This is a genomic window from Coleofasciculus sp. G3-WIS-01 (genome assembly GCF_040223135.1).
Classification (GTDB): Bacteria; Cyanobacteriota; Cyanobacteriia; order Cyanobacteriales; family Coleofasciculaceae; genus Coleofasciculus.
Genome location: NZ_JAVJZI010000072.1, coordinates 1 through 57,671, shown reverse-complemented (window position 1 = coordinate 57,671; position 57,671 = coordinate 1). Strand labels below are relative to the sequence as shown.

43 protein-coding genes and 1 pseudogene (1 of these 44 running past the window's edge) are annotated in these 57,671 nt (G+C 45.7%); 28 read left to right on the top strand and 16 right to left on the bottom strand.

Annotated elements, in window-relative coordinates; translation table 11 throughout:
* The 4 genes and pseudogenes from RIM23_RS07600 to RIM23_RS07585 form a co-directional block, all read right to left on the bottom strand.
* Positions 1-198 carry the 5' portion of a tautomerase family protein gene (locus RIM23_RS07600; RefSeq protein WP_446365877.1) on the bottom strand. It extends 15 nt beyond the left edge of the window, so only the first 198 of its 213 coding nucleotides appear in the window; it begins with the start codon at positions 196-198; the stop codon falls past the left edge of the window.
* Positions 199-476: 278 nt separating this feature from the next.
* Entirely contained in the window at positions 477-1,619 is a 1,143-nt protein-coding gene (hypD, locus tag RIM23_RS07595) for a hydrogenase formation protein HypD (RefSeq protein ID WP_446365875.1), read from the bottom strand.
* Positions 1,620-1,777: 158 nt separating this feature from the next.
* Complete coding sequence (locus tag RIM23_RS07590; protein ID WP_446365873.1) at positions 1,778-2,023, bottom strand: HypC/HybG/HupF family hydrogenase formation chaperone; 246 nt, start codon at positions 2,021-2,023, stop codon at positions 1,778-1,780.
* Between the two features lie 126 nt (positions 2,024-2,149).
* Positions 2,150-3,427: pseudogene (locus tag RIM23_RS07585) on the bottom strand (Kae1-like domain-containing protein); the annotation flags it as partial.
* A 277-nt stretch (positions 3,428-3,704) separates the two neighbouring features.
* Here RIM23_RS07585 and RIM23_RS07580 point away from each other — a divergent pair.
* The gene (locus RIM23_RS07580) at positions 3,705-4,493 is read left to right on the top strand and encodes a TrmH family RNA methyltransferase (protein WP_446365871.1); all 789 of its coding nucleotides are present in this window, start codon (positions 3,705-3,707) and stop codon (positions 4,491-4,493) included.
* A gap of 141 nt (positions 4,494-4,634) precedes the next feature.
* Here the strand turns inward: RIM23_RS07580 and RIM23_RS07575 are convergent, their stop codons facing one another.
* Entirely contained in the window at positions 4,635-4,892 is a 258-nt protein-coding gene (locus RIM23_RS07575; protein ID WP_446365869.1) for a hypothetical protein, read from the bottom strand.
* A 160-nt stretch (positions 4,893-5,052) separates the two neighbouring features.
* Between RIM23_RS07575 and lpdA the strand changes: the two genes are divergently transcribed.
* The 4 genes from lpdA to RIM23_RS07555 all read left to right on the top strand — a co-directional run bounded on the left by lpdA (position 5,053) and on the right by RIM23_RS07555 (position 9,157).
* On the top strand, positions 5,053-6,486 hold the full coding sequence (gene lpdA, locus RIM23_RS07570; RefSeq protein WP_446365867.1) for a dihydrolipoyl dehydrogenase: 1,434 nt from the start codon (positions 5,053-5,055) through the stop codon (positions 6,484-6,486).
* A gap of 152 nt (positions 6,487-6,638) precedes the next feature.
* Positions 6,639-7,541 carry an indole-3-glycerol phosphate synthase TrpC gene (trpC, locus tag RIM23_RS07565; RefSeq protein WP_446365865.1) on the top strand — a complete coding sequence of 301 codons (903 nt, stop codon included), beginning with the start codon at positions 6,639-6,641 and terminating at the stop codon, positions 7,539-7,541.
* A 120-nt stretch (positions 7,542-7,661) separates the two neighbouring features.
* Positions 7,662-7,949, top strand: coding sequence for a DUF5340 domain-containing protein (locus tag RIM23_RS07560; RefSeq protein WP_446337502.1), 288 nt, complete (start codon positions 7,662-7,664; stop codon positions 7,947-7,949).
* Between the two features lie 53 nt (positions 7,950-8,002).
* A complete protein-coding gene (locus RIM23_RS07555) occupies positions 8,003-9,157 on the top strand; it encodes a pyridoxal-phosphate-dependent aminotransferase family protein (protein WP_446365863.1) in 1,155 nt (384 codons plus the stop codon).
* A gap of 193 nt (positions 9,158-9,350) precedes the next feature.
* Here RIM23_RS07555 and RIM23_RS07550 read toward each other — a convergent pair whose 3' ends face one another.
* The 7 genes from RIM23_RS07550 to RIM23_RS07520 form a co-directional block, all read right to left on the bottom strand.
* Positions 9,351-9,542: a DUF2949 domain-containing protein gene (locus RIM23_RS07550; RefSeq protein ID WP_006100242.1), complete on the bottom strand. Its 192-nt coding sequence runs from the start codon at positions 9,540-9,542 to the stop codon at positions 9,351-9,353.
* Positions 9,543-9,999: 457 nt separating this feature from the next.
* Positions 10,000-10,566 carry a DUF192 domain-containing protein gene (locus tag RIM23_RS07545; RefSeq protein WP_446365861.1) on the bottom strand — a complete coding sequence of 189 codons (567 nt, stop codon included), beginning with the start codon at positions 10,564-10,566 and terminating at the stop codon, positions 10,000-10,002.
* A gap of 266 nt (positions 10,567-10,832) precedes the next feature.
* Positions 10,833-11,534, bottom strand: a complete 702-nt coding sequence (gene nblR, locus RIM23_RS07540; protein WP_446365859.1) for a response regulator transcription factor NblR — start codon at positions 11,532-11,534, stop codon at positions 10,833-10,835.
* Between the two features lie 473 nt (positions 11,535-12,007).
* Positions 12,008-12,259, bottom strand: a complete 252-nt coding sequence (locus RIM23_RS07535; RefSeq protein WP_446365857.1) for a UPF0175 family protein — start codon at positions 12,257-12,259, stop codon at positions 12,008-12,010.
* A 15-nt stretch (positions 12,260-12,274) separates the two neighbouring features.
* Positions 12,275-12,886: a hypothetical protein gene (locus RIM23_RS07530; protein WP_446365855.1), complete on the bottom strand. Its 612-nt coding sequence runs from the start codon at positions 12,884-12,886 to the stop codon at positions 12,275-12,277.
* 107 nt (positions 12,887-12,993) lie between these two features.
* Positions 12,994-13,188: a hypothetical protein gene (locus RIM23_RS07525; protein ID WP_446337493.1), complete on the bottom strand. Its 195-nt coding sequence runs from the start codon at positions 13,186-13,188 to the stop codon at positions 12,994-12,996.
* Between the two features lie 233 nt (positions 13,189-13,421).
* Positions 13,422-13,697 carry a helix-turn-helix transcriptional regulator gene (locus RIM23_RS07520; protein WP_446365853.1) on the bottom strand — a complete coding sequence of 92 codons (276 nt, stop codon included), beginning with the start codon at positions 13,695-13,697 and terminating at the stop codon, positions 13,422-13,424.
* A 247-nt stretch (positions 13,698-13,944) separates the two neighbouring features.
* Between RIM23_RS07520 and RIM23_RS07515 the strand changes: the two genes are divergently transcribed.
* The 22 genes from RIM23_RS07515 to RIM23_RS07410 all read left to right on the top strand — a co-directional run bounded on the left by RIM23_RS07515 (position 13,945) and on the right by RIM23_RS07410 (position 45,688).
* Positions 13,945-14,307: a hypothetical protein gene (locus RIM23_RS07515; protein WP_446365851.1), complete on the top strand. Its 363-nt coding sequence runs from the start codon at positions 13,945-13,947 to the stop codon at positions 14,305-14,307.
* A 4-nt stretch (positions 14,308-14,311) separates the two neighbouring features.
* Positions 14,312-18,211: a hydantoinase B/oxoprolinase family protein gene (locus tag RIM23_RS07510; RefSeq protein ID WP_446365849.1), complete on the top strand. Its 3,900-nt coding sequence runs from the start codon at positions 14,312-14,314 to the stop codon at positions 18,209-18,211.
* A gap of 810 nt (positions 18,212-19,021) precedes the next feature.
* Entirely contained in the window at positions 19,022-20,815 is a 1,794-nt protein-coding gene (locus RIM23_RS07505) for an ATP-binding protein (RefSeq protein WP_446365847.1), read from the top strand.
* A gap of 101 nt (positions 20,816-20,916) precedes the next feature.
* Entirely contained in the window at positions 20,917-22,092 is a 1,176-nt protein-coding gene (gene fmdA / locus RIM23_RS07500) for a formamidase (protein ID WP_446365845.1), read from the top strand.
* 126 nt (positions 22,093-22,218) lie between these two features.
* Positions 22,219-22,476: an FmdB family zinc ribbon protein gene (locus RIM23_RS07495; RefSeq protein WP_446365843.1), complete on the top strand. Its 258-nt coding sequence runs from the start codon at positions 22,219-22,221 to the stop codon at positions 22,474-22,476.
* A 138-nt stretch (positions 22,477-22,614) separates the two neighbouring features.
* Positions 22,615-24,186, top strand: coding sequence for a hybrid sensor histidine kinase/response regulator (locus tag RIM23_RS07490; protein WP_446365841.1), 1,572 nt, complete (start codon positions 22,615-22,617; stop codon positions 24,184-24,186).
* Positions 24,187-24,445: 259 nt separating this feature from the next.
* Positions 24,446-26,146: a circadian clock protein KaiC gene (gene kaiC, locus RIM23_RS07485; RefSeq protein WP_446365839.1), complete on the top strand. Its 1,701-nt coding sequence runs from the start codon at positions 24,446-24,448 to the stop codon at positions 26,144-26,146.
* 89 nt (positions 26,147-26,235) lie between these two features.
* Positions 26,236-26,550, top strand: a complete 315-nt coding sequence (locus RIM23_RS07480) for a circadian clock KaiB family protein (RefSeq protein WP_446365837.1) — start codon at positions 26,236-26,238, stop codon at positions 26,548-26,550.
* A gap of 68 nt (positions 26,551-26,618) precedes the next feature.
* On the top strand, positions 26,619-26,972 hold the full coding sequence (locus RIM23_RS07475) for a circadian clock KaiB family protein (protein ID WP_446365835.1): 354 nt from the start codon (positions 26,619-26,621) through the stop codon (positions 26,970-26,972).
* Between the two features lie 106 nt (positions 26,973-27,078).
* Complete coding sequence (locus RIM23_RS07470) at positions 27,079-30,627, top strand: PAS domain S-box protein (protein WP_446365833.1); 3,549 nt, start codon at positions 27,079-27,081, stop codon at positions 30,625-30,627.
* Positions 30,628-30,764: 137 nt separating this feature from the next.
* Positions 30,765-32,276: a diguanylate cyclase gene (locus tag RIM23_RS07465; protein WP_446365831.1), complete on the top strand. Its 1,512-nt coding sequence runs from the start codon at positions 30,765-30,767 to the stop codon at positions 32,274-32,276.
* A 29-nt stretch (positions 32,277-32,305) separates the two neighbouring features.
* On the top strand, positions 32,306-33,880 hold the full coding sequence (locus tag RIM23_RS07460; protein WP_446365829.1) for an ATP-binding response regulator: 1,575 nt from the start codon (positions 32,306-32,308) through the stop codon (positions 33,878-33,880).
* Between the two features lie 308 nt (positions 33,881-34,188).
* A complete protein-coding gene (locus RIM23_RS07455; RefSeq protein ID WP_446365827.1) occupies positions 34,189-35,025 on the top strand; it encodes an HAD-IIB family hydrolase in 837 nt (278 codons plus the stop codon).
* Positions 35,026-35,349: 324 nt separating this feature from the next.
* Positions 35,350-35,685: a DUF760 domain-containing protein gene (locus RIM23_RS07450; RefSeq protein ID WP_446365825.1), complete on the top strand. Its 336-nt coding sequence runs from the start codon at positions 35,350-35,352 to the stop codon at positions 35,683-35,685.
* Positions 35,686-35,784: 99 nt separating this feature from the next.
* Positions 35,785-37,203 (top strand): MFS transporter, encoded by a 1,419-nt coding sequence (locus tag RIM23_RS07445; protein WP_446365823.1) that lies wholly within the window; start codon positions 35,785-35,787, stop codon positions 37,201-37,203.
* 205 nt (positions 37,204-37,408) lie between these two features.
* Positions 37,409-38,008: a ferritin-like domain-containing protein gene (locus tag RIM23_RS07440; protein WP_446365821.1), complete on the top strand. Its 600-nt coding sequence runs from the start codon at positions 37,409-37,411 to the stop codon at positions 38,006-38,008.
* A 60-nt stretch (positions 38,009-38,068) separates the two neighbouring features.
* Positions 38,069-40,726, top strand: a complete 2,658-nt coding sequence (locus RIM23_RS07435) for a cyclic nucleotide-binding domain-containing protein (RefSeq protein ID WP_446365819.1) — start codon at positions 38,069-38,071, stop codon at positions 40,724-40,726.
* A gap of 80 nt (positions 40,727-40,806) precedes the next feature.
* On the top strand, positions 40,807-41,745 hold the full coding sequence (cysK, locus tag RIM23_RS07430; RefSeq protein WP_446365817.1) for a cysteine synthase A: 939 nt from the start codon (positions 40,807-40,809) through the stop codon (positions 41,743-41,745).
* 170 nt (positions 41,746-41,915) lie between these two features.
* Positions 41,916-42,509 carry a phosphate-starvation-inducible PsiE family protein gene (locus RIM23_RS07425; RefSeq protein ID WP_446365815.1) on the top strand — a complete coding sequence of 198 codons (594 nt, stop codon included), beginning with the start codon at positions 41,916-41,918 and terminating at the stop codon, positions 42,507-42,509.
* A 201-nt stretch (positions 42,510-42,710) separates the two neighbouring features.
* On the top strand, positions 42,711-44,444 hold the full coding sequence (locus RIM23_RS07420) for a diflavin flavoprotein (protein WP_446365813.1): 1,734 nt from the start codon (positions 42,711-42,713) through the stop codon (positions 44,442-44,444).
* A gap of 1 nt (position 44,445) precedes the next feature.
* The gene (locus RIM23_RS07415) at positions 44,446-44,613 is read left to right on the top strand and encodes a hypothetical protein (protein WP_446365811.1); all 168 of its coding nucleotides are present in this window, start codon (positions 44,446-44,448) and stop codon (positions 44,611-44,613) included.
* Between the two features lie 238 nt (positions 44,614-44,851).
* Complete coding sequence (locus RIM23_RS07410) at positions 44,852-45,688, top strand: ABC transporter permease (protein WP_446365958.1); 837 nt, start codon at positions 44,852-44,854, stop codon at positions 45,686-45,688.
* 153 nt (positions 45,689-45,841) lie between these two features.
* Here RIM23_RS07410 and RIM23_RS07405 read toward each other — a convergent pair whose 3' ends face one another.
* Complete coding sequence (locus RIM23_RS07405) at positions 45,842-50,059, bottom strand: PA14 domain-containing protein (RefSeq protein WP_446365809.1); 4,218 nt, start codon at positions 50,057-50,059, stop codon at positions 45,842-45,844.
* 616 nt (positions 50,060-50,675) lie between these two features.
* Between RIM23_RS07405 and RIM23_RS07400 the strand changes: the two genes are divergently transcribed.
* Positions 50,676-52,463 carry a serine/threonine protein kinase gene (locus tag RIM23_RS07400; RefSeq protein WP_446365807.1) on the top strand — a complete coding sequence of 596 codons (1,788 nt, stop codon included), beginning with the start codon at positions 50,676-50,678 and terminating at the stop codon, positions 52,461-52,463.
* A 349-nt stretch (positions 52,464-52,812) separates the two neighbouring features.
* Here the strand turns inward: RIM23_RS07400 and RIM23_RS07395 are convergent, their stop codons facing one another.
* The 3 genes from RIM23_RS07395 to RIM23_RS07385 all read right to left on the bottom strand — a co-directional run bounded on the left by RIM23_RS07395 (position 52,813) and on the right by RIM23_RS07385 (position 57,257).
* Positions 52,813-52,938, bottom strand: a complete 126-nt coding sequence (locus tag RIM23_RS07395) for a hypothetical protein (protein ID WP_446365805.1) — start codon at positions 52,936-52,938, stop codon at positions 52,813-52,815.
* A gap of 494 nt (positions 52,939-53,432) precedes the next feature.
* The gene (locus RIM23_RS07390) at positions 53,433-55,268 is read right to left on the bottom strand and encodes a glycoside hydrolase family 15 protein (RefSeq protein WP_446365803.1); all 1,836 of its coding nucleotides are present in this window, start codon (positions 55,266-55,268) and stop codon (positions 53,433-53,435) included.
* Between the two features lie 60 nt (positions 55,269-55,328).
* Positions 55,329-57,257, bottom strand: a complete 1,929-nt coding sequence (locus tag RIM23_RS07385) for an ABC-F family ATP-binding cassette domain-containing protein (protein ID WP_446365801.1) — start codon at positions 57,255-57,257, stop codon at positions 55,329-55,331.
* Positions 57,258-57,671: the final 414 nt, after the last annotated feature.

Below are 57,671 nucleotides of genomic sequence, written 5' to 3'. Positions count from 1 at the left end.
ACCTCCTTTACCCGGTTTATCGGAATGTAATTCACCGCCAACTGCCCAATTTTCTCGATCAAATTCATCAATATGAATGGTTACCCATTCGGGTTTCGTGCCTAATGTGGAAACGAGGGTATCGGTGAGGGCTTTAGCGAGTTCACGTTTTTGATCGACGGAGTGACCTTTGGCGATCTGAACTGTGATAAATGGCATGATTATTGATTCTCCAATCTAAAACTGTGTTTTAATAGCATTGTATGGGGGAAAACGGACGGATTTTGTATTGGAGTTATCGGTTTGATGGATAAACTTTGGGGGCTAAACCTACCTTGACAAATGTTCTCCCTTGACTATTTGAACTCTCAAGAAAAACGTTCTGATATAGGGGGTTGAGGAGAGGGTGACCTGATGCAATTGAGTAAAGGGCGACCCGATTCAATTGAGTGGAATAGTGTTGTTAATTGATGCAAGCGGGTCGCCCCTACAGGGGGTTAATTGATGCCGACGGCGGCTTTGGCGACTTTGGATAGGCGTCCATATTTGTAATACGCAGCACAAGCCCCTTCTGAAGATACCATACAAGTCCCAAGCGGGTTTTCGGGTGTGCAAGCTGTACCAAAAACTTTACATTGCCAAGGTTTCATCACACCTTTGAGGATTTCTCCACATTGGCAAGCTTTGTGATCAGCGACTTGACGATTGGGAACGGTAAATTTTACTTCTGCATCAAATTGGGCGTATTTTGGGCGTATTTTAAACCCAGAATTGGGAATATCACCGAGTCCTCGCCATTCAAATTTTTGCCGTACTTCAAAGACGGTATTCATGGCGTCTAAGGCGACGCGATTTCCTTGGGGTTGGACGATCCGATCATATTGGTTTTCCACCTCGCAGCGTCCTTGAATGAGTTGCTGCAAGATCATCCACAAGGATTGCAAAATATCTAAGGGTTCAAAACCAGAAACGACTATTGGTTTTTGGTAGTGTTGGGCAATAAATTCATAGGGTTCTGTACCAATAACCATGCTGACATGACCCGGACCAATAAAGGCATCGAGTTGTAAATCGGGATTATCTAATAAAGCTTGTAAGGCGGGAATGACTAGAACATGATTGCAGAACATACTGAAGTTTTTGATCCCTTCAGCATCGGCTTGCAGGATAGTTAAAGCCGTACTAGGGGCGGTGGTTTCAAAGCCAATTCCGAAGAAAACGACTTCTTTATCCGGGTTTTCTTTCGCGATTTTTAGGCTATCTAGGGGAGAATATACCATGCGAATATCCGCCCCGGCTGCTTTGGCTTGGAGTAGACTTTTCTGGGAACCGGGAACCCGCATGGCGTCACCAAAGGTGGTGAGGATTACGTGAGGATAGTCTGCGATCGCGATCGCGTCATCTAGGCGTCCCCTCGGCATTACACATACGGGACAGCCGGGACCATGGATTAATTCAATGGTGTCGGGTAAGATTTCTTCGAGTCCATATTTAAAGATGGAATGGGTATGACCACCACAGACTTCCATTACTTTTAGCGGTTGGGTTGGAGTTTTGCCTAATTGAGTGGTTAAAGTCTGGATTTCTCGCAGTAGGGCTTTGGCTTTTTGGGGATCGCGAAATTCGTCAACGTATTTCATGATTAGTTATTTGTCATTTATCATTTGTCCTACTCGCCAAGCGAGAAGCAAGCTACGTCATTTGTCTACATTTGCCATGATTTATAACGTAGTCGGGGCGGGTTTAGTCAAGTTAGATCTTTTCTGTGAGAGGTTATCCGTAAAACCCGCCCCTACATTTATTCGGCTAAGGCGAGTTCTTGGAGTAATTGTAAGGTTTCGGCGGCTTCTTGTTCGTCAAGGCGATTCATGGCAAAGCCGACGTGGACTAATACCCAATCGTTAACACAGGAGTCAATGGGATGATTTTCATCAATAATGCAAGCAATATTAACCTGACGTTGGACGCCGCCAATATTGACCATGGCTAATTGGTGTTCTCTATTGGTTATTTCAGTAATTTGACCGGGAATGCCTAAACACATTGTCCTATTGTCCTTTATTCGTTGTTCGGTGTATTTTGTCCTGATTAAGCTGAGATTTGCATGGGGAGGGAGTTTGCCCCTACATCTGATATTTGAATGGCGGGGAGGGCGGGTTTTGTGCGGAAGTTATTCGGTGGGGGGACGAAAGTTTGTCCCTAAACCCGCCCCTACATTTTGTTTCAATCTCTCCCGATAACTGACTGATTGTGCTGCTGCAATTACGGCTTGTCCTAAAGATAATCCTCCATCATTGGGTGGAACTAGGCTTTGCGTCAATACTTTCATCCCCATCCTCTCTAAATTTTCACTGACTTGTGTCAATAAAATCCGGTTTTGAAATACACCTCCGGTGAGGATAACGTGATTGCTGATTAAATCAGGACTTAACTGCTGAACCATATTCGCGATCGCATCGGCTAATCCTTGGTGAAATTTTGCGGCAATGAGAGACTTTGGCACATTTTGCTTTAAATCTTCGAGTAATGCAAGCCATAAGGGACGAGGTTCTAGTTCAAAGGGAGTTCCCTTATCTAGGTTGGCAATCTCGAAGGGATACACCGCCAATTCTTTAACATAATTTAAGCTATCCTGGGTAACTAAGGCTTCCATTTCAATCGCGGCTTGCCCTTCATAGCTACATTCTGCCCGACAAATGCCCAACGCCGCCGCCACTGCATCAAATAATCGTCCGGTGGATGAGGCGAGGGGTGCGTTAATCCCTTTTTCCATTAACTGATTCAGAAGGGGACGGGGTTTTTGATCCAGAAATTGGATTAAGTCTAAATCCCCATACTCCTGTTGTAACGTTTCCCAGTTCAATGCTGCCATTAAGTGGGCGTAGGTATTGCGCCAGGGTTGATAAATTGCCTGTTCTCCGCCAATCATGGCGATGGGTTTAAATCTGCCTAATCGTTGGAATTTGCGATAATCGGCGTATAGGAATTCTCCACCCCAAATTGTGCCATCTTCACCATAGCCTAATCCATCTAAAGCAATTCCTAATACAGGGGAAGTATTGAGTGGGATACTATTTTCTGCCATACAAGCAGCAATATGGGCATGATGGTGTTGGATAGGATGTAAGGTGAGATGATTGGCGGTAGCGAGTTCTTGTCCGAGTTTGGTAGAGAGGTATTCGGGATGTTTGTCTGTCGCGATCGCGCTGGGTTTATGTTCAAATAGGTTTAGGTAGAGATTTAGGGTATTCTGGTAAGCGTTAAATGCTGCCGCATTTTCTAAGTCTCCTAAATGTTGAGATAAAATCGCTTTTCCATCTCGCAATAAACAGAATGTATTTTTCAGTTCACTCCCCATCGCTAGTATGGGGGGAGAATTTTCAAATCCTGGGGGTAAAGGAATGGGTATAGGGGCATATCCACGGGCGCGGCGTAGGGTTTGAATTTTGACGTTGGATGTGGGATTGGGCGAAGCATTCGCGTTGTCACGTTGGCATGACACCGATAGATCCGGGCGCGAATGCTTCTCCCCTACGAATTCCCCTACGAATTCCCCTACGAATTTCCCGGCGAATTTCCCAGTTTAACTCAGAAATTTCTGTGCTAATCTTAATCTGGGGTTGAAAGGAATCATTCTGTTTATTTTTTTTTTCGACTGCACTTTCCTTTTTTTACTCATTTACTGCGCCCAAGGCCGCGTCTCTACGCTGACCTTGAACTTGATAATGCTGACAAGTAGCAAGAATCCTCTAGTTAAGGCAATTCGGAAACTGCACACAGCCAAAGGGCGGCGGGAGGAGCAACTTCTGCTGTTAGAGGGAACCCACCTGTTGGCAGAAGCTTGTGCGGTGAATTATCCCCTAGTCACCCTTTGTTGTACACCAGATTGGCAGCAAACTCATCCGCAACTTTGGCAAGACGCCACACCTAAGTGTCAGCGTGTTGAAATTGTTGAACCCTCTGTTCTCAAGGCGATGGCGACAACTGTTCAGCCAGATGGTGTGGTGGTAACGGCAAAGTCTTCATCCCTCGTCCCTCCTGAGATTCCCTGTACCCTCGGTTTAGTTTTACAGACCCTGCAAGATCCGGGAAACTTGGGCACCATCATTCGTACCGCAACCGCCGCAGGTGTTGATGGTTTATGGCTGAGTCGAGACAGTGTAGACTTAGAGAATCCCAAAGTATTACGGGCTTCAGCCGGTCAATGGTTTCGTCTGCCCATGAGTAGCAATGCTAATCTAAGTCAGGTGGTTAGGCAAAGTCAGGCTCAAGGGGTACAAGTTGTGGCAACTCTACCCAAGGCGACATTGAGTTACTGGGAAATAGACTGGCGCTGTCCTAGCTTGATTCTACTGGGCAATGAGGCGGCGGGACTGCGCCCTGAGTTAGCTGCACTCGCTGATAAATCAGTGCAAATTCCCCTAAGTCAGGATGTAGAATCTTTAAATGTTGCGATCGCGGCGGCTTTAATCGTCTATGAAGCGCTGCGCCAACGGGTAGGGCATGGCGCGTGAATGTGTAGGGGCGGGTTTAGGGATTTTCTTATGGTTATTGATGGTAACGTTTCTACAAAACCCGCCCTGAGTGTTCCAAACGTAGCTCCCTCATCTCAACCATCTCCCCCTGCACTTTGGCATCTCGGTTCTGTTGTCTTCCTATTCATCCTCTGGTAACTCAGTGTCGCCAAAAAATGCATCGAGATCAGCCGCAGCTTCTTCGAGAAGATCCAGATCGAAAATGTCATCGTCTGACTGGGAGGATTTTGATTGAGGAGTAGGGGCTTTCGATGAAGAACGGCGAGATGGCGATTGGGGAGGAGGGGATGGGTGCCCCAAGAGATTCTCAAGTTGGTCAAGGGATTCCACAAAGGCTTTAGCTGCTTCATTTCGATGATTTTGCTGAGGTTCGCGCATAATAGTTGATTTCCTAAAGCTAGTGTTTATGGAGATGAACGCTACTCATTAGCCTATGTCGGAGAAACTAGCACCCTTACCGCTTGATCCTATGGTATAGTCTTTTAGGTTTAGGGATGGCTTGAAAGCTGGAATCGGCAAAATCTTGAGGGAAATGGATGTGAGTCAAGAATTTGATTACGATTTAGTGATTATCGGTGCTGGTGTCGGTGGGCATGGCGCGGCAATACATGCTGTCAGTTGCGGATTGAAAACCGCCATCATTGAAGCCTCCCAAATGGGCGGTACTTGTGTAAATCGCGGTTGTATCCCGTCAAAAGCCCTATTAGCCGCATCAGGGCGAGTACGGGAGTTACGCAATACCCATCATCTGAAATCCCTGGGAATTCAGGTGGGTGGCGTGGACTTTGACCGAGACGCGATCGCCAACCATGCCAATACCCTGGTGAGTAAGATTCGCGGCGATCTCACCAACAGCCTCAAACGCTTAAATGTTGATATCATTCCCGGTTGGGGTCGGGTAGCTGGACAACAAAAAGTAACGGTGACGACAGACAGTGGCGAAAAAACTCTTACCGCCAAAGACATTATCCTCTGTACAGGTTCCGTTCCCTTCGTCCCCCCCGGTATTGAACTCGACGGGAAAACCGTATTCACCAGCGACGACGCCCTAAAGCTCGAATGGTTACCCCAATGGGTGGCAATTATTGGCAGTGGTTATATTGGTTTAGAGTTTGCTGACATCTATACAGCCCTAGGGTCGGAAATCACCATGATTGAAGCCCTCGACCAGTTAATGCCCACATTTGACCCAGATATTGCCAAACTAGCCACCCGGGTGCTGATTTCTCCCCGCGATATTGAAACCTATTCCGGCATTCTGGCACAAAAAGTGACTCCCGGTTCACCCGTTGTGATTGAACTGGCGGATGCCAAAACCAAGGAAGTTGTGGATGTCCTAGAAGTTGATGCTTGCTTAGTCGCCACGGGACGGATTCCCGTGAGCAAGGATTTAGGCTTAGAATCAGTAGGTGTGGAAACAGATCGCCGAGGATTCATCCCCGTCAATGATCAAATGGCAGTTTTATCCGGTGACGAAGCCATTCCCAATTTGTGGGCAATAGGTGACGCCACAGGTAAACTTATGCTGGCACATGCGGCATCAGCTCAAGGGGTTGTCGCGGTGGAAAATATCTGTGGGCGTCATCGTACCATTGACTATCGCAGCATCCCCGCCGCCGCCTTTACCCATCCAGAAATTAGTTACGTGGGACTGACTGAACCCGCCGCCAAGGAACTCGGAGAAAAAGAGGGGTTTGAAGTTGCCTCGGTGAGGACGTATTTTAAAGGAAATTCCAAAGCGATCGCACAAGGAGAGTCCGATGGCATTGCCAAAGTTATCTATCGTAAAGATAGCGGTGAAATCCTGGGCGTTCACATCTTGGGCATCCACGCCTCTGATTTAATTCACGAAGCCTCAAACGCCATCGCCCAACGACAGTCGGTAAATACTCTGGCATACTTAGTCCATGCCCATCCCACCTTGTCAGAAGTCCTCGACGAAGCCTACAAGCGAGCCGTTGCTAGTCATTAAACCTATTGTGATCAAGAACAAATAACGTAGTACAAGAAGGTAGAAAACTCCACGGTTCCAGGGCTGTAAACTTTAAAGTATGTGCTTTTTTGCCTGTTGTTAACTCTTGACAAATGACCAATGACCAACGACGAATGACAAATGAATGACCAATGACAAATGACCAACTACCAATTCGCCGCCGTCCACCCAATCCGGCGGTTGACCTGAATATCCTGCGCTATCAAGTCGTTCTCCCAGACGCCCAGCCGCGCCATATTCTGGAAGAAATTGTCTGGCATAAAGAAACAGAAGTTGACCGGATGCGGGAACGGCTACCCTTAGCTGAACTCCGGAAACAGATAGAATCGGCACCACCGCCGCGTGACTTTAAAGCGGCGTTATTAGGGGCAAAGACTCGTCCCGCATTAATTGCTGAAGTAAAAAAGGCATCTCCAAGTAAAGGCGTGATTCGGGAAGCGTTTGACCCCGTGGCGATTGCCCGTTCTTATGAACAAGGTGGTGCTTCTGCCATATCCGTGCTGACTGATCAAAAGTTCTTTCAAGGGAGTTGGGAGAATCTCAGCCAAGTGAGGGCTCAGGTCAACTTGCCAATTCTGTGTAAAGAGTTCATCATTTATCCCTATCAACTCTATCTGGCTCGGAGTCACGGTGCTGATGCGGTTTTGCTGATTGCGGCGATCTTGTCGGATCAAGACCTACGGTACTTTGTCAAAATTGCCAATGGGTTATCCATGACCCCTCTGATCGAAGTGCATACCCTGGATGAATTAGACCGCGTGTTATTGGTAGATGGCGTTACCCTAGTAGGTATAAACAACCGCAACTTGGCAGATTTCTCAGTTGATCTCCAAACAACCTGCCAACTTCTGGCAGCGCGAGGTCAGCAGCTCAAAGAACGCGGTATTCTGATTGTCAGTGAGTCAGGATTGCACAAAAAAGCCGATTTAGAGCAGGTCGCATCGGCGGGTGCTACCGCTGTACTAATTGGTGAATCATTGGTTAAACAACCTGATCCAGCCCAAGCCATCACCAATTTATTGCCAAGTGCGTGAGTTCTGTGTAATCAATCGTCCTTGCCTGTTGATTTGTCACAGAGCAGGTCAGATCATCCGATACGCTTGTCGAACGTGAAGATTAATCGCAATTCGTCCATTTAAGGTAAGCCAGGTTTCATGGAGCCAATACCCCTTCCGTCATATATTCACTACGAACTGCTACTACAGATGCTAGAGCGTCATACTGCCTTTGCCACGAATCAAAACCCGATGATTCGAGAACAGGTGCATCAGTTGATTGCCACTCTCCGCAAAGCGTTAGCCCAGCAGAAACAACTAGAACAAACCTGTGGGCGCCTCAACTTACCAGTTGAGTACCGTTGGTCACTCAATAATGTCAACGTTGAGTCAAAATCATCGGATAATGGTTTTCCTCTAGATTCGGAAACCAAAACTCAGTCATGAGATAGTGGTGTCATTCTGAATTATGTGATGCTCAATGATTGAGGATAACGCTCATGGATAATAAGTTGATGCTGATGATTCCCGGACCAACACCGGTGCCCGAACAGGTATTGCTGGCGTTAGCCAAGCATCCCATTGGGCATCGCAGTGGGGAATTTAGCGCCATTATGGCAGAGGTGACCCAAAACCTACAATGGTTGCACCAAACTCAGAACGATGTTTTGGTGTTAACGGTGAGTGGTACGGGTGCCATGGAAGCCGGGATTATTAATTTTTTGAGTCCTGGCGATCGCGTTTTGGTCGGAACGAATGGTAAATTTGGCGATCGCTGGGCAAAGATGAGTGCAGCGTTCGGTCTAGAGGTGGAGACGATTACGGCACCGTGGGGTCAACCCCTCGATCCGGAACAGTTTCGCCAAAAGCTGGTGGCGGATACGGATAAGACAATCAAAGCCGTTATTGTCACCCACTCAGAAACCTCCACAGGTGTACTCAACGACCTGGAAACGATTAATCGTTACGTCAAAGAACACGGTCAAGCTCTAATTATTGTAGACGCGGTAACCAGTTTAGGCGCTGTCAGTTTACCGATTGATCAGTGGGGGATTGATGTGGTGGCTTCAGGTGCCCAAAAAGGCTATATGGTTCCCCCTGGATTAGGGTTTGTCTGTGTCTCGGATAAAGCTTGGCAAGCTTATGAGACAGCCAAACTGCCTCGCTTTTATTTAGATTTGGGTGTGTATCGTAAAGCGGCAAAAAAGAATAGCAATCCGTTTACCCCCCCAGTCAATTTAGTGGTGGGATTGCAAACAGCGTTGCGAATGATGCAAGCTGAAGGGTTAGATAATATTTTTGCCCGTCATCAACGGCTGATGCAAGCAACTCGGGCGGCGATGGAGGCGCTTTCCCTTCCCCTATTTGCTCCGGATATCGCGGCGAGTCCTGCGGTAACGGCTGTGGCGCCTGTGTCGATTGAAGCCGAACAAATTCGGGGCGTGATGAAAAAGCGCTTTGATATTTCCCTAGCTGGGGGACAAGATCACTTGAAAGGTAAAATATTTCGCATTGGTCACTTAGGCTTTGTTTGCGATCGCGATATTCTGGCGGCGATTGGGGCGCTAGAAGCGACGCTGCGAGAGTTGGGTTATGAGTCCATGACACCAGGAGCAGGAGTGTCAGCTGCGGCTCGCGTCTTGACTGAATCTTAGGCTAAGCCATAAACGAAATACACTAAAGACGCCAAAAAAGAGCGGGTCAACTAGCGACCCGCTCTTTCTTGTAGAGGAATCAATGGTCAATGGATAACATTGTATGAAATTGAACGGTTTAGACTTGAATGGATTATTCCCAAAGCGTAAGCACTTAGACATTACTATATGCTCCTGACCGATTATTTGAATTTCAGACTGTTTCCAGCCAGTCATAGATTTGGTCTAATTGCTGCAATGTGACTAAACCGTACTGCCACAGAATCATCGGTAATGGTCCTGGGTCTTGTTCCCGACGCCGTTGAGCGATCGCAATGGAATCGGTAGAAATTGCCAATTCCTCTTGCAGAAATCGTAAAAATTCAGAATAGGTTGCAGGTGCCATAACTGCTATTCACCTCCTTATCGGATCTATTGTGGAATCAGCGTCCTGCCTCCTTTAGCAATGGGTAGACACATTTAATACTGTCTACTAGCTGAGGGTTCTTTGCTTATTGTGATAGGTTAATCCGGCACTGCTTGTGTCCTAGATCACTGACCATCTAAGATGTTGATTGATCGAGTTGACAACTCACAGGATGTACTGACCAGGTATCGTTTGAACCCTCACCCCCCATCGACTCTTTGTGTACTGTTTCGCCTCGCCTCACCTCACACCACTAAAAGGCTATTCCAGACTACACCCGTACTTGGTCGCTTTGATGGGTATCCACCACTAAGGCAGGTTACTACCTCGTCGTCAATGGTCTTAGATTAAAAATCTATCTTACGAAATGTTAACGTAATTTCGTAGAAAAATCTTTACATCGTTTATTTATTTTCTCAATGATGTTAATCAAAATTTAAGATTTTGGCGATGGATTAATCTCATCCTCTAGGATGGTGATTGTGATGCGATCGCCCACCTTGAGACCCAGTTGAGCGGCTCGTCCCCCAGCAAGTTCAATCACTTGGTCAACCAGAACCCCCGGACCGTAGGTAGGACAGGGATTAGCAGTGCAGGGGGGAACATTTGCCGCGATCGCTTTAACTTCGCCATCTCGCAAAAAGATCATATCCAGAGGGATTTTCACATTCTTCATCCAAAACGAAGCAGGTCGCGGCGGATTCAAGGGAAACAACATTCCTCTGTCTGGTGCTAAAGCCGTGCGATACATCAATCCAATCTGCTGTTGTCCAGGTGTTCTAGCGACTTCGAGTAAAATCTGCTGATCACCGATCTGAGTTTGAGCGCTAATGGGTAACATCTGACCGGAATTGGGAGGTGACGAGGAGAGGGATGGCGGTTCTGGAAGCCGTTCGCCGGACTTCAAGGGTGTTCCATCGGCGACATTGTTTGAGCCGGAAGCCGAACATCCAAGCAGTATCAGACTAAGAGTTATTCCGAATAGGCGAATAGGATAGTTCATAGGTTTAGGTGAGGGATAAGGGAAAGCAGGGGGAGCAGGGGAGCAGAGGGAGCAGGGGGAGCAGGGGGAGCAGGGAAAGCAGGGGGAGCAGGGGGAGCAGGGGGAGCAGGGAAAGCAGGGGGAGCAGGGGGAGCAGGGGGAGCAGGGGGAGCAGGGGGACGAATGATGAATGAAAAATGACGTAGCTTGCTTCTTTTTGAAAGCGACTAGGACAAATGACCAATGACGATCACAACCGTTAACTTTAATTTTTCCCACCCACTTAACTAGGATTCTCGTAAGACGTAACCCACACCCCGGACAGTTTGAATCAAGCGCTTGTCGCCCTCATCTTCAATTTTGATACGTAGATAACGAATATACACCTCAATCACATTAGACTCGCCCAGAAAATCGTATCCCCAAACATTTTCCAGAATCTGTTCGCGAGTTAGAACTTCGCGGGGATGAGTCATCAAATACTTAAGCAGTTCAAACTCTTTCATCGTCAAATCAATCACTCGTCCTCCCCGCATCGCGCGGCGCGTCGTTAAATCTAACGCCAAATCCCCAAATCTGACTTGTTCACTCGTATTGGTATCGGGTTCTAGATACAGACGTACCATCTGTAAAAAGGCGTCAGCGCGATAGGGTTTAAGGAAAAAATCATCAGCACCCGCTTCTAAACAGGCGACTCGATCCTCGATCGCGTCGCGAGTGATGAGTAAGACTAGAGGGACACGAGAACCGGCTTTTCTCAAGCGAGTACATAAACTCAAACCTGATTCTCCAGAACCAGAAAGCAATTGATCTACAACCATCATAGCGGGTTGGAGTTGACAAGCTTGATGCCAGCCACTGGGCGCATCTGTAGCGATAACCGTATGATAGCCAGCTTCTGTTAGATCTAGACTCATGCGTTGAGCTAGAGTTTCATCGGTTTCTACGAGCAAAACACAGGGATTACCGTCAAGGGGAGCAGATTGCATAGATGGCGCTGGTGATGAGTCGTTGGGTGTAACACCGGAATTTCCTCTATTGTTCTAGCATGACTGGGCGTTGGCTGAATTATCCTGCTCCTTTTGGAGTGGGTTGTCACTCACATCTTGAACCCGTCTCAATAAATATTGATGTAGGGTGGGCATCGCCCACCAACTAAAATTTCAGTACCATTCATGTTAGGGTCAATAGCACGCTCCAGTCGGCTTTGAACTCAAGTACTGGACTGACACAGCTAAAATTGTGGAATAGATTTGATCATTGAACCGGGTTCACGGAGCATGCGCCCCTACGGTTTCCGGGCTTAAGCTTAATTCATGAAATTAGGTGTATTACGCCACTACTTTCTGTTTCTTATTAGTCGTCTTCAGACGACTTTCACTATGAGCCTCGGAATTGATTCTGAGGCGGAGTAACTTGGTGGAGATAGAGTAGGGGTGATATGTTGACAATGAGCAGGGGTTCAGGCATTGTTGATATCCTGTTCTAATTCTTCTGGGGTTAAAGAGAAGGGAGATACCTGATAACGCCCTAGTAATATCAGAAATTCTACTCGTGAGATTCCGGCTAATTGAGCGGCGCGTCCAGATGAGAGTTTTCCCAGTTCAAAGAGTTTAGCGGCGGCTAATAGCTGGAGTTCTCTAGCAATAGTTTCGGGTGTGTCTTTGAGACTGATTAATATTTCTTCAGGAATATCGAGTTGAATTGTACTCATGAACACACCTAACCTCTAGTAACCCGATGTACTCACCGTCGGAATCTCACCTAACTTCTGAGTTCCTTGCTCTATAATTTCTTTCATCGCATCTACCCAGCAACTCTGCCCATCTATGGGAACGACAAATTTATCGGCAATTTGCCCTCCTTCCTTGATAGTGAATTCAACATTTCCCGAATCATCGCGTCTGACTTTCCAGATATAATCCTCAATTAAAAACGTACTGGGAAAATCCTTTTCCAAAAACGCCGAAACAATATGATGCCCCATTCTGAATGCTTCTGATACAGGAATATCTATCGTCACAAGTAACTTAAAATCTTGCAATCGATAGCTATTCATAGCAGCGACACAAAATACAATTAATCCATCGCTGGCAAACTCAATTTGGAGGGGGGTGTCGTGGGAATTTACCTGTTTGGCTAGATTAAATGCTGCCGTTGAAAATAAGTTCCCGTCTTTCCATTCTCGCCAACATGACCGATGTACAAACCTTCTCGCTAACTGTGCCAGGGAGCTTGAGACCTTTGGATGAATATAAGGGAGTTGTGCTGCATCATAACGATTATCAATTACCTGATCGCAGATAGCACATTTTGTTACATTTTGAATAAAAAATGGCATGGTTTCATCGGGGTCTTTTCGTGGCTTGCGATCGCACTCGTGCTAAGTTAATCCTGAATTCTCCACAGCAATACCCGCCCCTCATCTCCCCCCTGTATCGCTAAAGCTCAAATTTCGCCGTTTATTTGCATCTGATGGACTTTATCAGCTAATTCCTGGCGGCGCTGTTCGCTGAGTTCATCAATCGCCAGCATTCCCATGTAAATAACCTCTTTCAGGGTCAATCGGGTTGATTGCGCCTGTTTCTGTACTTGTTCCTTAATAACGGGACTTACCCCTATGGCGGTGCTGGCTCTAGGCACTCAAGTTCGCTTTCTAATCAACACTTCGCCTAAATGGTAACACCTTACGATTCGTTACAGTTGGCTTTCTCGCTTAAACAAGTGTTGACACGCTTAAGCGTTTAGGATTATATTTAAGTTCAAAGCAAATAGTCACGTTCTCAAGGAGTAAGTAAATCTTTGAACCCGTTAAAACGGGTTTAAGCTTTTATTCTCGAAGAGTACTTTAGTTCAGGGCTTTCAGGGCTTCATTCTCAATCATCATCAGAATGCGATCGCGGATTGTCTTTAGCCGAAACTCGCACCGGTCCCAACTGATCGGGCAATTCCTCAATCGAGATACCCAACTCCCGACATAACGCTTTGACTTGAGGAATCGTCGGTCGAGGAGTCGCCTCACCTGTCTCCCAGCGCACATAGGTTCGCAACGGAATGCGACACCGTCTCGCTAATTCCTCTTGAGTTAAATTGAGTTGTTCTCTGAGTATCTTTAACGGAGACTCAGCTTCTGGGGACTGTTTTTTGATCATGGTGTTGCTTTTTATCACGTCAACATGTTATTTTGACAGAAGTCATATAAACGTGACTCAATAACATGTGACGACAACCGAAAAGACCAGACAATTGAAACAGTTCCGTCAAGATAGGGCGTGGCTGACTGGTCTTTCCTTCTCAGTGTCTCATCTTAATCAAAGATCCGCCGAAAAAATCCAAAGTGACCGAAATTGATCGCGTCGCCACGGATATTGCTGCCATCAATCAACAGGGTAAGCCATCATGACACCTTTATTTCGCCGCCTCCAACCCGCCCAGAAATTCCATATCAGCCCCAGCAGTATCGCCCGACTCCTGAAAATCCCCAGACATCTGATTGTGCGCGTGGAATCTTGGGCATATATCGTCTTTGTTCATCGCCGCGACAAAGGCGGACAATTCATCAGCTATCGCAAATTACGCCAATGGTTCAACGCCATCGCCTGCCAAATTCAACACTGCACCACCTGCCAACAACTACAGCAATTGTGGCTGGCGATTGAGCGCGATCGCAAACGGCACAATCAGCAATACAATGACCAGGATGCCGAATTATTATACAATTTTTGGAAAAGGTGCTGGCATACAGTAGGGCATTCGCAATAGATCCATGACATCTAATAACGGCTGGCAATTTTGGATTGATCGCGGCGGCACATTTACCGATATTGTGGCGCGTCGCCCTGATGGACAATTGGTAATTCACAAGCTACTCTCAGAAAATCCCGATCGCTACACCGATGCGCCAGTACAGGGAATCCGCGAGGTGATGGGAATTAAGGCTGATGCACCAATTCCCACCGAACAGATTGACGCCGTGAAAATGGGGACAACCGTAGCCACAAATGCCTTACTAGAGAGAAAAGGCGATCGCACCATTTTAATCATCACCAAAGGCTTCCGAGATGCCCTCCGCATCGGCTATCAAAACCGCCCCGATATTTTTGCCCGTGAGATTATCTTGCCAGAAATGCTCTACGAACGGGTGATTGAAGTCGAGGAACGCTACAGCGCCCACGGAGACGAATTAATTCCCGTTCAGATAGACGCCACTCGTCAGCAGTTACAAGCCGCTTATGATAGCGGAATTCGCAGTTGTGCCATCGTCTTAATCCATGGCTATCGCTATAAAAGCCACGAACAAGAACTTGCCAACTTAGCCCGTGCGATCGGGTTTACTCAAATCTCAGTTTCCCATGACGTCACACCCTTGATGAAAATAGTCAGCCGGGGTGACACCACCGTTGTCGATGCCTATTTATCCCCGATTCTGCGGCGGTATGTTAACCAAGTTTCCCATCAATTAACCGGAGAAATCAACACTCAAGACGCGCCATGGCACGTCTCTACATTTAACACTCAAAACTCCATTCGCTTAATGTTTATGCAGTCCAATGGTGGACTCACAGACGCCCGCACATTTCAGGGAAAAGACAGTATTTTATCCGGTCCTGCGGGTGGTATTGTCGGGGCAGTACAAACCAGTCAACTAGCCGGATTTGATCAGATTATCAGTTTTGATATGGGCGGTACTTCTACAGATGTCGCCCATTACAACGGCGAATACGAACGCACCTTTGAAACTGAAATTGCAGGTGTCCGATTACGCACCCCCATGATGTCCATTCATACCGTAGCAGCGGGTGGCGGTTCAATCGTGAAATTTGATGGGGCGCGGTATCGAGTGGGACCCGAATCAGCGGGGGCAAATCCCGGTCCTGCTGCTTATTCTCAGGGGGGTCCGTTAACCGTAACCGATTGCAATGTGATGGTGGGGAAATTGCAACCTGAGTTCTTTCCCCAAGTCTTTGGATCTGATGGCAATTTACCCTTAAATGATCAGGTGGTGCGAGAGAAATTTAGTCAACTAGCTACAGATATTGGAGATAACCGAACACCCGAAGCCGTCGCCGCCGGGTTTTTGGCAATTGCCGTCGAAAAAATGGCAAATGCGATTAAAAAAATCTCCTTACAACGAGGCTATGACGTATCAAACTATACCTTGTGTTGCTTTGGTGGTGCGGGGGGACAACACGCCTGTTTAATTGCTGATGCCTTGGGGATGAAACAGGTATTTCTTCATCCTTATGCGGGGGTATTATCTGCCTATGGGATGGGATTGGCAGATGTGCGGATATTGCGGGAACGTTCGGTAGAAGCCCAATTAACCGAGGATTTACTATCGGTAGGGACATCAGATATTACTCCGTTAGCGGAAATATTCGCCGAGTTAACAACAGCCGGAAAAGATGAAATTGCGACGACTCATATAGGAGAATCCACTCCAATTGATAGTCAAGTCATCCGCAAAGTGCATTTGAAATATCAGGGGACAGACTCACCCTTAATTGTCGATTTCGGTAGCGTGGATGAGATGCGGCAGCAATTTGAGGAGGCGCATCGCCAGCGTTATGGTTTTATTGTGGAAGAGAAAGCCTTAATTGTGGATTCGGTATCTGTGGAAGTAATCCAACAGATGGATGTGCCAGAAGAACCCGTGATTCAGCGTCACCGATTAGAACCGCCGCAATCTGTCGCCAAGGTGCAAATGTATACAGCCGATGCATGGCACGAGACACCTGTATTTCAGCGAGAGGAATTACAACCGGGAGACTCTATTCCCGCGCCGGCATTAATTATTGAAACAACGGGAACCAATGTCATTGAACCAGGTTGGCAAGCTGAAGTAACTGAACGGAATTATTTGATTTTGAAGAAGACGCAAAAATCAGTCAGGGCGGGTTTAGTTACATCTGGGGGCAAAGGAAATGATAGTAGTGAAACCCGCCCCTACACACTTAACACTCAAGCCTCAAAACTCTCCCAACCAGATCCAGTTACGCTAGAAATCTTTAATAATCTATTTCGTTCCATTGCCGAACAAATGGGAACCACGCTCCAAAATACCAGTTACTCGGTCAATATTAAAGAACGGTTAGATTTTTCCTGTGCTATTTTTGATGGACAAGGACAACTGGTTGCCAACGCCCCTCATATTCCCGTGCATTTGGGTTCAATGAGTGAAAGCGTTCGCAGTTTGATTGAGGCGTATGGTGATAGTCTCAAACCTGGAGATGTTTACGCGATTAATAATCCCTATAATGGTGGGACGCACTTACCTGATGTAACTGTAATTACCCCAGTTTTCCTGGAAGAAAGTGGGATTAGTGATACTTTTGATAAAACGAGCAAATCTTCGACAAAACCCACTCCTACATCCTCCCCTGACTCAAATACACCCCCCTTTCAAAGGGGGGCAAGGGGGGATAAAAACCCTCCCTTTCAAAGGGGGGCAAGGGGGGATAAAAATTCGACACCCTTATTCTACGTTGCCTCACGGGGACACCATGGGGATATTGGTGGAATTACCCCTGGTTCGATGCCCCCGGATAGTACAACCGTGGACGAAGAAGGGGTATTAATTGATAATTTTAAGGTAGTAGAATCCGGACGTTTCCGCGAAAAAGAATTATCTGAATTACTCCTACAAAGCACCTATCCAGTGCGAAATATCACCCAAAATATCGCGGACTTACAAGCTCAAATTGCTGCCAATGAAAAAGGCGTGCAAGAGTTGCGGCGAATGGTGGCACAGTCGGGTTTAGACACAGTACAAGCCTATATGGGTCATGTTCAGAATAATGCGGAAGAGTCGGTGCGGCGGGTGATTGATGTTCTCAAAGATGGCAATTTTACCTATAAGTTAGATACAGGTGGACAGATTCAAGTTGCTATTCGCATTGACCGAGAAAATCGCCGCGCCACAATTGATTTTACCGGGACATCCGCCCAGTTATCGAATAACTTTAATGCCCCGGCGGCGGTGTGTAAAGCGGCGGTTCTCTATGTTTTCCGTACTTTAGTCGATGATGATATTCCCCTGAATGCTGGATGTCTCAAACCCCTAGACATGATTATTCCCAAAGGTTGTCTATTAAATCCCCGTTATCCGGCGGCGGTTGTGGCGGGGAATGTGGAAACATCCCAGGTGATTACCGATGCGCTATATGGGGCGTTGGGGGTAATGGCTGCATCTCAGGGGACGATGAATAATTTTACCTTTGGTAATCAGAATTATCAATATTATGAAACCATTTGTGGCGGTTCTGGTGCTGGGGCGGAGTTTGATGGGGCGGATGCGGTACATACCCACATGACTAATTCTCGTTTAACGGACCCAGAAGTTTTAGAATGGCGGTTTCCGGTGGTATTAGAACAGTTTGGTATTCGGGGGAATAGTGGTGGAAATGGAAAGCATTGTGGGGGAAATGGTGTGATTCGGCGGATGCGGTTTTTGCAACCGATGACAGCCGCAATTTTATCGGGACATCGGATTGTTGCACCGTTTGGGTTACAGGGTGGTGAAGCGGGTGCTGTGGGGAAGAATTATGTGGAACGTCAGGATGGAACGATTGAGGAATTAGGAAATACAGCGGTTGTGGAAATGGAGGCGGGAGATGTTTTTGTGATTGAGACGCCTGGAGGTGGAGGATTTGGTGCTTCTGATTAAAGGGATAGCGGGTGATTTTTCTAAGCAAGATGGATGAGGCTTACGCCCGGAAATACTTGAGCAGCTTCGTAGATACGATGAAGCAAGGGGAGCATGTAGAGACGTGCCATGGCACGTCTGGGAGCTGGGGGAGATGGTAGCTGTTGGCGTTATTTCTGCTTGCCCTAGGTAAGTCGAGTCAATTACCCCGGATAAATGACAACGAACAACGAATAGTTTGTTGGAAAGTTTAAGTTATATTAAGCATAAATTAAATCTATATTAAAAATATGAATTAATGACCAAATTCCTAATTATCATGAAGTCACAACTTCGGTCAAGTTCAGATAAAAATGTTCAAGGGGATGAGTAGTCCAGTGTGAGAAAAGCCAATAAGCCTGTAATCAGCCCTAAGCTAGGAAAGGTGAATGCATTTACTGAAGGGATCACTGATACTAGGTTCTTGACCGACTTTGTGGGTGTCGTCTTACTGCCTCTAGAGTACCCGTTCAGTTATTAAAATTGTAGGCTGGCATTCCTGAAAAAGAGTAACAAAAGCTACAAAAAATACCCAAGTTTGGCGTAGTGTAACCTCCAACTTTGGTTATTGAACTGAGGTTATATCTAGAGCACACTCATTACAAAATTTATTTGGATTTGAATAAATTGGCAGAGCTTTTCAAGCATTGTGAATATAAATTATAACCAGGGTAGGCGTGCTAACTGTAGTTCAGTTAATAAACTATCACAGTTTAACTTGTTACAGCACTATCTTCCCTCTTAAATAACAGTCCAACTGAGTAGAAACAGATTCTTAGGCATATCTTATCCGTGCTAGACCCTACGCTCAACCCCAACCCTATATCGCTCAAGGTTCTCATCGTCGAAGAGGGTTACCAAACCCTAAAACTACTGGGAGAAGGATTATGTTCTGAAATTCAATATGCGTTTATTATTCAACAAGTTAGGCAGAGCCGTCAAGCCCTAGCTCGATTAAGTCAGGAAGAGTTTGATCTTCTGGTTGTTCATGTTTCCCCGGCTGATCCTCACGTTTTCGATACTGTTACTCAGATCAAACATTTAGGCTTAACTCTGCCAATTATCGGATTAAGCGCTAAGGAAAATCAAATCGTAAACCTACAAGTTATTCAAGCGGGGACATCCGATGATCAGGTGACAGAAAATCTCAAAAGTTACCGATTTATTCGGGCATTGCGTCATGCTATTGACGAACAGAAACGCCAAGAATCTCAACGTCTGAATCAGGTTTTAACTCAGTCAGCCTTACGCATTTCCGAAGAACGACTGCAAATGGCGTTATCGGGTAGCGATTTGGGTTTGTGGGATTGGCAATTAACCACTGGATATATTTATTTTAATCCTCAGTGGAAAACAATGCTGGGGTATGAACAAGACGAGATTGAAAATAATCTTAAATCCTTTCATGAGTTGGTGCATCCTGATGATTTTCTGAGATTGAAAGCGGTATTGAATGCTTATCTTGAGCGGTTAATTCCTACCTATGAAGTCGAATTTCGTATGCAATGTAAAACTGGGGAATGGAAGTGGATTTTGTCTCGTGGTAAAGTCTTTGAGTGGGATGAAGCGGGTAACCCAGTACGGATGACGGGGACTCATCGGGATATTAGCGATCGCAGAAAAGCGGAGGAGGCTTTGCGGGAGTCAGAAGCCGGGGAACGAAAAAAAGCTTATCAGTTAGAACTTGCCTTGTGTGAACTTAAAAATACCCAAGCGCAGTTGGTACAAACGAAAAAAATGGCATCCTTGGGACAGTTAGTGGCGGGTATTGCTCATGAGATTAATAATCCGATCAGCTTTATTGCCGGAAATGTTAGCTTTGCCCATCAATATGGGCGGGATTTGCTCACGTTGATCGATCTTTATCAACAGCATTATCCTCACCCAAATGCCCCAATTCAAGATGCAATGGAAGCCCTTGAGCTTGACTTTCTCAGGACAGACTTTCCCAAAGCCCTCAACTCTATTCGAGACGGCGTAGTTCGGATTCAGCAAATTGTGCGATCGCTACAGCATTTTTCTCACTTGAATGAAGCACAAATGAAGACAACAGATTTACATCAGGGGTTGGATAGTACTTTAATAATTTTACAGAATCGCTTCACTAAAAAGCCCAACATATCGCCTATTGAAGTCACTAAAGTATTCAGTAAATTACCTAAAATTGAATGTTATCCGGGTCAACTTAATCAAGTATTTATCAATATATTGAATAATGCCATTGATGCGTTAGAAGAAAAAAATAAACAGAATGATTCCTTTCAACCCCAGATTAAGATTAGCACAGAAATTTCTGAGTTAAACTCGACCGTTATTATTCGGATAGCCGATAATGGCTTAGGCATTCCCGCCCATTTGCAAGAGCATTTATTTGAACCGTTTTTCACCACCAAACCTGTAGGACAAGGGACAGGATTGGGATTAGCGATAAGTTATCAAATCATTGAAAAACACAAAGGAAAAATTACCTTTAATTCTCAATCTGGTATCGGGACAGAGTTTATCATTGAAATCCCCATAAAGCTAACCCATAAAACGGAACAATGGAGTCAAGTTCAATGGTTACGTCAAGCCATCGGCGCTTGAGTCAGATGAATGATTGATTTTTGTAGTTAATTATACAGTAATAATTCGTTATTTTCTCGTTGAATAGTTATAACAAAACAATCCATTGATCAAAAAATTCTATGCCCGACGTTCTATTTAAAGTAGACCTAACTAAACCCATGTCAGAACAGGATTTAGTCGGTCATAACCGCTGGCATCCTGATATTCCCGCCGTGGTTTCTGTCAATCCTGGGGATGTATTTCGCATTGAATGTAAAGATTGGACAGATGGGCAAATTAAAAATAATGATAACCCAGATGATGTGCGGGATGTGGATTTAACGGTGGTGCATGTGTTGAGTGGACCCATTTATGTGAATGGGGCGCAACCGGGCGATATTCTGGTTGTTGATTTATTAGATATTGGCGCATTACCGGGGGATGAATGGGGATTTACGGGTATTTTTGCCAGAGAAAATGGCGGCGGATTTCTCACGGATCATTTTCCCAATGCGGCTAAAGCCATTTGGGATTTACAGGGTATTTATACTCGTTCTCGGCATATTCCAGGGGTGCGATTTGCGGGAATTACTCATCCCGGTTTAATTGGTTGTGCGCCGTCGGCAGACTTATTAGCAAAATGGAATAAACGGGAAGCCGAATTGGTGGCAACAAATCCTAATCGTGTGCCACCCTTAGCCGCATTACCCAACCCGCAAAATGCAATTTTAGGTTCGTTGAAAGGGGCAGAATTTGACCGAGTTGCCGCTGAAGCCGCCCGCACAGTTCCGCCGCGTGAACATGGGGGAAATTGTGATATTAAGAATCTATCGAGAGGCTCACGAATTTATTTTCCGGTGTATGTAGATGGGGCGAAACTATCTATGGGAGATATTCATTTTTCCCAGGGCGATGGTGAGATTTCTTTCTGCGGTGCGATTGAAATGTCGGGTTATATTGACTTGCATGTCGATATTATTAAAGGGGGTGTAGAAAAATATGGGATGATTAATCCGATTTTTAAGCCGGGACCGGTTGAACCACGTTATTCAGAGTATTTAGTTTTTGAGGGAATTTCTGTTGATGAAGTGACTGGAGAGCAATATTATTTAGATGCCCATGTCGCCTATCGGCGGGCTTGTTTAAATGCAATTGAATACCTAAAAAAGTTTGGTTTTACGGGAGAACAAGCTTATTTACTTTTAAGTTGTGCGCCTATTGAAGGGCGGATCAGTGGAATTGTGGATATTCCTAATGCCTGTTGTACATTAGCCTTACCTACAGAAATTTTTGAGCAGCAGATTCTGCCAACTTAGTAGAAGAAGGCATAAGTCCATTGTTAAGGGGTTAGTTATTTTTACCCTACTTAAGTCGAATAGCACGTTCAGATGAGGCGGGTGGGCAATGCCCACCCTACGATATATAAAAGGAGAGAAAAAGATATGCCGTTGTATGAGTTTCGCTGTGATACTTGTGGGGATTTTGAGAAATGGCGCACATTGGCAGAAGCGGGAACACCACTGCTTTGTCCAACCTGTCAGGTAGTGGCGAAACGGGTATTTTCTGCGCCCATGGTGAATTTAAGTTCGGGGAGTTTACCCAAACAAAAGGAACCGCGACTGGTAAAGCGTTCTACGGAATCGACAACGCCCCAGTATAGTCAGCAGAAGAATGGACGCCCTTGGATGGTGAGTCATTAACATGAATTAGCACTCAAGCGGCAATAAATAAAGATGGCTTGATAACGAAAATAGGGTGATAGAGAAAATAGAATTGAGCAAAACGTTGCAAGGTCTGAGTTCAGACCCGCCAAATTATGTAAAAATGAAAATGGCAACGTGCCGCTTTTTGCCCAATTCAGTCATGCTAGTCCTTTCATGTCCTCCCGATTGCCCAAAATATTATTAGTTGATGATACTGTGGCTAATCTTCAATTAGTCTCAGATTGTTTAATTAAGGCAGGGTTTAACGTCCTCGCGGTTAAAAGTGGTGTGCAAGCGTTAAAAACTTTGGCAATAACCTTACCGGATCTGATCTTGTTAGATGTGGTGATGCCAAAAATGGACGGGTTTGAAGTCTGTCGTCGTTTAAAATCTCAGGAGAAAACTAAAGATATTCCCGTTATTTTTATGACAGCGGTTGCCGATCGCGCGAATCCCAGTTACAAGATTAAGGGGCTAAATTTGGGCGCTGTAGACTATATCAGCAAGCCGATTCAGCTTGAAGAGATTTTAGCTCGCGTCAAGACTCACCTGAAACTGCGGGCTTTAACCCAGCAACTCACCGAACAAAATACCTGCTTACAGCAAGAGATTCGTGTACATCATCAGACACAACAGATCCTGCAAGAAACTGAACGTCGATGGCGCTCGCTGTTGGAGAATGTGCAACTGATGGTTGTCGGCTTAGACTGGAAGGGGGATGTGGAGTATATGAACCCCTTTGGCTTAGGCTTAACTGGCTATACTCAAGAGGAAGTTTTAGGCAAAAACTGGTTCAATACGTTTATCCCATCCTCCGAGCAGCAGCAGCTTAAACAGATTTTTCATGAACTCTTATACCACAACAGCCACACCTACTATCAGCACTTCATTCTGACGAAATCCGGTGAAGAACGACTGATTGCTTGGAATAATAGTGTGTTACGAGATATTACTGGCGCGATCGCAGGAACCATGAGTATTGGTGAAGATATTACCCAGCGTCAAGCCATAGAAAGGATGAAAAATGAATTCATCTCCCTCGTTAGTCATGAACTTCGCACCCCACTCACCTCAATGCGCGGTGCTCTGGGCTTACTCAAGATGGGAGTCTATGACAATCAACCCGAAAAAGCCAAACGGATGCTAGAGATTGCAGCGGGAGACTGCGATCGCTTAGGGCGCCTGGTGAATGACATCCTCAGCTTAGAACGCTTGGATTCCGGTCAAGTGACGCTAGTCAAGGAACTTTGTGATGTGACAGATTTAATCCAACATTCCGTCGAAGCGATAGAAGCGATCGCGGATGCAGCCTTAATTTCTATCCGGGTGACTCCCCTATCGGCTAAAGTCTATGTTGCCCCTGATACCATTATTCAAACCCTGACAAATCTGTTGAGTAATGCCATCAAGTTCTCTGATAGCAATACGACGATCACCGTGAGTGTCCAACATCAGTCAGATTCTATTTTATTTCAAGTTACAGATCAAGGACGCGGAATTCCCCCTGAGCATCTTGAACGCATCTTTGGGCGATTTCAGCAAGTCGATGTTTCCGATTCTCGCCAAAAAGGAGGTACTGGTTTAGGATTAGCAATTTGCCGCAGTATTATACAGCAACATGGGGGGAAAATTTGGGCAGAAAGTACCCTCGGTTCTGGAAGTACCTTCTATTTTACATTGCCAGCTAATAAAGCGTCGGTTCCGTAATATCCAGTTATTCGTCATTTGTTGCTTAAGAAACTTCTCCAGCTGCCCCTCCCGTCCCCTACCCCCCTCTGCGCCCCTCTGCGCTTTCCCTCTGCGTTCCTCTGCGTTTTAACGATAATATCACGTCCTTCTCGCCCGTCATCATTTCCCCCTGCCTCCGTCATAAATTCCTCATTTTTTCCCGATAAAATGAGGTGATGGATAATGGTGGCTAATTTTCACCCATCCACCACTGACAAAATTCTAGGAGAGGCAATCCTTGTCACAAACCACATTAGCCAAAAATCAACTTCGCAAATGCCCCACGGGGATCAAAGGATTGGATGACATTACTGATGGGGGATTACCCTTAGGGCGAACCACCCTAGTTTGTGGAACAGCCGGGTGTGGTAAGACCTTAATGGGGATGGAGTTTCTCGTCCGGGGTATCCTAGACTACTCACAACCCGGTGTGTTCATGGCGTTTGAAGAAACGGCGGCAGAATTGACCCAAAATGTCGCCTCCTTGGGTTGGGATTTGGACGAACTGACGGCGGCGAAAAAACTCTCGATTGATTATGTTTATATTGACCCGCAGGAGATTGAAGAAACCGGGGACTATGATTTAGAAGCCTTATTTATTCGCCTCGGAAGTGCCATTGACACCATCGGTGCTAAGCGAGTTGTTTTAGATACCGTTGAAGTGCTCTTTTCCGGCTTATCGAATACAGCGATTGTCCGGGCAGAATTGCGGCGGTTGTTTCGCTGGTTGAAAACAAAAGGGGTTACAGCGATTGTTACGGGGGAAAAAGGGGAAAAATCCCTGACTCGTTATGGCATTGAGGAGTATGTTTCCGACTGCGTGATTCGCCTCGATCACCGCCTCTTTGAAGATATCTCAACCCGCAAGTTGCAAATTGTCAAGTACCGGGGTTCTAATCACGGCACAAATGACTATCCTTTTCTGATTAATTCAGAGGGGATTACTGTGTTACCGATTACATCAGTGGGATTAGATCATACCGTAACCGAGGAACGAATATCAAGTGGTATTGAACGCCTCGACACCATGCTGGGAGGGGAGGGATACTTTCGCGGTAGCAGTATTCTGATCACGGGTACGGCGGGAACGGGGAAAACTACCCTAGCCGCCCATTTTGCTGAAGCCACTTGTCGTCAGGGCGAACGCTGTCTCTATTTTGCCTTTGAAGAAGCCCCGCAGCAAATTATCCGCAATATGCGCTCAGTTGGCATTAACTTAGCCGAATTTGTCAGCCAAGACTTGTTACGGTTTCAGGCGAAACGCCCGACGGCTTTTGGCTTAGAAATGCACCTGGTACAAATCCACAGTTTTATCAAAGAATTTCAGCCAACGGTTGTGATTATTGACCCAATGAGTAATCTTGCCATGGGAGGTACTGTCTCTCAGGCAAAAGCCTTTCTTTTTCGTCTGATTGATCTGCTAAAATCTCAACAAATTACCGTTTTATTAACGAATTTAATTCAAGGGGGGATGCCGATGGAGCAGACTGAGATGGGTGTTTCTTCGTTAATGGATACGTGGTTAGAGGTGCGCTTTGTGGAGACTAATGGCGAACGCAACCGTGTATTTTTTATCCTTAAATCTCGTGGGATGGAACACTCCCATCAGGTGCGGGAATTAAAATTCACCAAGCAGGGAGTCGAGTTAGTCGATGTGTATTTGGGAGAAGGAATGGTGCTGACGGGTACGGCGCGAAGAATTCAAGAGGAAAAAGAAAACGCCGCCAATTTGACCCGAAAACAGGAGTTTGAACGCAAGCGCCGCGATTTTGCCCGCCAGAAAGCGGTTATCCAATCCCAAATTACCGCCTTACAAGCACAACTGGAACGGGAACAGGAAGATATAGAGACGATGATACAACAGGAGCAATCCCACTACGATAATCTACAACATAACCGAGTCGCGATCGCGCAGCTTCGTCAGGCGGATCTCCCTTGAAGGGGCGGGTAGTTTTTGGGGTGTGGGGAATTTCTTTTCCCTAGTATCAGTCGATTAAAACCAACAGATCCTATCAAGTATTTTTAATCATGGAAATTCAAACAGAAATCAGCAATCCCATACCAGAGATTTGGCAATTGCGCCTCTATGTGGCAGGACAAACTCCAAAATCCATTAAAGCCTTTGCTAACTTAAAAAAAATCTGTGAGGAACACCTGAATAGTCAATATCATATCGAAGTGATTGATTTATTAGAAAATCCTCAACTTGCTAAAGGAGACAAAATTGTGGCAATTCCGACATTAGTGCGAAAACTCCCGCCACCGATTAAACAAATTATTGGTGATTTATCCAATACCGAAAAAGTTTTGGTGGGACTCGATTTGCGGCGAGCCACCACATGATGCAGAGGCGAGGAGGTAGCAGGCTTAAGGGAACAGGACTATTATGGATAAAGAAATAGGATAAAATCATGGATGAAAAAAACCTAAAAAGTTCCACAGACGCCTTTGAGCAAGCTCTGATTCAAAACAACAGGGTTGAATACTGTCTCCGCTTGTATATTGCTGGGACGACGTTAAAGTCTATCCGCGCCATTGAAACAATCAAGAGTATCTGTGAAGACTATCTTCCCCAACGATACACCTTGGACATTATTGATATTTATCAACAGCCGGAACTGGCTCAGCAAGCGCAAATCTTTGCCACACCCACCCTGATTAAAACACTGCCCCTGCCATTACAACGAATTATTGGTGATATGTCCAAAACCGAAAAAATTATTGTGGGGCTAGATATTGTGCCGAAAAATTATCCTACTATATAAATTACCCAATATTATACCATTTATCTCTAATCGTGTAATGAATAAATTCTCCTATCCCAGAGGCTTAGGATAGGGTGCAACATCATGGAAAATTGGTATTAAGTCGATGAAAGAAAAAACACGGGAGGAATTAGAAAAAGAAATTAAAGACTTACGCGATCGCCTGATTGTTGCGGAAGAAACATTGCAGGCAATTCGCCAGGGTGAGGTGGATGCATTAGTCGTATCCGGACCTGAAGGCGACCAGATTTTTACCTTACAGAGTGCCGATGAACCCTATCGACTCTTTGTGGAACAAATGAAAGAAGGAGCCGCTACCCTGACATCTACAGGAATGCTGCTGTATTGTAATCATCGTTTAGCCAAACTTTTGAAAAGAAACTTAGAAACCGTTATTGGCTCTAACTTTCAACAATACCTACTCCCTCTAGAAATGCCCATATTTGAAGCCCTATTGCAGCAAGATGAAGCGGGATGTAGTCAAGGTAAATTCTGCCTCATCGCCAGTGACAAAACAGAGATACCCGTACATCTATCGGTCACCAAAATAACCCTAGAGGGAGTTGATGTAAATTGCTTAATCGTAACAGACTTAACTGAAAATAAACGACAAAAGAAAATAGTTGAAGCAGAAAAACTGGCTCGTTCCATTCTAGAACAAGTGGCTGATGCTATTGTAGTCTGTGATCAAAGCGGAACTATTATCCGCACCAGTCTTGCTACTCATAAACTTTGTGGAAAAAATCCTATATTTCAACCCTTCGATGTAGTGTTTCCACTTGTTTTCCCCCCATCTAATCAGAGGGAAGATGAGACAGATGATATTTTATCATCGTCTTCTACCTCAAGCCAACCCTTTTCGATGACAACTATTTTGAATGGAGAAACATTTCAGGGGGTTGAAGTCATTTTTGGGCGAGAAGATCGGCAACAATTCCATTTGCTCCTAAGTGGGCGGGCGTTGTTGAACTCCAACAAACAGGTTCAAGGCTGTGTGGTGACGCTGACGGATATTACCTCTCGTAAACAGTCAGAACAAGCGCTGCAAGAGAGTCAGGAACGCTTTCGTCGTGCTGTACTCTATTCACCCATACCGATTATGCTCCATGCTGAAGATGGCGAAGTTGTGCAGATTAACCAGGCTTGGACTAAACTTACAGGTTACACCCATCAAGACATACCCACGATCGCACATTGGACCCAAAAAGCCCACGGCACTCGCCAAGACTTAATTCGGGAAAACATTGATCGACTCTATAGCCTGGATCACTCCATTGCCGAAGGCGAATATATGATTATCACTCGTAATGGCTCAACTCGCATCTGGGATTTCTATTCCGCCCCCTTGGGTAAACTGAGTGATGGGCGGCGCATGGTGATTAGCACCGCCCTAGATGTGACGCTTCGCAAGCAAACCGAACTCGATCTGCAAAAGGCAAAAGCCACCCTAGAAGTTCGGGTAGCTGAACGCACCAAAGCACTGCAACAGCAACTGCAAATCCGCCAGCAAATTGAACAGAAACTCCGGGCTTCCCAAGCTCGATTTGCCGGCATTCTAGAAATCGCCAGTGATGGGATTATTTCCGTCGATGCCAATCAACGGATTATCTTATTTAATCAAGGGGCAGAAAAGATGTTTGGCTATAGGGTGAGTGAAGTGTTGAATCAACCCTTGGATGTACTCCTACCCAACCGCTACGCAATTGCCCATCATCAGCATATTAAAAGCTTCAGTCAGTCTCAGGGGAAAGCGCTGCGTATGGGAGAGCGCCAAGCTATTTTTGGCCGCCGCAAAGACGGCACAGAGTTTCCGGCGGAAGCCTCTGTCTCTAAGCTAATACTAGGTAATCAGGTGGTATTCACCGCCTTTGTGCGCGACATTACGGAGCGCAAACAGTTTGAGGCACAACTCCAGCAAAGTGAAACCCGACTCAAAACCATCATTACCGCTACCTCCGACGGGATCATGATCGTCGATAACCAGGGTCAGGTTTGTTTTGCTAACCCCGCCGCCGCCCAGCTTTTTGATATGACTCTAGACACGTTACTTAAGTATGAGTGGGGAATGCCCTTGGCAGAAACCACAGAAATCCAGTTGGTGCAATTGAGTGGGGAATTGCGGATGGCAGAAATGAAGGCAACTCCGATTCAATGGTTATCAAAACCTGCCTATGTGATTGCCTTACGAGACATTACTCAACGCAAACAGACAGAGTTAACTCTACAACAGGCAAAAGCCGCCGCCGAAGCCGCGAATCTGGCAAAAAGTATGTTTCTGGCGAATATGAGCCATGAATTGCGTACTCCCCTCAACATTATTTTGGGGTTTACCCAGGTGATGAGTCGTGATCCGGTGATTACCCCAGAGGAACAAGAAAATTTGGACATTATTAATAAGAGTGGTAATCATTTACTCAGTTTAATTAATGATGTCTTGGATTTATCGAAAATCGAAGCCGGATGTATTAGCATCGAGGAGAGCCGTTTTGACCTAATTGCCTTGGTGCGATCGCTCCAGGAGATGTTTCAGCAAAGAGCAGTGGCTAAAGGGTTGCAGCTTTACTTGGATATGGCGGCTGAGGTTCCCCAATATATCCAGGCAGATAGTAACAAATTGCGCCAAGTTCTGATAAATCTGCTCAGTAATGGAATTAAATTTACCCAAAAGGGTAGTATTAGGTTACGAGTAGCGCTCAACCCTAAGCCTCAGCAGGCACAAGCTTACCATCTTCGCTTTGAAATTTCCGACACCGGCGTGGGAATTGCGCCAACGGAATTAGGAATTATTTTTAATGCCTTTATCCAAACTCACGCCGGGAAAGTGGCAAATGAAGGGACAGGTTTAGGGTTAGCGATTAGTCGTAAGTTTGTCCAACTCATGGGTGGTGATATTCAGGTGAGTAGCCAACTGAATCAAGGTAGCACGTTTAGCTTTGAGATTCCGATTCACCTGGCTGATGCATCAGATATAGAACCCGTTCAAACTTACCGCCGAGTTATTGGATTAGCTCCCAATCAACCCGGCTACCGGATTCTCGTTGTTGACGACAAACCCGAAAACCGCAAAATTATCCTCAAGCTGTTAACCTTTCCAGGATTAGAGGTGCGTGAGGCGAAAAATGGACAAGAAGCCGTGACATTGTGGCAGGAGTGGCAACCCCATCTGATCTGGATGGATATGCGGATGCCGATTATGGATGGCTACCAGGCGACGCAACAGATTCGTTGCCAAGGAGACGGTAAAACCCCTATTATTATCGCCCTAACGGCTTATGCCTCCAAGCGCGATCGCACCTCGGCACTCCAAGCTGGCTGTAATGATTATGTGAGCAAACCTTTTCAAGTGGAAACCTTGTTTGCCAAGATGGAAAACTATTTGGGAGTGCGCTATATTTATGCAGATTCTGACTCAAAAGATCAACCCGTTAACGTTAATCAGCTAACTCCTGAACGGTTATCGGTGATGCCTCTAGCCTGGATTGAAAGCCTCTCTGAAGCGGCACAGCTTTGTGATGATGAAGAAATCTTGTCGCTGATTGATAAAATTCCGCCAGAGGAAACTATTGTGATCAATACTCTAAGGCATCTTGCCCACAATTTCCAGTTTCCTCTGATTATTCAGCTCGCTCAAGCTGTCATTAATTCAGATAATTAGTTCCGTTATTCTTGAGGAGGGCGGGTTTTGTTGTTCCGTTATCGGTGAATATCTGAATTTAGTCCCTAAACCCGCCCCTACAGTTCCTAAACCTGGCTATACAATAGACTTATTACTTATGACGGAGGAGGGCAGCGATGTTAGAGGTTAAAGCGAATATCTTAATTGTAGATGACCATCCCGATAATCTCCGCTCTCTGGCTGCCATCCTCAGCCGCGCTGGGTATAAAGTGAGAAAAGCGATTAGTGGCAAGATGGCATTAGAAACCATTCGTTCCCACCCGCCTGACTTAATTCTCCTTGACATCAAAATGCCGCAGATGGATGGCTATACCGTTTGCTCAACTCTAAAAGCCAACGCCGCAACTCAAAGGATTCCAATTATCTTTTTGAGTGCCTTAGATGATATAGCGGATAAACTAAAAGCTTTTACTGTTGGTGGGGCGGATTACATTGTCAAACCCTTCCAGGCGCAAGAAGTATTAATCCGCGTTAACAATAACTTAATAATCGCCCATCAACGCCAAGAACTCCTCGCTCAAAAAAAGAAACTTCAGGAACAAAATGCTCAATTACAGCTTTTACTCACCCTTACCCACAGGATTAGTCAAACCGATGATTTTCATTCTGCCCTAACCATCACGTTAACGAAAATTTGCCAGACGATTGGTTGGGATTTTGCCGAAGCTTGGATTCCCAATGCCAAAGGAACTCTCCTAGAATGTAGTCGGGGATGGTACAGTCGCGCTCCCACCTTTGACTTATTCAGATATCATCGAACAACCACCACGTTTGCCCCGAATATAGGATTACCGGGGCGGATTTGGTTGTCGAAAAAGCCGGAATGGAGTACAGAGATTTCTGCCGAATCGGCTGGCTATTATCTTTGTGTTGAGAAGGCGTTAAATCTGGATATGAACACGAGTGTAGGTGTTCCGATTTTATTTCGCGATCGCGTGTTAGCTATTTTAGTCTTTTTCAAACAAGCTAGGAGTGAACCCGAACCCGGATTAATCGAATTAATTCAGCTTATCGCGGCTCAGTTAGGCACATTAATGCAGCGGCTCAAAGTCGAAACTGCCTTATTTGAGGCAAATCAGAAACTCAAACAGTTAGTGACTATCGATGGCTTAACCGGAATCGCCAATCGCCGCAAATTTGACCAATACATTCATCGAGAATGGAAACGACTTTTTCGAGAGCAACTCCCCCTTTCCTTAATTTTAGGGGATATCGATTTTTTTAAACTCTATAACGATACCTATGGACATCAAGCCGGAGATGATTGTCTGCGAAAAGTAGCCACAAAAATCCGCCTAATAGTCAAACGTCCCGCCGATTTAGTCGCCCGATACGGCGGTGAAGAATTTGCGGTCATTTTACCCAATACAGATGCCCAAGGGGCGATTCATGTTGCCGAAACTATCCGCCAAAGCGTGGAAAATCTCAAGATTATTCATGCTAGTTCAGATATCAGTCACTATGTCACTTTAAGTTTAGGCGTGTCCAGTCTAATTCCTAACCCTTTAGTTAACCTAGAAACCTTGATTAATCAAACCGATAAAGCGCTGTATCGAGCTAAAGCAGGAGGAAGAAATCAAACAGTCGCTGAATACTCCATTCCTGCCAATTTATCATGCCAATTTTAAAATGAGTTCAACGCAATAAGAGAGAATTTATGTCAGACAAACTAACGAGTATTCTAATTGTAGATGATAATATAGATAACCTGCGCTCCTTGGCTGCCATTCTCAGGTTAGAGGGTTACAAAGTCAGAAAAGCAATTAATGGACAGGTTGCACTAGAAACCGTTCGTTCTCACCCGCCCGACTTAATTCTCCTCGACATCAAAATGCCGCAAATGGATGGCTATACCGTCTGCTCTACCTTAAAACAAGACGCAGCAACTTGTTCAATTCCTGTCATTTTTTTAAGTGCTTTAAATGAAACGGCTGATAAACTAAAAGCCTTTGCCGTTGGCGGTGTTGACTACATTACTAAACCCTTTCAAGCCCCAGAAGTCGTGGCGCGAGTTGAGAATCAATTGCGTCTTCAGAGACTTTCTCAACAACTCGTTGAGCAAAATACACAGCTACTGAAAGAAATTCAGATGCGCCAGCAAACCGAAGTCGCATTGCACCAAGCCGTTGAGAAAGCTGAAGCCGCCAATCGAGCCAAAACGGTGTTTCTTGCTAACATGAGTCATGAACTCCGTTCCCCCCTCACAGGGATTTTGGGTTACGCTCAACTACTGCAAAAAGCTACAGACTGCACTCCTTTGCAACAGAAGGGGCTTGGCGTTATTTATCAGTGCGGTAGTCACCTACTCACGCTGATTAATGATATTTTAGATCTATCTAAAATTGAAGCTAAAAAACTCGAATTATTTCCCGATTATATTGATTTTTGTTTATTTTTAACGAATCTCGCTGAACTATTCCAGTTTAAAGCCCAAGAAAAAAAACTTAAATTCACCTATCTTCCCTTCAACTCACTGCCTCCAGAAATATATATTGATGAAAAGCGACTGCGACAAGTTTTAATTAATCTGCTTTCTAATGCCATCAACTTTACTCATCAAGGTACTGTCACTTTAAAAGTGAGTGTCATGAGTTACAGTTGTGAACTGAATCAGCAGAAAAATGCCTTACCCCAGAAAACAGATAAAGCCAAAATAACTTGTGCAAAAATTCGGTTTGAAATCGAGGATACAGGCATAGGAATTATCCCAGAACAATGGGAAAAAATATTCTTACCCTTTGAGCAAGTGATGGAGAGTTCACATAGTACAGAAGGAACCGGATTGGGACTAACCATTAGCCAAAAAATAATCGCCTTAATGGGAAGCGAAATTTTTCTGGAAAGTACTCCTAATGTGGGCAGTAAATTTTGGTTTGACTTAGACGTACCCACGAACTTATCCTGGTCATATTTTACCGAAATTGATGCCAACCATAACCAAACTATATCTGAGGAAGTTGGTGATAATTCAAATCAAATTATAACAAGTTTTTTTACAGAATCCGACATAATATTACCACCTCTAGAAGAACTGCTTCCGCTGTATGAAGCTGCTCAAATTGGTGACGTTGAAGGTGTACAGCAGGTAATTGAGAGACTCCAACACTTAAATTCTGACTATTTTGCCTTTGTCACGCAGGTGCTGAAACTGGCGGATAATTTTGACTATGAAGAAATTATACAACTAATTGATAATTATTATGTGGATCATAAGAGTCTCTTGAGACTGTAGAAATGTATCATCCTACCTGTGTAGATTAGAAGTAAATTAGTAGTTGGATCTTGGGATAATTTAACCCCTATTCGGTAATCTAAGTTTTATATCGGGATTTTTGAGTACGAGAAAGTGAACAATACGTGGGTTATTGTATTCAAGACGGGGAGATCCCCCCAAACCCCCCTTAAAAAGGGGGGCTTATACCAAATCCGGGTTAGCCACCCCCTTTATAAGCTAGTCCGCGCAGGCGGACGAAAGGCAAGTGTAGCTGCGACTTCTAGTCGCCAGGGAAAAAAAGGGGTTCTATACTATAAAATTATAGGATGAAAAACTCAAAATTTTTAATCATTTTCACCGACTTAGATGGCACACTTCTAGATTCTGACACTTATAGTTATCAGAAAGCTATTTCAGTTCTCAATACCCTAAAGGAAAATCAAGTTCCGGTGATTCCGGTTACCAGTAAGACACGCCCAGAAGTCGAAACGCTGCGCCAATCACTACAACTCCATGATCCGTTTATTGTGGAAAATGGTAGTGGTATCTTTATTCCCTTCGATTATAACCACTTAACCTTACCCAAAAGGAACCAATGGGCGGGTTATCATCTGCATCATTTAGGTTGTATTTATAGTGAAGCCAGACTTGGATTAGAGAAAATAGCCACCATTCTCAATGAACCATTACGGGGATTTGGGGATATGAGTGAAGCCGAGATTTGTCACTTGACAGGATTGTCCTTGGCAGAAGCAAAAAAGGCAAAGGCGCGGGAGTTTACCGAACCATTTCTGACGCCTAAGAAGGTAACACCAGAACGCCTTAACCAAATTGTACAAAACTTAGGATACCGGATTGTGGTTGGCGATCGCTTCTGTCATTTGATCGGCGCTGGAGCCGGCAAGGGAAAAGCGGTACAGTGGTTAGTAGACTCCTGCCAATCTGCTCAACCCGATGCCAAAATTACCACTCTGGGTTTAGGAAATAGTCCCAATGACTTGGAGATGCTCAAAGCAGTGGATATTCCTGTAATTGTTCCTGGAAACAAAGGTATTCATCCCGGATTATCCGGTAAAGGATGGCAAGTCGCACCCGCACCCGGTGCTCAGGGTTGGGCGGAAGCCGTGAGCAGTTATCAGTTATCAGTTATCAGTTATCAGTGAGCCGTGAGCAGTTATCAGTTATCAGTTATCAGGAGCAGGGGAAGATGAGGGAGATGGGGGAGAGTGTGTAGGGGCGGGTTTCACCACTATCTTTTTGGTTATACCCAGATGTAACTAAACCCGCCCCGACTAAATGACAAATGACGATCTTCACCGTTAGCTTTTATTGTATCCACCTATTTAATGTGAGTTTATGGTTCAACACGTCGTAAAATCCGCCATCGGTGTTCGGTTGCACTCACTAGGCGATGGCGATGAGATTGATTAAAGTTAAGAGATAAGAGATAGAAACACAAACGACTCTACCCATTTTCGATTATTACCATGAACAATCTGTCAAATCGAGTTCCAGAATTCTTTGGTAGTGAAGGCGAAGGCGGTAACTTCCTCTGGCAATATGTCCAGTCTCTGCATCCAGAAACAATTGCACAACTCTCTAAACCCGATCCTGAAGTGCTTCAGGTGATGGAACGCAACCTAATCGGAATGTTAGGCGCCCTACCTCACGAGCACTTTAATGTCACCGTTACTACCAACCGTGAAAATCTGAGTCGGTTATTAGTTTCTGCAATGATGAACGGTTACTTTCTCCGCAATGCTCAACAGCGCATGGAATTTGAAAAGTCACTACATGAAGTAGCACAAGTGCATGATAATTAATTGATAACCTGTGGAGGAAGGAAAAAGGACAAAGGACAAACTTGTCATCTGCCATCAGAAGTGAGATGATCACTCATGCATGAGTTGTAAACATCCCTGATGGCTAATCCTGTCCCCCAGAAAAGTCTCCCTGATCAATTGAATTTGTCCACCAAACTCGCTTATGGAGCCGGAGAACTGGGAGGGGAGATTCCGGGTAACATCTTAGTCTTTTTCTTGCTGTTTTTCCTAACCAATGTCGCGGGATTAAATCCCACCTTAGCGGGGAGTGTTTTGCTGATTGGCAAGGTTTGGGATGCGATTAACGATCCGATGATTGGGTATTTAAGCGATCGCACTCGTTCCCCTTTGGGAAGGCGTTACCCGTGGATGCTGATCGGGGCGATTCCCTTGGGGATTGGTTTTAGCTTGCAGTGGTTTGTACCCCCAACCTCGAATCAGTGGCTACTATTTGCCTATTACGGCGGAGTGGGAATTCTATTTTATGCCGCGTTTACCTCGGTTGTCCTCACCCATAATGCCTTAGCGGCTGAATTGACTCAAGGCTATGATGAGCGCATTGGTTTAATTAGCTTCAAAGCCGCGTTTAGTATCGGTGCGAGTATTTTTTCCCTGGGTTTAGCCCAGATTATTTTTGCCCGAGTTGATGATCCGGCTCTTGAATATCGGATTCTGGGAACAATTTGTGCTGCTGTCGCCACCTTAGCGGTTTTCCTCTGTGTTTGGGGAACCTATAAGCGTTATAAGCAAATCGAAGCCCAACGGGAACCCCTGACTCAAGTATCTTTTTTACCCATCACCCAACAGTTTCGGATTGCTTTTAGTAACTTCCCTTTTATTTGTGTAATTGGGATTTACTTGTGTTCTTGGTTAAGTCTGCAAACAACGGCGGCGATTCTCCCCTATTTTGTGATTCATTGGATGGGATTACCCGATCATCACTTTACCCAAACCGCACTAACCGTTCAAGGGACAGCCTTGAGCATGACGTTTGTCTGGAGTGCGATCGCAAAGCGTGTGGGTAAACGTGCTATCTATGGGATGGGTATCCCTGTAACCGTATGCGCGTTGCTGGGACTGTGTTTCTTACAACCCAATCAAGTGGGATTAATGTACACTCTAGCCATATTGGTTGGATTGGGTTTGTCTACGGCTTATATTGTACCCTGGTCAATGCTTCCCGATGTCGTTGATTTGGACGAACTCAACACCGGACAACGACGGGAGGGTATTTTCTATGGGTTAGTTGTACAATTACACAAAATTGCCGTCGCGATCGCACTATTCCTCGTGGGTAAAGCCCTAGACATGTCGGGGTTCATTTCCACCACATCCGAACAATTACCCGTGACTCAACCAGAATCGGCGTTGTGGACGATTCGTCTGCTGATTGGTCCGATTCCCGCTATTGTCCTCATCGGAGGTTTAGTTTGGGCGTACTTCTATCCGATTAGTCGTTCCCTCCATGGCGAAATCCTGCTGAAACTCATCGAACGCCGGAATCCGGAAGCAATGTAGAGACTTAGCACGCTACGTCTGGAAGCAATGTAGAGACGTAGCACGCTACGTCTGGAAGATGGGGAAGCTGAAGAAGACTACGTCTGAAATGCTAAGATTGTTAAATAACTGTATAGTGATATAAAATAATTAGAATAAAATTTACACTGATGCCTCGTCGATTCCCGAATCAGGCAACGATAGAAATATAGATAGGGAAAAATCAATGAACAACCTTAACCCTAACCAACGGCAGCACAGGCATCATCGGCGTCGCCAGAGAACCTGGGATACAGAGAACCATCGGCGACGGCGACACAGAGAGTGTGGATTTCCCTTACTTTTGACGGGATCTCGAAAACCTCTCGCCAAACATCTCTCCTGCAAGGAGAGAGGCTTTTCACAACCCAGTAATGTTGTGTATCAACTCAACCACGAAACCCAAGCCGCGTTGATTGAAGCCATCGAAGATGAATATAAAGCCCGCGCCTTCTATGAAGCGGTGATGAATAAGTTTGGTGCTGTGCGACCTTTTAGTAATATTGTTAACGCCGAAGCCAGACATGCTCAACGGTTAGCAGCCCTTTTGATTAAATATAGAGTGCCAGTACCAGCAGATACGTTTACCGGAACGATTGATGCGCCCGATAGCCTGAAAGCCGCCTGCAAAATCAGCATAGACGGCGAAATCGAGAATCTAAAAATGTACGATCGCTTCTTATCCTTTGTCCAGGAACCCGATATCGCTGCGGCTTTCTCCCAATTGCGTGACGCTTCCGCTAATCACCATTTGCCTGCTTTTGAGCGCTGTTACAGTCGATTGTAAGTAGTTATTAGTCATTTATCGATAAGTTAAAACGAATATGAGGTTTTCAGGGGCAATTTTATGACAGCCAGCCCGATTGAACAACTCCCTCTCAAACCTACCCCTGATGTCGGCACAAATCTAGATGATCAGGAAATCCAGGAATGCTGTAACTGGTTGAGTTTTCACCGAGTTTGGGGAGAACTTAGCGACTCAACCATTCAAGCCATGGCGCAAGCATTCCAACCCCTGAAAGTGGAACATGGAAGCGAAATCTATCGCCAAGGGTTAAAGCCAGTGGGTTTGTATCTGCTGAAATGGGGAACCGTGGAGATTTATCGCCATTCTCTGGTGGGGAGAACCCATATTACCTATCGCAATGCGGGGGAAACCTTTGGCTATGTGCCATTAGTGGAAAACCAAGACACAGCCACCTATCGCGCCAGCGCCGTCACCCTGACGAAGAGTGAAATTTGGTTCCTCGGACAAACCGAGTTTCGTACCCTCTGTCGCACCTATCCAGACTTTCAAGGGGCAATTAATACCCTATTGGCGCAAGACTTAGCCAACTTTGCCATGCGAATGGCAAAAGAACAGGCGAGAATTCAGGGGCTACAGCCCTATATTCAGCCCGTACCCAGGGGAGAAGCGATTATCGGTACAAGTAAAGCCACCAAAAAACTGCGATCGCAGATTCAGCAAGCCCAGGATGACCTAAAACCCGTCATGTTTCAAGCCCCAGCCGGGAGTGGTAAAACCTTCCTCGCTGGGTTAATTCATGCAGGATCACCCCGACAAAACCGTCAGTTTGCCGAAATTGACTGCGCTGAGTTACCCAAAACTGAAGCGGGTGTCGTAAATACCGATGCCCTATTTGGCAAACAGGGAGAACAACTGGGGGTGATCGAACTCCTCGAACGAGGTAGCTTACTGATTGATAATGTCCATCTCTTAAGTTCCCCAGAGCGCGATCGCCTAACTCACTATATCAAAACAGGCAGCTTTACCCCCAATCCCAACCCCGAACATGGGGAATCCTCACCACCACCCCTTGTCCAATCTTGGGTGCGCCTGATCCTCGCCAGTCCCCAGAAAATCGCCCTACCCGGCGTAGATGTTCATGGCATCAAACTCTTTAGCCTCCCCCAACGTAAAGGAGACATTCCCGAATTTGCTCGCTATTTCCTCCAGAAATTCTGTCGCCAACGGGACGTTATTCTACAACTAGATCAAGCCAATTTGCGCCGTTTAATCAGTTATGACTATCCCGGAAATATTGCCGAACTCGAAGGAATTCTGCAACGTGCTGTCTTCATGACACCCGCCGGACAATCGGTGATTCCGGAACAAGTTCTCTGGTCTGTAGAATCCAAGAAAAATGCCTTCCGTGTCGATTTACTCAACCAACTACCTTGGTTACGCAAATTTCTCCTAAGTGACTGGTGGCCCCAACGGTTCTGGTTTATCATCATGGCGATTTTTGTCCCGGTGACAGTTATGGGATATATCGGTCCCCAAAGCCGAGATGCCAGCATCACCTTGAATTTTTTCTGGGCGTGGTGGTGGCCCCTCTACCTCTTTTTATTTGCCTTCGTGGGTCGCCTCTGGTGTGCAATATGTCCGTTTATGATTACGGGTGAATGGATTAGAAAAGTCTCGTTGTGGATTTTTCCGCGCCAACTCTTACCGTGGCCCACGAAATGGTTAAATAAGTGGGGGGCTTGGGTTTTATTTGCCGGATTTGTGGCGATTTATTTGTGGGAGAAACTCTGGGATTTACCCCATACGCCTTACCTATCCTCTTGGTTATTAGTCGCAATTGCTGCTGGGGCGGTGATTTGTAGTGTCATTTATGAACGCCGTCTCTGGTGTCGCTATCTCTGTCCCATTGGCGGGATGAATGGGATGTTTGCCAAACTTTCTATGATCGAAGTGCGTTCAGTGCAGCAAGTTTGTGGGAGTCAATGCAGTACGTTTAGCTGTTACAAAGGCAGTGAGGCAACACCGATTAATTTTAGTAATCCCTTACCGAATGAAGGACAAGCAACAGGGGGTTGTCCTCTCTATTCCCATCCTGCCCAGTTACAGGATAATCGAGATTGTGTGCTGTGTATGACCTGTCTTAAGGCTTGTCCGAACCGTTCGGTGCAGTTTAATTTGCGATTTCCGGCGGCGGATTTATTGGAGAATCATCAAGGGTTTTGGGCAGAAGTGGCATTGATGTTGCTATTATTTGGCGGTGTCTTTATGCACTATTCGCACCGGATTCTCGGTTGGTTTGGTTTGGGGAATATTCCGTTAGATTCTGAGCATTTGTTGACGGCATTACCTGTGGTGACGTTATTGCTGCTGATTCCCTTTGTCGCGACCTATTTGACCCATCAAGTGGCGCGTCTATTTGACCGAGATATGCCGGATTACCGGACTGTCATTTATGCCTATCTACCCATGGTGTTAGCGGCGAATTTAGCCTATTATGTGCCAGGGGGAATTACGGAAGCGGGTCAAATTTTACCCGTCATTGCTCGTACTTTTGACTATTCTGGCGCGAATTTACCGACGTTAACCTGGAGTATGGATGTGGCGAGTTTTTTACAGGGGGTAACGTTGCTTTCAATTTTAGTGTTCAGTATCTATCCGTTGCTAAAAATTACCCAACGTCCGTTCTGGAACAATTTGCCTCATTTGGTGCTGATGGCTGGTTTTACAGTGGTTTTCGTTCAATTAATGATGGGGTGAACTTCAGTGTTTTGTTAAGTGAAGACAGCACAACGACGAATCAACATAGTTAAGTGAAATTGTACTCCCATCTGCCATCTATGAAAATTTACTCGAATATTACAGACGTTATCGGTGGCACATCCCTCGTGCAACTTCAACGCCTTCCCCAACGTCACGGCTGCGTCGCCACAATTGTCTTAAAACTGGAGGGGATGAATCCGGCAAAATCGATTAAAGACAGAATTGCGATTAGTATGATTGCAGAAGCGGAGGAGGCGGGATTGATTCAGCCAGGAGTCTCGACGATTATTGAGGCGACATCAGGGAATACGGGTATTGGTTTAGCCATGGTTTGTGCGGCTAAAGGTTATCGTTTGATTTTAACTATGCCAGAAAACATGAGCCGTGAGCGTCAGCAATTGGTGAAAGCTTATGGTGCGGAGGTTGTGCTAACACCTGCTAAAGCGGATATGGCTGGCGCGATCGCACGGGCGAATGAGTTACTGGCAACTCTCCCGAATGCCTTTTCCCCGCAACAATTTAGTAATCCCGCTAACCCCAAAATCCATTATCAAACCACGGGTCCAGAGATTTGGCAAGCTACGGCTGGACAAATTGACATTCTTGTGGTGGGCGTTGGCACGGGGGGTACGCTCACGGGGGCGGGGCGCTATCTTAAACAACAAAAACCACAACTGCAAATTGTGGCGATTGAGCCAACCCAGAGTGCGGTTTTAAGTGGCAAACCTGCGGGAATTCATAATTTACAAGGAATTGGTGCTGGGTTTGTTCCTGACGTGTTGCGGGTAAATTTGATTGACGAAATTATTCAGGTAAGTGAGGCGCAAGCCTATGACATTGGGCGTCAGTTAGCGCGGGATGAAGGAATTATGAGTGGCATTTCTTCAGGGGCGGCGGTGTATGCAGCGTTACAGATAGGTTGTCGTCCCGAAAATCGCGATCGCCTGATTGTGGTGATTCAACCGAGTGGTGGAGAACGGTATCTGAGTACACCAATGTTTGCCCATTCATCTTAAAAACTGGCTCTCCCGTACTTATAGTGATAATAAAAACTTATCAGTAAAGTTAAGGTTCCCCTGCATCAGTGTCTGTTGATATACTGCATTAGTATTTCAAATAAAAAACTGTTGCATTGATAAGCGAGAAAAATGTAATCTGGGAGCTAGTGATACAGAAGGAACCTCCCATGCACGAGCCTCTACCATCCTCGCCGCCAAACTGGTACGAAAAGGTTAAGCGGAATCACATCGTCCGGGCGCTGGAAACAATCCAAGACTTATTTATCATTTCCCTCTGTGTTGGCTTATTTGCTTTTATGGCGATTCAGCTACGAGAGATGTTTGTGGAGTTACTACCGCCCTTAGATTTCCCTGGCGTAACGTCAGATATTCTGTTCTTGCTGATTTTGGTTGAATTATTTCGACTGCTGATTATTTACTTGCAAGAACAGCGTGTATCGATTGGAGTCGCGGTAGAAGTTTCGATTGTCTCTGTGCTGCGAGAGGTGATTGTGCGAGGAGTCTTGGAAACCTCCTGGATTCAAATTTTAGCTGCCTGTGCGTTCTTAATTGTGATGGCAGGACTATTAATTGTGCGGATGTATTTGCCGCCAACTTTCGATGGAATTGACCCAGAAAAACAGTTGTCCCTGCGATATAAAAAGCAGACCATGCGTCAGGTTCCGGACTCTAATAACAATCCGTTAAACCCTTATCCCAATACTGTTGCTGTGGCAGATAAAATGGGTCATTTAGAGCCGATAACTAATGCAACAGACTAGGTAACGAACGCAACAGATAAACAATTAAGGCTGTAGTTACCACACAACGTTCACGCTAACCCTAACGTTGGTTTACTCTACCCTTCGGGAACGCCAAAGGCGAGTACGAGAAGGCTCCGCCTACGTACCAATGGTTTAACCTACAAAGGTAACTGTTCCCTGTTCCCTAATCTAAAACATCAACTGTAATTTCGTCCAACTATGACTACAATACCTGATATTAAACCTCGTGATGTCCAAGTCGCCGCCATTGAAGGAACGGATACAACCGTGTTGCGATCGCGGACGTGGGATAGACTCAAGTTTGAGGTAGAATATTCCCTGCAACGGGGTACAACAGCAAACTCCTATCTCATCCAAGCCGATAAAACAGCGCTGATTGATCCGCCAGGGGAATCATTTACCGAAATTTTCCTGAATCAATTGCAGCAATGCATGAATGTGCAGCAATTGGATTATGTAATTTTAGGTCACGTTAATCCTAACCGGATGGTGACGCTGAAAGCTTTGCTAGAATTAGCCCCCCAGATTACCTTTGTTTGTTCTAAAGCCGGTGCAGTTGCGTTACAAAATGCCTTACGGGAACACCAATGCAATGTTTGGGTACCCAAAGGCGAGGAAACCTTAGACTTAGGTCAAGGTCATCATCTGCAATTCATCCCCATCCCCACACCTCGTTGGCCCGATGGACAATGTACCTACGACCCCCAAAGCCGTATCCTATTTACCGATAAACTCTTCGGTGCCCATGTCTGCGGCGATGAACTCTTCGATGAAAACTGGAAACGGCTAGACGAAGACCGACGCTACTATTATGATTGTCTCCATGCCGCTCAAGCGCGACAGGTCGAAGTCGCCCTGAACAAATTGGTCCCGCTCTCGGCTAAAATGTATGCCCCGGGTCATGGTTCCATTGTCCGTTACAGCCTTAGCCGATTCCTCCATGACTATCGCCAATGGGGTCAGCAGCAAACCGAACAAGACTTGACAGTGGCGCTAATTTATGCATCAGCCTATGGAAATACCGCCACCTTAGCCCAAGCGATCGCTAAAGGAATCACCAAAACAGGTGCAGCCGTCGAATCAATTAACTGTGAATTTGCCGAACCTGGGGAGATTGAAGCCGCGATTCAACGCTGTGATGGCTTTTTGATTGGTTCCCCCACCCTGGGCGGACATACGCCTACTCAAGTGCAAACGGCGTTAGGGATTGTCCTCTCCAATGCCGCGAAAACTAAACTGGCGGGGGTGTTTGGGTCTTATGGCTGGAGTGGCGAAGCCGTTGATGAAATTGAAAGCAAACTCTTAGATGCGGGTTATCGCCTGGGATTTGAACCGATTCGGGTTAAGTTTAAACCGGATGACGAGACAATTCAATATTGTAAAGAAGTCGGCACAGATTTTGCCCAGGCGCTGAAAAAATCCAAGAAATTCCGCGCCCCCAAACAAGCCGTCAGCAGTGCCCAAATTGACCGAACGGCACAAGCGGTAGGACGAATTGTCGGGTCATTGTGTGTTGTCGCGGCGCAGCGTGGTAATGTTCGTAGTGGGATGTTAGCGTCTTGGGTGACACAAGCCTCATTTAATCCGCCAGGGATTACGGTTGCGATCGCTAAAGATCGGGCAGTTGAGTCTCTAAGCCATACGGGAGATAGCTTTGTCCTGAATATTTTAAAAGAAGGGATGAATGTCCGGCGACACTTCTTGCAATCCTTTGCCCCAGGGGATGATCGATTTGCGGGTTTAGAGACGGAAATGGCGGAAAATGGTTGTCCGATTATCAAAGATGCCTTGGCTTATTTAGAATGTACAGTGCAGAGTCGGATGGACTGTGGCGATCACTGGTTAGTGTATGCTGTTATCGATAATGGTAAAGTATTGCAATCAACCGGGATGACGGCTGTACATCACCGTAAATCGGGGAATCACTATTGATTTGTCATTTGTCATTTGTCATTTGTCATTGGGGATTGGTGGTTGGGGATTGGTGGTTGGGGATTGGGGATTGGTGGTTGGTGGTTGGGGATTGGTGGTTGGGGATTGGTGGTTGGGGATTGGTGGTTGGGGATTGGTGGTTGGGGATTGGGCGAAGCATTCGCGTTGAAACGTTGGTAAAAAACCGATAAATTTGGGCGCGAATGCTTCGCCCCTACGAATTACGAATTACGAATTACGAATTACGAATTACGAATTACGAATTACGAATTACGAATTACGAATTACGAATTACGAATTACGAATTACGAATTACGAATTACGAATTACGAATTACGAATTACGAATTACGAATGAATGAATGCATGAATGAATGCATTTCCCCCATCTTCCTGTTCCCTGTATCCATGGAAAACAACGCTGTTCAACGATTTAGACAATCAACATCCGGCAAAATTGGTCTGGGAATCACTCTCACCGTGATCATAATGGCACTGCTGGCACCGATTCTCAATCCTTATAATCCGGCAACGGATCGGAATTATACCGCCCGGTTGCAACCCCCCAGCTTGGATTATTGGTTTGGCACTGATGGTTTAGGACGAGATATTCTTGACCTGGTATGGTACGGGTTACGCACGTCTTTGTTTATCGGTTTAGTTTCCGTGGGATTAGGGCTAATCGTGGGAGTAGTGTTGGGGTTAGTCGCGGGTTATTTTCGAGGCGGGTTAGAAACCGTGATTGGTTGGGTAACCGATATCCTGTTAGCCTTTCCCTCAATTCTACTCGCGATCGCGATCGTTACTGTAACAGGTCCTAGTATCTCCAGTGTGATGATTGCTGTCGGTGTAGTACAAGTCCCCATTTTCATCCGTTTGACTCGCTCTATGGTGCTATCATTGCGGGAACAGGACTTTGTGCAAACCGTGCGATCGTTTGGTGCTACGCCGGGACGGATTATTGTTTATCATATCTTACCCGCTAGCTTGAGTCCTTTAGTCGTGCAAGGGACTCTTTCTATTGGTACGGCTACCTTAGAAGCAGCAGGTTTAGGTTTTTTAGGGTTAGGCGCCCAACCTCCCACACCGGAATTAGGAACAATGTTATCCGATGCATTTAAGGGCGGCTATTCCCTATCGTCTCCCTGGACTATATTATTTCCTGGTTTGTTTATTACCCTAACTGTTTTAGCCTTTAATTTACTCGGAGATGGTTTAAGAGACGCTTTAGATCCCCATATTTAGGTAGAAGGGTAGGGGCACGGCATTGCCGTACCCTATTCTAGCAGTAGACTGTTGTAGAGACGTTGCATGCAACGTCTCTACCATAAGATGCGTCCTAACCGCTATGGCGATTGCGATATCACCCTCGTCGTCTAAACTTAACCGGATCTGATATTACACAAGAGTTGGAACCATCAGCAGTTCAGCTTGGGGCATTTCAATCAGGGCTTCAACTGTCTCATTGGTGAAAGAGTCTCCTATCCCGATGCTGTTCATCAGGTTAATTTGCCTAACTTCACTCGCAGTAAAGGAGTCTAATACTTCTTGATGACTGGCTAAAGTCGGTTGCCAAATTGAGGCGTCAAAACCCGGATTACTGCCGTTCTCTTCCTCGATAAACAGATGAGGGTTTCCTCTATTGTCGAAGACATCAACACCTCTATTGCCTAAAAGTTCATCACTCACCGACTCAACAGTTGTCAACTTGCCAGCATTATTCTGTATCGTTTCATTCACTGAAAAATCATTGTAATTAGCAGCATAAAGCTGACTTTGGGGGATAATCTCCTCCGATTGACTCTCACTTGACCAAGCCAGTTTTGCTACCGATTTTCCTCTGTTTTCGTAGTAGTCCATGCGAATTTCGTACTGTTGTCCCGCCTCTAGGTCAATCGTGCCACGATTATCTTTCACGGCATGGTCTGTCCAATTATCAATCAGGAGTTGGTCATTTACCCACAATCGAACCCCATCATCAGAAGAGGTTTTGAACTGATAGGTTTCTGAGTAAAGGGGTTCCACAAACCCTGTCCAACGTACCGAGTAGGTATCGGGATCTATCGCCGCATCCGGTGACCCTGAACCCCAGTTAAAGTCTATGGTTTCATCAGTGCGGGTTAGCACTAAGTCGGTAAAATCGCGGTTGTTGTAGTATTCGGCAGTTAAACCTGTACCGTTACCACTAGCATCTACACTGAGAGTATCAACAGCAGGAGAATAAAGCTGAGATTCAGGAATAATCTCTTTACTTTGACTCTCACTTGACCACAACAATTGTGCGACTGATTTGCCAAAGTTTTCGTAGTAGTCCATGCGGATGTCATACTGTTGACCCGCTTGCAGGTCAATTGTACCCCTATTTTCTGTAACCCCATGATTTGTCCAATTGTCAATCAGTAGTTGGTCATCCACCCACAGGCGTACACCATCATCTGAGTTGGTGAAGAATTCGTAGGTTTCTGAGTGGAGGGGGGCGACTGAACCTGTCCAGCGTACCGAGTAGGTATTGGCATCTATCGCCGCATCGGGTGAACCTGAACCCCAGTTAAAGTCCACAGTTTCATCGGTGCGAGTTAGGGCTAAGTCGGTAAAATCGCGGTTATTGTAGTATTCGGCAGTTAAACCTGTACCGTTACCATTGCTGGGAGGAGCGTTAATCGCCGGACTATCTAGAACCACATTATCAACGGCAATGAAATCACTATCGGAAGTATACCGATTGGAATTAACGCTGAAGACGACAAATTGATAGCCATCACCAAAGTCTACATCCCACTCAAAGTTCGTCCAGTCAAAGGTAGAACCCCCGACTGTTTCTTCCAGCAACAGGGTTCGGTTCATCGGAAGCGCTCCCACCTGGGTTGGTCCATTAGAACTAATCCCACCGTGAAATTCTCCATCAACTCCCCAGAGGCGCACAGTAATCTCGTTGGCTCGGTCATCTCCTTCCGTATTCTTGATATCCAAGCTCAAGGTTTGTTGACCCCGACGGACACTGTTGTCCAGAAAAATTTGTCCTAATCCTGTCCCCCGCGAGTCTGCATCGAAAACAGCCGCACCTCCATCACCAATGTTGGAATTACGCGACCAACCCGTTCCTTGCCAACCTTGACCATTTCGTTTATGGTCAATACCCCAGTTTGGTCCTCCAAATTTATCCGAATCGCTGAAGTCGCTGTCGAGAATTAGGTTGGGATAGGCGGTTGGGGTGACCTGAATCTGTTGAGTTACAGTAGTTGTTGCGCCTTGGCTATCCCAAACCGTCAGGCTGACATTATGAGACTTTGTTGGGTCAAATTGGTGATTGACTTGGCGACCAAATTGGTCGATACTACCATCGTTATCAAAATCCCAACCGTAACTTGCGATCGCGTCATTGGTCTGGTCTAATGTATCTGGTGGGTCACTGTCGAAGGACGCACTGGCATCAAACAAGACAACTCCTTGATTGCCCACTGATTCGTAGTTAAAGTCAGCTACTGGTGCAATGTTCGTCGGCGACACCTCAAAGGTGGTGTTAATAACCTCGAAGTAATCGGGGAATGTCTCCGAACCGCCAAAACTTTTCTGTTTGGACAGATTATGAGTATTATTCGCCAAATAGCTGTCTTCGATACGCGACCCTAGAAAAGGCACACCTGCGTCATTCGGACCTTCCCAAGGAAGCTTCACCCCATGTTCAAACCCCTCAACCCGGATATTTTTGAACAGAAGGTCTTGGGATAGGGGATTCAGACCAATGCCATAACCACGACCATCACCATTTATACCTCTCTTGAACGGAACGGGGTTATCAGTGTCACCGACAATTAACCCATTGACGAAATCAATCTGGCTGCTGTACTGAGTGAAGATACCCTCACCATAGATATTCCAGAGTTTGAAATTATCTACTAATGAGCGAACATCATGGGCTTCTTTGAGATTTGGACCCTGAAAGCCTAACTGACCATCATTATTCCGCTGATGGTTCCAGAAGATTATCCCCATATCGGAGTTATAACTCTCGAAACCGGATAGGCGGCGCAGGGGTACGTTGGTAACATCGAGAGTGTCTGGGTCATCATCAAAGGACGCCTGAGACAGGATTGGCTGTAGTTCCGGTAACATATTCTCAACCGCAACCGTGTCAGCCTCTCTGACTCGAGAGATTCCATCCACGCCATTAAAGATATTAATCCCACCGCCTGCAGCACTAATGGCAATATTGTCCACTATTTCCACTTGGGCAGCCCCTTGCACCCAGTATCCCTCACCGTTAAAGCCCATATCAAACAAGGGAACGCGGTCTGAACCGTCGAAATCGGCTTGGGGACGGTCATCGCCTGTAGTTTTGATGGTAATGTTATTGCGCCATGCACCCAATTCATTTCCGGCTTCTGCGGCAATTCCGGAACCTACTACGTCGAACACCACATTGTCTTCTAAAACGGCGTGGCTGTCATGATGCACCAGTCCCCACCCCGGACTACCAACAATGGCGTTACCTTTGACCAGAGAGGGTGTACTGTTGATATCCTCAGCCCCAGTGCGATGCAGATGCAAGGCATATCGCCCACGGGGATTTGTCCCGGAACCGGGTGAACCATCGACATTTTTTATGGGGTCATCAATTAACCTATTTTTATCGGTCCGTCCCAGGTTGTAGAATCCAGCGTTTTGTACCTCGACATCGGGGTTGTGCATGAACATCACATGACCCCGTTGCTGAGTGGGTACGGTTTCAGCGTTTTCTGTCTCGAAGATAACGTTCCGACTGGTGTTGGCAATGTAAAGCTTTAAGTCCTCGTCCTCGAATCCCTGGGGACGCTGGTGGTCAAATCGGAGGATGGTATTATCACCAGAGGTAATGTCGTTGTTGGTAAATTTAATCCGGTTGCCGTTAATTTCGGTGATGGTTAGTACTTCATCTTGGAACCGACTGTTATCTTCGTCAGAACCGTCGGGATTGTAGGATGTTCCACCTAACACTAATTGATCACCAACGCGCCAGCCTATGGGTGTATTCATACCATCGGGCAGATTCAACACCAGTTCATTGTCACCGACTGAGGCATCTGTTGCTAGTGATATAAAATCGAGTTTCTCTGCACCATGAATTCTAACTTTACCGTGAGTGACAACGCCGCGACTAATCAGGGTTGAGTCCCAATTGCTATCAATTTCTCCGTTATCGGCAATGACAATTCTGGCAGTTTTGTTGGCTTGAATCGGGTTTGCTTCACTGCCAATCGTTAAGGTGCTAGTCGGTGATGCGATGAACGTGTCTACGACTATTTTGGTGTTGCGGTTGTGGGCGAATTCCAATGTTCCGTCCACACGCACGGTTTCTAGACGAGTATCACTCTCGGCGTCGTAAGTGACATGAACACCTTCAGAAATGACGACTTTAGCATCAGTTCCAGGAACCTGACCTTGCTGCCAGGTATTGGGATCAAACCAAGATCCATCGTTAACGGCTACATGAGTTGCGGCTGAATGAGGGACTAAATCCAATAATTCTAGATGTTCGGCTTGCTTTACTGGATGGTCTTGATGAGGGAGATTTTGATTATGTTGCATGCTCATCATTGATGTATCGGCAATCTCAGCTAGGTTGGTTTCTAGTTGCATAATGTTGCTGTTAATCTGTTTAGTCAGTGGTTTTCCAGAAAGCAGTCATCATTTGATGGCTATTCGCGATCGCTGACAACAAGGATCGGCATACACACTTGAATCGACTAGACGTTGTATAAACTTCACAATCGATTCCCTTATTTAAATTAATAACATCAATTCTTCTTGATTTTCTTAAATAAAAAAATCTACACGGAATCTTTATATACGGATAGACAATAATATATATTCCTTTTATATTTATAGTTATTATTGTATTTTGTTTTAAAAAAACAGATCTTAGACTATTATTATGAAAATAATGTGAAGGTTTTCAGTAAGGCGACATCCCTCTTTTTGCAGAAATACTATATTCTGGTGAGATGGGTATCCTGCCCACCCTTATGGGCAAGGGAGATGCCTACCCGACAAGGGTAGATGGGTTGATGTATACTACCGGACTCAACTAAGCCTAGAGCCAAGCTTTTATAATCTAAAATGGGAAGATCTGTGGCATGATACAATAAAAGGATATATTCAAAGAATATTTAATTTTAATTAGAGCGTTAAGTCCCCATGACTAAAAGGACTGGGGAATTTATTGTGTAGAATCGAGAGACACCGTCTATCGCTGGTGATCGTGCATCAGTCATTTATAAAGTCGGTCTATTGTATTAATCCCAACTGCCCCCGTCCTTATCCTCAACCTGGGGACTTTAAGTTTTGTAGCAGTTGTGGGTCAATGCTGCGTCTAAATAATCGCTATGTTCCTCTCCAGCATTTGGGTTTAGGGGGATTTGCGGCAATTTACACGGTTTGGGATCAGCAGGATCAGACTGAAAAAGTATTGAAACTTTTAGTAGAAAAGTCACCCAAGGCGTTGCAGCTTTTTGAACAAGAAGCCGCCGTATTGCAACGTCTAAAGCATCCGGGTGTGCCTAAAGTGGAGTCCGATAGCTATTTTACCGTGAGTCTGGGAACATGCCAACAGCGCTTACTTCCTTGTCTGGTTATGGAAAAAATAAACGGTGAGACGCTGGAGGCTATCTTGAACCGTTATCCTCAGGGATGTCCGGAAACCTTGATTATTAATTGGCTCTACCAAGCGGCTGATATTCTACAGGAGTTACATGATTTGGGAATTATTCACCGTGACATTAAACCATCAAACTTAATGGTGCGAGAGGAGACAGGTCAACTGGTGGCGATTGATTTTGGCGGCGCGAAACAAATTGGCGCGATACCCCTGGGGAAACAGAATTGTTCCACACGCTTAATTTCTCCAGGTTACAGTCCCCCCGAGCAGATTGCGGGGGATGTGGTGGGACCGACGGCTGATTTTTATGCCTTAGGGCGTACCATGATTCAATTACTCACAGGTCAAGATTTGGCGGAGTTACAAGATCCGGCGACGGGTGAATTTCACTGGCGCGATCGCACCAAAGTCCGTCGGGGTTTAGCCAACTTACTTGATAGTATGATCCGCCTTGATCCCCAAAAACGACCCGCTAAAGCCGCCGATATTCAACGACGTTTAGTGGTCAATTGCCGTTTAAGTAAAAAATCGTCTTCCTCATCATTCTCATTATTTCAGGCGCTGACTAAAGCCGCCGGAACAGCACAGGAGATTTCTGTGCGAGTTCTGATTACGGGCGCTCAAGTTATCTTTAGCCTAGTGCGCTGGCTGTGGCGAGTCTTTATTAGCATTGTTCTGGCGTGCTTAGATACCCTCGGGGAAATGGTGATGGCGGGAATTGGCGCAGTTGTTGGCGCAACCACTGGGTTTGCTTTGATTAACCGGACAATTGTCGGCGATAGCTTTGCCGATTGGATGATCGGACAATGGATTCTAATGGTTCCCGAAATTCAGATTATCCCATGGGGGGAACTGATCATGTTTGCTTGTGCGGGTTTGGGAACGGCTTGGGGATTAACTGAGGCGGGGGGATTTGGTCAACAGAAACGGCGTCTAATCGCTGGAATAACCGGGATTTTCGGCTATGGTGTGGGTTGGTTTATTTGGCAGGCGTCAATATCGTATTCACCGAGGGAACAATTGGCAGGGTTGGGGGATCTTTGGCAGGTATCCCTATCTTATAATAGTATTGCCGATCGCTTACTGGGTTTAGTCACGGCTGTTGCGGTTATTCCCCTGGTGTTAGGATTAGGGTTACCGAGTCATTACCTGGTTCACGCCGCCGTAGCCGCATCGGGTACGGGTATGATATTTTCCGGGTTAGTTCGGTTAAATATATTGCCGTTGGAGGTATTAGTTCATATCTTTTCCTTCTCTGATGTTAGTTGGTCGGATTTTATCAATACCATTAGTTTTTTTGGTTTACTCGGTATTACCATAGGGTTCTGGTTAGGCGTGAGTTATTATCTGCTGGTTCCTGTACTGCGCTTGCTGGGGTGGCGATGATGCGATCGCGACTTGAACAACCACAATACGAGCCTGATACTGCGCCAAGTTCCCCTTTAAGCTCAACGTAGTTGTCTGTCGTTCCCACTTATATCCCAGTTCAACACCAATTAGATAAGGGAGTACATTCACAGTTGCGCCTGTGTCTAGTCAACCGGATGTGGCGACAGACTGTTGTTGATAAAGCAGGGTGATGGGTAAATATGGACGAAAGCCAGCTTCACCGAGTACCACATCAGCAGAGATAAAAGGATATCGCTGGGCGTTAAGCTGTCATGCATTTAAATTGGGAATGAGTAGCGAGCTTTCCGGCTCGCACTGAACGTGATTTCGCCATTATTGACATTAATTAAATGCCAAACAGCAGTTTGGGTTCTGCTCCCTCTTGAATTAGTTCGTCATCTACTTCAATGATAAGCTTCAACAACTCAGTTTTTTCTGCCACTTCTACACTTAAACTCGAAACTGATGCCACTATGTTACACAATTCTAGGAGTTAAAAACCCAACACTTCAGTGTAAAGGTTGGTGGGCAATGCCCACCCTACGGTATGTCAAGGGTTGTGGCGATTCCAAAATGCAAATTTTCAGCGCTATTCTACTTAGGTGAGGGCGCAAGCCTTGCGCCCCTACGTTTGGGTGTATCGTTAGCACTTGAGAGCCACTACAGAGTTTTCTGCGTTAGGTAAGGTGGGAGCGATCGCGTAATTGATTATTGTGCTACTGTTTTTCAAAAGTTCTAGCATCGATATCTTTTGTTGGGTTTCCTGGCGTCAACCCAACCTACAACCTATTCCACCATTTTAGCTGGGTCAGTCCACTAGAGCGTCAGTCGGTGTAATAGCAGTTAGCGGTGGGTAATACAAATCTGGGTTGATTACCTCCTTTATAATCCAGTCCGCGCAGGCGGACGAAAGGCAAGTGTAGCAGCGATTTTAATCGCCGTGAAAAAAAGGGGGTTACTGATACTCTAGAATTTATGCTCAATTGCCCGATTCAGATTCCACGCTGCACTAATTAAGGACACATGGGTAAACGCTTGGGGAAAATTGCCCAAGGCTTCACCACTTGAACCCGTTTCCTCGGCATATAATCCTAAATGGTTGGCATAACTGAGCATCTGTTCAAAAATCAGTCTAGCGCTGTCAAGCCGCTTCTTGTCTACTTTTCCCGCCCTAGTCAACGCTTCAACTAGCCAGAATGTGCAGAGATTAAAGGTTCCTTCTGTCCCTGAAATACCATCCGGTGCTTCTTCTGGATTATACCGATACACTAAACTATCCGAAACCAGTCCCCCTAGTTCTGGTGAGCAATTAATCGCATCCAGAGTTTTCAACATCCGGGGATCAGTGGGAGACATGAAGAACACCAAGGGCATAATTAGGTTACTGGCATCTAGGGACGTGCTACCGTAATATTGAACAAAAGCTTGACGCTCCTCACTCCATCCCTTTGCCATAATTTCTTCATAGATGCGATCGCGTTCCTTTAGCCATCGCTGGTGATCTGCCGGAAATGAGCGCTTTTGAGCCAAACGTAACCCCCGATCGAGGGCTACCCAACACATGAGATTAGAGTAAATAAAATCTTTGCGTCCCCCTCGTGTTTCCCAGATTCCTTCATCTTGGCGTTGCCAATTATCGCACACCCAATTCAGTAACCGCCGTAGGGATAGCCACAAATCATAGGAAATCTGTGTTCCATATTTGTTGAACAAATACACCGAATCCATCAACTCGCCATAAATATCAAGCTGTAACTGCTGATAAGCCCCATTGCCAATCCGAACCGGGTAAGATCCCTTATACCCCTCCAGGTGATCCAGAATCTCTTCATCGAGATTATGATATCCATCAATCCCATACATAATCTGCAACGGATCATCTGAATCCAACTCCTGACAGCGATTTTCCAAGAAAAGCATAAACTGAGCGGCTTCCTCAGTAAACCCGATACGGAGTAAGGCATACAGAGTAAAGGATGCATCTCGAATCCAGGTATAGCGGTAATCCCAATTTCGAGTACCACCAATCATTTCGGGTAAGCTGCAAGTCGGCGCGGCTATAATTGCCCCTGTGGGTTCGTAGGTGAGCAACTTCAACACCAAAGCTGAACGTTCCACCGTCTCGCGCCATCGACCATCATAAGTACATTTAGCAATCCAGCGTCGCCAATACGCCACCGTATCGTCAAAGAGTTGAATCGCTTCTTGATGGCGCAGGGGCAAAGTACAACCCCCATCCGGGTCAGTTTCTTGCAGCACAAAAACGGCACTTTGTCCAGCTTCCAACGTAAATTCAGCAAAAACGCCGCGCTCATCCTGTTTTAACGGGATATCCGTCACCAATCCCAAACTCAGAGACGGCGACTTAAAGCACGCCCCCGTGGATGAGAGAATCGTCTTGTGGCGATCGCGGGCATAATTAAAAGCAGGATAACATTCTACGCGAAACTTCATCTGGCAGCGAACCCCTTTAACTTGCCGCACTAACCAGTGATAACCTTGCTGATTAACTGGTACACCAACAGGCATAAAGTCAATAATCTCACCCACCCCACAAGATGCCAAGAAGCGAGTCACCAACACATTCGTTTCGGGCCAATATAACTGTTTATGAGTGACTCCATCCACACAGGGAGAAATCTTAAAATGACCTCCTTTCTCAACATCCAGTAATGCGGCAAAAACGCTAGGAGAATCGTGGCGAGGAAAGCAAAACCAGTCAATCGAACCCCCTAAGCCAACTAAGGCTGTGGTGTGCATATTGCCGATAATGCCGTAATTCTCGATAGATTGATATGCCATTGAATTATGAATGTTGAATTTTTACTTTGTATTCTCTGTTCCTTGACAAATGACGAATGACTAATCCCCAATTTCCGCCAATTCCAACCAACGTTCTGTTGCTGTATCAATTGTCTGAGTCAAGGTTGCTAATTTCTGATAAAGTTCCTGAACCTGATTAACTTTACCAGGAGACGCATTATACAGCGCTTTCTCCACCTCTGCCTTTTGAGCTTCCAGTTGGGGAATCTTTTCTTCTAATTCTTCAAACTCGCGCTGTTCCCAATTAGAAAGCCGACGCGGTTTCCCCTTACCAGATGATTGAGTCTTCCGCGTTGCTCCATTAGACTCTTCTGATTTCTGTTGAATTTTAGCACGTTCTTCAGCCTCTGCCGCTGCTTCCGCTTCTTTATAATCAATATACACAGAATAGTTACCCGGATACTGACGCAGAATCCCGCCTGACTCTAAGGCAAAGATTTTGTTGACGGTGCGATCTAAGAAATAGCGATCGTGAGACACCACAATCACACAACCATTGAAATTTTCTAGATAATCTTCCAACACCGAAAGCGTTCGCACATCTAAATCATTGGTCGGTTCATCCAGAATTAGCACATTAGGAGCACTCATTAATACTCGTAACAAAAATAGGCGGCGCTTTTCTCCTCCAGAAAGTTTATAAATAGGAATGTACTGTTGATCCGGTGGAAACAGAAAACGCTCCAACATTTGCGAAGCAGTAATCAATGTTCCATCCCCCGCTTTCACATATTCTGCTACTTCTTTGAGATAATCAATCACCCGCTGATTTTCCTGGATTGCCGCTAATAAATCATCAGAATGTTGGTCAAAATAGCCGAAGTGAATCGTTGCCCCAATATCAACCTCACCCGAATCCGGTTCAATCCGTCCTGTGATAATATCCATTAACGTTGATTTACCACTGCCATTTTCGCCAATAATACCAACGCGATCATCAGGGCTAAATTCGTAGGTAAAGTCTTTGATTAAAATCCGATCGCCATACCCCTTAGAGACATTTTCTAACTCAATTACTTTATTGCCAATCCGGCGACTCGCTGTCGAAATATCGACCTTGCCTTGAGCCTGCTTAAACTCTTGATCCTGCATCTGATGGATGCGATCAATTCGCGCTTTCTGCTTGGTACTCCGAGCTTTGGGTCCTCGTTTGAGCCATTCCAACTCTCGCCGCAATACGCCCTGATGTTTACGTTCTTGACTCGCGGCGGCTTCTTCGGCGAGAGCTTTTTTCTCTAAGTAGTAGGCATAGTTGCCATTGTAGGTATAGATGTCACCTCGGTCAATTTCAATAATCCGATTAGTGACTTGATCCAAAAAATAGCGATCGTGGGTAATTAATAGAATCGCCCCCGGATAAGATTTCAAATACCCCTGTAACCATTCCACAGACATGGCATCTAAATGGTTGGTGGGTTCATCCATCAATAACACATCGGGTTCTGATAGTAATGCTGTCGCCAAAGCAATGCGCTTACGGTAACCTCCGGATAAATTGCCAATTGGCGTGTCAAAGTCTTGAATTCCTAGCTTGGTGAGGATGACTTTGGCACTGGTTTCTAAATCCCAAGCGCCTAGAGTTTCGATGCGCTGCGTCACCTGAGATAAACGCGCCATGACTTGTTTATCGTCTGAATTTCGTGCCAATTTGTGGGATAATTCCTCATAATCCCGGATCAGTCTCATCTGTTCGCCACTATCGGCAAAGATCTGTTCTAATACAGTGCGGCTTTCATCTAAGTCAGGTTGTTGGGGTAAGTAGGCAATTCTCGCGCCGGGATTGACAATAAATTGACCGCCATCAATGGATTCGAGTCCAGCAATCATTTTTAGTAGAGTAGATTTTCCCGATCCATTGGTACCGATCAAGCCGACTTTATCGGTAGCATCGAGGCTAAAGCTGGCATCTTTGAGGATTTCTTTAATGCCAAAATCTTTTTTAACGGATTGCAGCGTGAAGACACTCATTAGGGTTTTAAATTGATCCTATGTCTAAATTTGTCCTGTTTATAGTGTTTCCCATGATCAGGTACTTATGTGAGGGCGCAAGGATGGTGCCCCGGAGAGCGCCCCTTATCTGGGTGTACCATCAGCACTTAGGAACCGCTAGATTGATTGATGGGAAAACAGTTTGTGCTTCTCTACACGTAAAACTGTTTCCTGTCATCTTCTGTTGTATCGTTCGTCTATCATACCTGTAGTTATTGGGACAAAAACCTTACTCTTGTATTCTTTTACCCTTTTACCGCTTCTAAAAACCTAGACAAACCTACCCATAAGTAATTCTGCCTTGGTATAAGTCCACGGTGTAACTTTTGGTCGATAACCGTTAACGCAAAAACTTGGCTGATACCCGGCATTGTTGCTCGATATCAGCCTTAA

Coding starts and splice junctions, on each gene's coding strand:
- trpC (WP_446365865.1), top strand. CDS start 6,639: ATGACAAATGACCAACTACCAATTCGCCGCCGTCCACCCAATCCGGCG.
- RIM23_RS07455 (WP_446365827.1), top strand. CDS start 34,189: ATGAAAAACTCAAAATTTTTAATCATTTTCACCGACTTAGATGGCACA.
- cysK (WP_446365817.1), top strand. CDS start 40,807: ATGAAAATTTACTCGAATATTACAGACGTTATCGGTGGCACATCCCTC.
- RIM23_RS07545 (WP_446365861.1), bottom strand. CDS start 10,566: ATGAACTATCCTATTCGCCTATTCGGAATAACTCTTAGTCTGATACTG.
- hypD (WP_446365875.1), bottom strand. CDS start 1,619: ATGAAATACGTTGACGAATTTCGCGATCCCCAAAAAGCCAAAGCCCTA.
- RIM23_RS07560 (WP_446337502.1), top strand. CDS start 7,662: ATGGAGCCAATACCCCTTCCGTCATATATTCACTACGAACTGCTACTA.
- RIM23_RS07535 (WP_446365857.1), bottom strand. CDS start 12,259: ATGAGTACAATTCAACTCGATATTCCTGAAGAAATATTAATCAGTCTC.
- RIM23_RS07555 (WP_446365863.1), top strand. CDS start 8,003: ATGGATAATAAGTTGATGCTGATGATTCCCGGACCAACACCGGTGCCC.
- RIM23_RS07480 (WP_446365837.1), top strand. CDS start 26,236: ATGGAAATTCAAACAGAAATCAGCAATCCCATACCAGAGATTTGGCAA.
- nblR (WP_446365859.1), bottom strand. CDS start 11,534: ATGCAATCTGCTCCCCTTGACGGTAATCCCTGTGTTTTGCTCGTAGAA.
- RIM23_RS07495 (WP_446365843.1), top strand. CDS start 22,219: ATGCCGTTGTATGAGTTTCGCTGTGATACTTGTGGGGATTTTGAGAAA.
- RIM23_RS07575 (WP_446365869.1), bottom strand. CDS start 4,892: ATGCGCGAACCTCAGCAAAATCATCGAAATGAAGCAGCTAAAGCCTTT.
- RIM23_RS07410 (WP_446365958.1), top strand. CDS start 44,852: ATGGAAAACAACGCTGTTCAACGATTTAGACAATCAACATCCGGCAAA.
- RIM23_RS07530 (WP_446365855.1), bottom strand. CDS start 12,886: ATGCCATTTTTTATTCAAAATGTAACAAAATGTGCTATCTGCGATCAG.
- RIM23_RS07590 (WP_446365873.1), bottom strand. CDS start 2,023: ATGTGTTTAGGCATTCCCGGTCAAATTACTGAAATAACCAATAGAGAA.
- RIM23_RS07580 (WP_446365871.1), top strand. CDS start 3,705: ATGCTGACAAGTAGCAAGAATCCTCTAGTTAAGGCAATTCGGAAACTG.
- RIM23_RS07435 (WP_446365819.1), top strand. CDS start 38,069: ATGACAGCCAGCCCGATTGAACAACTCCCTCTCAAACCTACCCCTGAT.
- RIM23_RS07420 (WP_446365813.1), top strand. CDS start 42,711: ATGACTACAATACCTGATATTAAACCTCGTGATGTCCAAGTCGCCGCC.
- RIM23_RS07520 (WP_446365853.1), bottom strand. CDS start 13,697: ATGATCAAAAAACAGTCCCCAGAAGCTGAGTCTCCGTTAAAGATACTC.
- RIM23_RS07445 (WP_446365823.1), top strand. CDS start 35,785: ATGGCTAATCCTGTCCCCCAGAAAAGTCTCCCTGATCAATTGAATTTG.
- RIM23_RS07465 (WP_446365831.1), top strand. CDS start 30,765: ATGTTAGAGGTTAAAGCGAATATCTTAATTGTAGATGACCATCCCGAT.
- RIM23_RS07510 (WP_446365849.1), top strand. CDS start 14,312: ATGACATCTAATAACGGCTGGCAATTTTGGATTGATCGCGGCGGCACA.
- RIM23_RS07440 (WP_446365821.1), top strand. CDS start 37,409: ATGAACAACCTTAACCCTAACCAACGGCAGCACAGGCATCATCGGCGT.
- RIM23_RS07390 (WP_446365803.1), bottom strand. CDS start 55,268: ATGGCATATCAATCTATCGAGAATTACGGCATTATCGGCAATATGCAC.
- RIM23_RS07515 (WP_446365851.1), top strand. CDS start 13,945: ATGACACCTTTATTTCGCCGCCTCCAACCCGCCCAGAAATTCCATATC.
- RIM23_RS07470 (WP_446365833.1), top strand. CDS start 27,079: ATGAAAGAAAAAACACGGGAGGAATTAGAAAAAGAAATTAAAGACTTA.
- RIM23_RS07550 (WP_006100242.1), bottom strand. CDS start 9,542: ATGGCACCTGCAACCTATTCTGAATTTTTACGATTTCTGCAAGAGGAA.
- RIM23_RS07405 (WP_446365809.1), bottom strand. CDS start 50,059: ATGCAACTAGAAACCAACCTAGCTGAGATTGCCGATACATCAATGATG.
- RIM23_RS07475 (WP_446365835.1), top strand. CDS start 26,619: ATGGATGAAAAAAACCTAAAAAGTTCCACAGACGCCTTTGAGCAAGCT.
- RIM23_RS07425 (WP_446365815.1), top strand. CDS start 41,916: ATGCACGAGCCTCTACCATCCTCGCCGCCAAACTGGTACGAAAAGGTT.
- RIM23_RS07385 (WP_446365801.1), bottom strand. CDS start 57,257: ATGAGTGTCTTCACGCTGCAATCCGTTAAAAAAGATTTTGGCATTAAA.
- RIM23_RS07460 (WP_446365829.1), top strand. CDS start 32,306: ATGTCAGACAAACTAACGAGTATTCTAATTGTAGATGATAATATAGAT.
- fmdA (WP_446365845.1), top strand. CDS start 20,917: ATGCCCGACGTTCTATTTAAAGTAGACCTAACTAAACCCATGTCAGAA.
- RIM23_RS07450 (WP_446365825.1), top strand. CDS start 35,350: ATGAACAATCTGTCAAATCGAGTTCCAGAATTCTTTGGTAGTGAAGGC.